The sequence below is a fragment of the Hymenobacter duratus genome (genome assembly GCF_014698995.1).
In the GTDB taxonomy this organism is placed as follows: Bacteria; Bacteroidota; Bacteroidia; order Cytophagales; family Hymenobacteraceae; genus Hymenobacter; species Hymenobacter duratus.
The window spans coordinates 57,488-114,946 of sequence record NZ_JACWZZ010000004.1 but is presented as its reverse complement, the minus strand read 5'-3'; the positions used below and the strand labels follow the sequence as shown (position 1 = coordinate 114,946).

50 protein-coding genes (2 of these 50 only partly in view) are annotated in these 57,459 nt (G+C 60.8%); 25 read left to right on the top strand and 25 right to left on the bottom strand.

Annotated elements, in window-relative coordinates; translation table 11 throughout:
* Positions 1-1,614, top strand: partial view of a PAS domain-containing sensor histidine kinase gene (locus IC231_RS16555; protein ID WP_190785610.1) — the 3' portion only. The gene continues 387 nt to the left of window position 1, outside the view; only the last 1,614 of its 2,001 coding nucleotides appear in the window; its start codon lies beyond the left edge, outside the window; its stop codon occupies positions 1,612-1,614.
* An 81-nt stretch (positions 1,615-1,695) separates the two neighbouring features.
* Positions 1,696-2,613, top strand: a complete 918-nt coding sequence (locus IC231_RS16550) for a DUF5996 family protein (protein WP_190785609.1) — start codon at positions 1,696-1,698, stop codon at positions 2,611-2,613.
* Positions 2,614-2,873: 260 nt separating this feature from the next.
* Here the strand turns inward: IC231_RS16550 and IC231_RS16545 are convergent, their stop codons facing one another.
* Positions 2,874-3,899: a 2-hydroxyacid dehydrogenase gene (locus tag IC231_RS16545; RefSeq protein WP_190785608.1), complete on the bottom strand. Its 1,026-nt coding sequence runs from the start codon at positions 3,897-3,899 to the stop codon at positions 2,874-2,876.
* A 413-nt stretch (positions 3,900-4,312) separates the two neighbouring features.
* Here IC231_RS16545 and IC231_RS16540 point away from each other — a divergent pair, with 413 nt between their 5' ends.
* Entirely contained in the window at positions 4,313-6,997 is a 2,685-nt protein-coding gene (locus IC231_RS16540; protein WP_190785607.1) for a cation-translocating P-type ATPase, read from the top strand.
* A gap of 208 nt (positions 6,998-7,205) precedes the next feature.
* Here the strand turns inward: IC231_RS16540 and IC231_RS16535 are convergent, their stop codons facing one another.
* The 4 genes from IC231_RS16535 to IC231_RS16520 form a co-directional block, all read right to left on the bottom strand.
* Positions 7,206-7,877 carry a hypothetical protein gene (locus IC231_RS16535; protein WP_190785606.1) on the bottom strand — a complete coding sequence of 224 codons (672 nt, stop codon included), beginning with the start codon at positions 7,875-7,877 and terminating at the stop codon, positions 7,206-7,208.
* A 44-nt stretch (positions 7,878-7,921) separates the two neighbouring features.
* A complete protein-coding gene (locus IC231_RS16530) occupies positions 7,922-8,512 on the bottom strand; it encodes a riboflavin synthase (protein ID WP_190785605.1) in 591 nt (196 codons plus the stop codon).
* Positions 8,513-8,593: 81 nt separating this feature from the next.
* A complete protein-coding gene (locus IC231_RS16525; RefSeq protein ID WP_190785604.1) occupies positions 8,594-8,974 on the bottom strand; it encodes a GxxExxY protein in 381 nt (126 codons plus the stop codon).
* A gap of 177 nt (positions 8,975-9,151) precedes the next feature.
* On the bottom strand, positions 9,152-10,621 hold the full coding sequence (locus IC231_RS16520) for a sugar transferase (protein ID WP_211539129.1): 1,470 nt from the start codon (positions 10,619-10,621) through the stop codon (positions 9,152-9,154).
* 125 nt (positions 10,622-10,746) lie between these two features.
* Between IC231_RS16520 and IC231_RS16515 the strand changes: the two genes are divergently transcribed.
* From IC231_RS16515 to IC231_RS16500, 4 genes are all read left to right on the top strand, one after another.
* Entirely contained in the window at positions 10,747-11,400 is a 654-nt protein-coding gene (locus IC231_RS16515; RefSeq protein ID WP_185889816.1) for a protein-L-isoaspartate(D-aspartate) O-methyltransferase, read from the top strand.
* A gap of 159 nt (positions 11,401-11,559) precedes the next feature.
* Positions 11,560-13,773: a M43 family zinc metalloprotease gene (locus IC231_RS16510; RefSeq protein WP_190785603.1), complete on the top strand. Its 2,214-nt coding sequence runs from the start codon at positions 11,560-11,562 to the stop codon at positions 13,771-13,773.
* Between the two features lie 251 nt (positions 13,774-14,024).
* Positions 14,025-14,543: an acyl-CoA thioesterase gene (locus IC231_RS16505; RefSeq protein ID WP_394368207.1), complete on the top strand. Its 519-nt coding sequence runs from the start codon at positions 14,025-14,027 to the stop codon at positions 14,541-14,543.
* A gap of 88 nt (positions 14,544-14,631) precedes the next feature.
* Entirely contained in the window at positions 14,632-15,426 is a 795-nt protein-coding gene (locus IC231_RS16500; protein WP_190785601.1) for a hypothetical protein, read from the top strand.
* A 72-nt stretch (positions 15,427-15,498) separates the two neighbouring features.
* Here IC231_RS16500 and IC231_RS16495 read toward each other — a convergent pair whose 3' ends face one another.
* The 3 genes from IC231_RS16495 to IC231_RS16485 all read right to left on the bottom strand — a co-directional run bounded on the left by IC231_RS16495 (position 15,499) and on the right by IC231_RS16485 (position 19,434).
* Positions 15,499-16,635, bottom strand: a complete 1,137-nt coding sequence (locus tag IC231_RS16495) for a TlpA disulfide reductase family protein (RefSeq protein ID WP_190785600.1) — start codon at positions 16,633-16,635, stop codon at positions 15,499-15,501.
* A 383-nt stretch (positions 16,636-17,018) separates the two neighbouring features.
* Positions 17,019-18,476, bottom strand: coding sequence for an Asp-tRNA(Asn)/Glu-tRNA(Gln) amidotransferase subunit GatB (gatB, locus tag IC231_RS16490; protein ID WP_190785599.1), 1,458 nt, complete (start codon positions 18,474-18,476; stop codon positions 17,019-17,021).
* Between the two features lie 196 nt (positions 18,477-18,672).
* Positions 18,673-19,434, bottom strand: coding sequence for a DUF5995 family protein (locus IC231_RS16485; protein WP_190785598.1), 762 nt, complete (start codon positions 19,432-19,434; stop codon positions 18,673-18,675).
* A 145-nt stretch (positions 19,435-19,579) separates the two neighbouring features.
* Between IC231_RS16485 and IC231_RS16480 the strand changes: the two genes are divergently transcribed.
* Entirely contained in the window at positions 19,580-21,394 is a 1,815-nt protein-coding gene (locus IC231_RS16480; RefSeq protein WP_190785597.1) for a DUF885 domain-containing protein, read from the top strand.
* A gap of 153 nt (positions 21,395-21,547) precedes the next feature.
* Here the strand turns inward: IC231_RS16480 and alaS are convergent, their stop codons facing one another.
* Positions 21,548-24,229 carry an alanine--tRNA ligase gene (gene alaS, locus IC231_RS16475; protein WP_190785596.1) on the bottom strand — a complete coding sequence of 894 codons (2,682 nt, stop codon included), beginning with the start codon at positions 24,227-24,229 and terminating at the stop codon, positions 21,548-21,550.
* A 271-nt stretch (positions 24,230-24,500) separates the two neighbouring features.
* Between alaS and IC231_RS16470 the strand changes: the two genes are divergently transcribed.
* The 3 genes from IC231_RS16470 to IC231_RS16460 all read left to right on the top strand — a co-directional run bounded on the left by IC231_RS16470 (position 24,501) and on the right by IC231_RS16460 (position 27,232).
* On the top strand, positions 24,501-24,863 hold the full coding sequence (locus IC231_RS16470) for a MerR family transcriptional regulator (RefSeq protein WP_190785595.1): 363 nt from the start codon (positions 24,501-24,503) through the stop codon (positions 24,861-24,863).
* Positions 24,864-25,177: 314 nt separating this feature from the next.
* Positions 25,178-26,314 (top strand): DNA-processing protein DprA, encoded by a 1,137-nt coding sequence (dprA, locus tag IC231_RS16465; RefSeq protein WP_190785594.1) that lies wholly within the window; start codon positions 25,178-25,180, stop codon positions 26,312-26,314.
* Positions 26,315-26,407: 93 nt separating this feature from the next.
* Positions 26,408-27,232 carry an aminotransferase class IV gene (locus IC231_RS16460; protein ID WP_190785593.1) on the top strand — a complete coding sequence of 275 codons (825 nt, stop codon included), beginning with the start codon at positions 26,408-26,410 and terminating at the stop codon, positions 27,230-27,232.
* On the opposite strand, the gene IC231_RS16455 is transcribed toward IC231_RS16460, so the two are convergent.
* From IC231_RS16455 to IC231_RS16420, 8 genes are all read right to left on the bottom strand, one after another.
* On the bottom strand, positions 27,229-27,432 hold the full coding sequence (locus tag IC231_RS16455) for a hypothetical protein (protein WP_190785592.1): 204 nt from the start codon (positions 27,430-27,432) through the stop codon (positions 27,229-27,231). The two genes, IC231_RS16460 and IC231_RS16455, sit on opposite strands and share 4 nt — an antisense overlap.
* A 101-nt stretch (positions 27,433-27,533) precedes the next feature.
* Complete coding sequence (locus tag IC231_RS16450) at positions 27,534-28,043, bottom strand: energy transducer TonB (RefSeq protein WP_190785591.1); 510 nt, start codon at positions 28,041-28,043, stop codon at positions 27,534-27,536.
* 61 nt (positions 28,044-28,104) lie between these two features.
* Positions 28,105-28,899: a thymidylate synthase gene (locus IC231_RS16445; protein ID WP_190785590.1), complete on the bottom strand. Its 795-nt coding sequence runs from the start codon at positions 28,897-28,899 to the stop codon at positions 28,105-28,107.
* Between the two features lie 180 nt (positions 28,900-29,079).
* A complete protein-coding gene (locus tag IC231_RS16440) occupies positions 29,080-30,261 on the bottom strand; it encodes an FAD-binding domain-containing protein (protein WP_190785589.1) in 1,182 nt (393 codons plus the stop codon).
* Positions 30,262-30,288: 27 nt separating this feature from the next.
* Entirely contained in the window at positions 30,289-30,585 is a 297-nt protein-coding gene (locus IC231_RS16435; protein ID WP_190785588.1) for a TIGR03643 family protein, read from the bottom strand.
* A 141-nt stretch (positions 30,586-30,726) separates the two neighbouring features.
* Positions 30,727-31,836: a type I restriction endonuclease gene (locus IC231_RS16430; RefSeq protein WP_190785587.1), complete on the bottom strand. Its 1,110-nt coding sequence runs from the start codon at positions 31,834-31,836 to the stop codon at positions 30,727-30,729.
* Positions 31,837-31,938: 102 nt separating this feature from the next.
* Positions 31,939-33,114 (bottom strand): carboxylesterase family protein, encoded by a 1,176-nt coding sequence (locus IC231_RS16425; protein ID WP_190785586.1) that lies wholly within the window; start codon positions 33,112-33,114, stop codon positions 31,939-31,941.
* 368 nt (positions 33,115-33,482) lie between these two features.
* The gene (locus IC231_RS16420; protein WP_190785585.1) at positions 33,483-33,722 is read right to left on the bottom strand and encodes a hypothetical protein; all 240 of its coding nucleotides are present in this window, start codon (positions 33,720-33,722) and stop codon (positions 33,483-33,485) included.
* 173 nt (positions 33,723-33,895) lie between these two features.
* On the opposite strand from IC231_RS16420, the gene IC231_RS16415 reads away from it, so the two are divergent.
* On the top strand, positions 33,896-36,196 hold the full coding sequence (locus IC231_RS16415; protein WP_190785584.1) for an efflux RND transporter permease subunit: 2,301 nt from the start codon (positions 33,896-33,898) through the stop codon (positions 36,194-36,196).
* A gap of 78 nt (positions 36,197-36,274) precedes the next feature.
* On the opposite strand, the gene IC231_RS16410 is transcribed toward IC231_RS16415, so the two are convergent.
* Positions 36,275-36,766 (bottom strand): hypothetical protein, encoded by a 492-nt coding sequence (locus tag IC231_RS16410; RefSeq protein WP_190785583.1) that lies wholly within the window; start codon positions 36,764-36,766, stop codon positions 36,275-36,277.
* 56 nt (positions 36,767-36,822) lie between these two features.
* Here IC231_RS16410 and IC231_RS16405 point away from each other — a divergent pair, with 56 nt between their 5' ends.
* The 7 genes from IC231_RS16405 (at position 36,823) to IC231_RS16375 (ending at position 40,350) form a co-directional block, all read left to right on the top strand.
* Positions 36,823-37,428: a hypothetical protein gene (locus tag IC231_RS16405; protein ID WP_190785582.1), complete on the top strand. Its 606-nt coding sequence runs from the start codon at positions 36,823-36,825 to the stop codon at positions 37,426-37,428.
* Positions 37,429-37,490: 62 nt separating this feature from the next.
* Positions 37,491-37,841 carry a hypothetical protein gene (locus IC231_RS16400; RefSeq protein WP_190785581.1) on the top strand — a complete coding sequence of 117 codons (351 nt, stop codon included), beginning with the start codon at positions 37,491-37,493 and terminating at the stop codon, positions 37,839-37,841.
* A gap of 26 nt (positions 37,842-37,867) precedes the next feature.
* On the top strand, positions 37,868-38,227 hold the full coding sequence (locus tag IC231_RS16395; protein WP_190785580.1) for an Imm51 family immunity protein: 360 nt from the start codon (positions 37,868-37,870) through the stop codon (positions 38,225-38,227).
* Between the two features lie 222 nt (positions 38,228-38,449).
* Positions 38,450-38,881: a DUF1810 domain-containing protein gene (locus IC231_RS16390; RefSeq protein WP_190785579.1), complete on the top strand. Its 432-nt coding sequence runs from the start codon at positions 38,450-38,452 to the stop codon at positions 38,879-38,881.
* 107 nt (positions 38,882-38,988) lie between these two features.
* Positions 38,989-39,255, top strand: a complete 267-nt coding sequence (locus IC231_RS16385) for an AraC family ligand binding domain-containing protein (RefSeq protein WP_190785578.1) — start codon at positions 38,989-38,991, stop codon at positions 39,253-39,255.
* Positions 39,256-39,388: 133 nt separating this feature from the next.
* Positions 39,389-39,757, top strand: coding sequence for a VOC family protein (locus IC231_RS16380; RefSeq protein WP_190785577.1), 369 nt, complete (start codon positions 39,389-39,391; stop codon positions 39,755-39,757).
* Between the two features lie 98 nt (positions 39,758-39,855).
* Entirely contained in the window at positions 39,856-40,350 is a 495-nt protein-coding gene (locus IC231_RS16375; protein ID WP_190785576.1) for a cupin domain-containing protein, read from the top strand.
* A 433-nt stretch (positions 40,351-40,783) separates the two neighbouring features.
* Here the strand turns inward: IC231_RS16375 and IC231_RS16370 are convergent, their stop codons facing one another.
* Entirely contained in the window at positions 40,784-41,704 is a 921-nt protein-coding gene (locus IC231_RS16370; protein WP_190785575.1) for an alpha/beta fold hydrolase, read from the bottom strand.
* 259 nt (positions 41,705-41,963) lie between these two features.
* Between IC231_RS16370 and IC231_RS16365 the strand changes: the two genes are divergently transcribed.
* Positions 41,964-42,563, top strand: a complete 600-nt coding sequence (locus IC231_RS16365) for a hypothetical protein (protein ID WP_211539127.1) — start codon at positions 41,964-41,966, stop codon at positions 42,561-42,563.
* Between the two features lie 88 nt (positions 42,564-42,651).
* Positions 42,652-44,634, top strand: a complete 1,983-nt coding sequence (locus IC231_RS16360) for an AAA domain-containing protein (protein ID WP_190785574.1) — start codon at positions 42,652-42,654, stop codon at positions 44,632-44,634.
* 70 nt (positions 44,635-44,704) lie between these two features.
* On the opposite strand, the gene IC231_RS16355 is transcribed toward IC231_RS16360, so the two are convergent.
* Positions 44,705-46,261, bottom strand: a complete 1,557-nt coding sequence (locus tag IC231_RS16355) for an ArnT family glycosyltransferase (protein WP_190785573.1) — start codon at positions 46,259-46,261, stop codon at positions 44,705-44,707.
* A gap of 339 nt (positions 46,262-46,600) precedes the next feature.
* On the opposite strand from IC231_RS16355, the gene IC231_RS16350 reads away from it, so the two are divergent.
* The gene (locus IC231_RS16350) at positions 46,601-47,116 is read left to right on the top strand and encodes an FKBP-type peptidyl-prolyl cis-trans isomerase (protein WP_190785572.1); all 516 of its coding nucleotides are present in this window, start codon (positions 46,601-46,603) and stop codon (positions 47,114-47,116) included.
* A gap of 174 nt (positions 47,117-47,290) precedes the next feature.
* On the opposite strand, the gene IC231_RS16345 is transcribed toward IC231_RS16350, so the two are convergent.
* The 4 genes from IC231_RS16345 to IC231_RS16330 all read right to left on the bottom strand — a co-directional run bounded on the left by IC231_RS16345 (position 47,291) and on the right by IC231_RS16330 (position 51,880).
* The gene (locus IC231_RS16345) at positions 47,291-48,352 is read right to left on the bottom strand and encodes an aldo/keto reductase (RefSeq protein WP_190785571.1); all 1,062 of its coding nucleotides are present in this window, start codon (positions 48,350-48,352) and stop codon (positions 47,291-47,293) included.
* A gap of 191 nt (positions 48,353-48,543) precedes the next feature.
* Complete coding sequence (locus tag IC231_RS16340) at positions 48,544-49,455, bottom strand: helix-turn-helix domain-containing protein (RefSeq protein ID WP_190785570.1); 912 nt, start codon at positions 49,453-49,455, stop codon at positions 48,544-48,546.
* A gap of 290 nt (positions 49,456-49,745) precedes the next feature.
* Positions 49,746-50,702: an aldo/keto reductase gene (locus IC231_RS16335; RefSeq protein WP_317173286.1), complete on the bottom strand. Its 957-nt coding sequence runs from the start codon at positions 50,700-50,702 to the stop codon at positions 49,746-49,748.
* A 554-nt stretch (positions 50,703-51,256) separates the two neighbouring features.
* Entirely contained in the window at positions 51,257-51,880 is a 624-nt protein-coding gene (locus IC231_RS16330; protein WP_190785568.1) for an acyl carrier protein phosphodiesterase, read from the bottom strand.
* 139 nt (positions 51,881-52,019) lie between these two features.
* Here IC231_RS16330 and IC231_RS16325 point away from each other — a divergent pair, with 139 nt between their 5' ends.
* Together IC231_RS16325 and IC231_RS16320 are read left to right on the top strand one after the other, a co-directional pair.
* A complete protein-coding gene (locus IC231_RS16325) occupies positions 52,020-52,532 on the top strand; it encodes a pyridoxamine 5'-phosphate oxidase family protein (protein WP_190785567.1) in 513 nt (170 codons plus the stop codon).
* Positions 52,533-52,885: 353 nt separating this feature from the next.
* Positions 52,886-53,569, top strand: a complete 684-nt coding sequence (locus IC231_RS16320; protein ID WP_211539125.1) for a hypothetical protein — start codon at positions 52,886-52,888, stop codon at positions 53,567-53,569.
* A 170-nt stretch (positions 53,570-53,739) separates the two neighbouring features.
* Here IC231_RS16320 and IC231_RS16315 read toward each other — a convergent pair whose 3' ends face one another.
* Positions 53,740-55,185 (bottom strand): TIGR00341 family protein, encoded by a 1,446-nt coding sequence (locus IC231_RS16315; protein WP_190785566.1) that lies wholly within the window; start codon positions 55,183-55,185, stop codon positions 53,740-53,742.
* Between the two features lie 316 nt (positions 55,186-55,501).
* Between IC231_RS16315 and leuS the strand changes: the two genes are divergently transcribed.
* Positions 55,502-57,459: the 5' portion of a leucine--tRNA ligase gene (leuS, locus tag IC231_RS16310; protein ID WP_190785565.1), read on the top strand. Its footprint extends 820 nt past the window's final position; 1,958 of the gene's 2,778 nt are visible here — the first part of the coding sequence; the start codon lies at positions 55,502-55,504; the stop codon falls past the right edge of the window.

Below are 57,459 nucleotides of genomic sequence, written 5' to 3'. Positions count from 1 at the left end.
ACGGCCGACCAGCCCCGCTCGCCCGTGGAGGTGGCCCTGCGCGAGGCGCAGGCCGCCGAAAAGGCGGCTCGTGCCGAAGCCGAAGCCCAGCGCCAGCGTTTCTATGAGGTGCTCATGCAGCTACCCGCCCACGTGGCCGTGCACGAGGGGCCCAACCAGGTGTTAACGCTCGTCAACCCTCACTACCTGCGCGTTGCCAACGGGCGCGAGCTGCTGGGGCAGCCCATTCGCGCGGTCTGGCCTGAGCTGGCCAGCCATGGCATTCTCGACGAGCTTGACCGGGTGTACCAGACCGGTGAGCCGTTCGTTGCGTCCGGCCTACCGGTTCAGGCCGATTTTATGCGCACCGGCCAGCTGCAGCAGGTCTACTACGACTTCTTCTTCCTGGCATTGCGCGACGGCCAGGGCCAGATAACCGGAGTGCTCAACTTCTCCTACAACGTGACAGGCGCGGTGCGGGCGCGCCAGCAGATTGAACAACTGAACCAGGAGCTGGAAACCCGTGTGCTGGAACGCACGGCCGCACTGCAGGAAAGCGAGGCCCGGTTTCGCATCATGGCCGACGCCGCGCCCAACCAAGTGTGGGCCGTCAACCCGGATTCGAGCATCCGCTACGCCAACCAGGCGTTTCTGGACTTTGTGGGCGTGAGTCTGGAGCAATACGTGGCCACGGGCTGGGCAGCCTACCTCCTTCCCGAAGAGCTGGAGCTGGCCCAGAGCACCCTGGAAACGGCCATTCGCAACCGCTCCCTGTATGTGCTCGAGCACCGCATGCGCCGCCACGACGGGCAGTACCGCTGGCTGCTGGCCCAGGGCGCGCCCAGCTTTTATGCCAACGGCGAGCTGTACGGGTACGTGGGCTCCGCCATCGACATCACCGACCTGAAGCATACCAACGAACAGCTGGTGCGCACCAACGTGGACCTGGACAACTTCATTTACGCCGCTTCGCACGACCTGCGTGAGCCCATTACCAACCTGGAAGGCCTGATAGTGGCGCTGCAGGAGCAGCTGGCCCTAGCGCCGGGCACCGATCCGCTGGTGCCGCGCCTGCTGACCATGATTGAGCAGGCCGTAGCACGGTTTCAGCTCACCATTGCCCAGCTCACCGATGTGGCCCAGCTGCAGCAGGCCCGGGAGCTGCCGGCCGAAGCAGTAGACCTGCGGGCGCTGGCAGAGTCGGTGCGGCTGGATCTGGTTCCGAAAATGGCGGCGGCCGGGGCCCACCTGACCGTAGCGGTAGCCGATGACTGCGCTATCCACTTTGCCCCCAAACACCTGCGCAGCATCATCTACAACCTGCTCAGCAATGCCCTGAAGTACCATCATCCTGAACGGCCGCCTCTGGTGCAGCTGCAGTGCCACCGCGCCGGCACCGCGCTGGTGCTGGAAGTCCAGGACAATGGCCTGGGGCTGGACAAGACGCAGCAAGCCCGCTTGTTTGGCCTGTTTCAGCGTTTGCATACCCACGTAGAGGGCTCCGGCATGGGCCTGTATATGGTGAAGCGCATTGCCGAGAATGCCGGGGGCCACGTGAGCGTGCAGAGCCAGCCCGGCGTAGGCTCCACGTTTACCGTGGTGCTGCCCGCGCAGGCCTGGCCGCACAGACAGTAGGCATTCTCGGCACTACACCTGACATGCTTCAGAATATCGGGAACCCCCTCTTTTATCGTTTATTCCTTTTATCTTTTCCTTATGACTGCTCAACCTTCTGCCGCCCGCTGGCCGGCCTTACCGGCTGATACCTGGACTGACACGCGCGAAACACTCCACCGCTGGACCCAGATTGTGGGCAAAACCCGCCTGGCGCTGAGCCCCATGCTCAACCATTGGTGGCAGGTACCGCTGTATATCACGCCCCGCGGGCTTTCTACCGGGCCCATGCCTTACGCCGCCGGCAGCTGCGAAGCCGTGTTTGATTTTAGGGCGCACCGCCTGCGGGTGCACACCTGCGACGGACGCACCCACCAACTGGCCTTGGAGCCCCGTTCCGTAGCCGATTTCTACCATGCGTACCGGGCCCTGCTACTCGAAGCCGGCATTGAGGTGACGCTGTGGCCCGTGCCCGTGGAGCTGGAAGACGCCACGCCTTTCGCCGAGGACCACGGCCGGCGCTCCTACGACGCAACGGCCGTAGAAACGTTCTGGGACATCATGCTTAGCGCCGAGCGGGTGCTGCAGGAGTTTCGTAGCAACTTCCTGGGCAAGTGCAGCCCGGTCCACTTCTTCTGGGGCAGCTTCGATCTGGCCGTCACGCGCTTTTCGGGCCGTCCGGCCCCACCCCACCCCGGCGGCATCCCCCACCTGGCCGACTGGGTAACCCGCGAATCATACTCACAGGAGCAGATTGCGGCCGGCTGGTGGCCCGGCGGCAACGGGCAGGAGGCCGCCTTCTACAGCTATGCCTACCCCGGTCTACCAGCACTGGCCGAGGCCGCCATCCAGCCTGCTGAGGCATTCTACAGCAAAGAAATGGGGGAGTTTTTCCTACCCTACGAAGCCGCGCGTACCGCGCCCGACCCGCACCAGGCCATTATGCGCTTTTTACAAAGCACCTACGACGCGGCGGCAACCCTGGCCCACTGGGACCGGGCAAATCTGGAGCGCAGCTGAGAGGCCAACAGCAGCCTAAGCACCGTTGATGCACTTTGCATACCGGAGCAGCATACCGATACAGCGCCACCGCAATTAAGAGCAGGCTTTTTAATAGGCAGACAATGGCTTAGCGCAGACCAAGGATGATGGCGGCCAGCAGCACCAGTGACGCCATAAAGACGGAAATGATGAATGTATCTCGGCCGGAAGTTGGGACAGGTTCCATGGGGTGGGGAAAACTAGGTAGAAAGCCAGCGTTGCTAGTGTGGCAGCACTGGCTAGGATATGGTTTGGGCGACTTGGCCCGCCGTGGTGTGGGTTAGCTCCGTCGCCAGTGGTTGACCGGCGGCCCAGGCATCCAGATTCTGGCGGGTGGTGGCCGCTATGTTGCGTAGCGCCTCCCGCGTCAGGAAAGCCTGGTGCCCGGTGATGAGCACATTGGGATACATGAGCAGGCGGGCAAACACGGCATCGGTGGGTGGGCGCTGCGAATGATCCTGAAAGAATAAGGCCTGCTCCCGCTCATACACATCAAGGCCCAGGTAGCCAAGCTGCCCCGAATCCAGGGCCGCCAGGGCGGCTTCGGTATCGAGTTCGGCTCCCCGGCTGGTATTAATCAGCATGACGCCCGGCTTCATCTGCGCCAGCAGCGCGGCATTGATCAGGTACGGGGCGTGCGGCACCATGGGCGCATGCAGGGTAATAATGTCGGCTTCAGCACAGAGCTGCTCCAGGGTAGTATAGGTCAGGCCGTGGCGCTGGGCCAGCTCCGGGTTGGGCAGTGGGTCGTAGCCCAGCAACCGGCAGCCAAAGCCTTTCAGAATACCGGCCACGATGCCGCCGATGTGCCCCAGACCAATAATACCGACGGTTTTGCCATGCAAATCGAAGCCGATGAGCTCATCGAGCCGAAAGTCGTAGGACCGGAGCTGGTGGTCAGCCTGAATGAGGCGGCGGTTGAGCGCCAGCATCAGCGCTACGGCGTGTTCGGCAATGGCGTACGGGGAGTACTCAGGCACGTTGGCCACACGCAGGCCCAGCCGCTCGGCGTGCTCCAGGTCTACCTGGTCGTGGCCAGTGGCCCGGATGGCCATAAACCGCACCCCCTGTGCGTACAGGGCATTCAGTACCGGAGCCGAGGCGTCGTCGGTGCTGAAAATGGCCACCGCCTCCGAGCCCTGCGCCTGCGCCGCCGTTTCGACAGTCAGATTGGCCTCAACGAAGCTTATCGGGTGCTCAGAACCGAGAGCATCACTCAAGTAGGACCGTTCGAAAGGCTTGGTGCTAAAAACTGTGGTTTTCATAAGGCAGCAGTGAGGTACGAAAGCAAATATCCTGGTCTTCTGCCAGGAAAAGAATGAGCAGAATCATGTTCGGCTATGAGGTGCGTCAAGACAGCTCGCCGGGCAAATCATCAGCTTTACAGGGATTTGCCAACCCACTTGAGGCTTCTTGTTCTTCTCAGCACTCGCTCCTTACCTGTTGCTATGCGGGTGCTCAGCTTGCCGGGTTCCGGGCACAGCAGGCCCGCCTGGCGCGTATGCGGCACTACTATTGGCACTGCGGGTGCCGCTCCTGCCCCGTCGGAAGCTGTGCCCGCCGCCGACCTGCGCCGCCGGGTACGGCCGGCTTGGGTTGATGGATCTGCCTGGTTTCTTACCTTATACGGGCGCAACGCCTTAGTGCCTGGTCCGGCCCGACTTTTACGCGCTTGCTGATGTCCGAAATACCTGAACCCAATTTTATTGAGCAACCTGTGCGCGCCCTAGGACTTACGGAGGACGAAGCCCGGGCAGGGCAACAGCGCTACGGCCCGAATGCGGTAGAAGCTACGCCCCCCGACTCCTGGGTACGGGTGCTGCTGCGGCAGTTCCGCAGCCTTATCGTGGCGGTACTCGGTGGCGCCGCCATCTTCTCCTTTGCTTTCCATGATTACGCGGAAGGCTACGCCATCTTGGCCGTCATTCTGATCAATGCTGGTATCGGTTTCTGGCTCGAATGGAATGCCCAGGCTTCCATGACGGCCCTGCGCCGCCTGGGCCAGACCACCGCCCGGGTACTGCGCGAGGGGAAAATACGCGCCATACCTTCTGATGAGGTTACTATGGGCGACGTGCTGCTGGTGGAAGCGGGCGAAGTAGTAGCGGCCGACGCACAACTATTCGAGGCGCAGCAGCTACAAGTCAACGAATCCACCCTGACCGGCGAGTCGATGCCGGTCAGTAAAGCACTTCCTGCTACTGCAGTTCCGCCAACGGAGCAGACTGGCGGGCTGTTGTTCAAAGGCACAGCCGTGGTAAATGGCACCGGGCGCGCCACTGTGACGGGGGTAGGCTGCGGTACGCAGCTCGGCGAAATTGCCCGGCTTATGCAGCAGGCCAAACGCACAGCTACTCCTCTGGAGGCCAAGCTGGCCCGCCTTACCCGTCAACTCGTGATGCTCACAGTTGGGCTGGCTGGCCTGTACGTGCTGCTGGGTTTGTGGCGGGGCAAGCCGGTTCATCTGCTTCTGGAAACGGCTATTGTACTGGCTGTGGCGGCTATTCCCGAAGGCATGGCCATTGTGGCTACGCTGGCCCTGGCCTACGGCATGCTGCGGCTGGCGCACCGCCAGGTACTGGTGAAGCGCCTGGCAGCCGTGGAAACGCTGGGCAGCACCGACATCATCTTCACCGACAAGACCGGCACGCTTACCCAGAACCAAATGGCAGTGCATACCGTCTGGCTGCCCGAAGCCCAGATCACCTTTCCGCCTGCTACAGAACACATGCAAGCTGTGGCAGCCGGTGAAGCGTATCAGCTGCTGCTGCGGGCCGCCGTACTCTGCAACAACGCAACCTATTCGTCGGTGCATCCCGAAGCCGCGCTTGGCGACCCGCTGGAAGTAGCCTTGCTGGCGCTGGCCGCCGAAAGTCATTTTGCAGTAGCTGATGTTCAGGCTATGCCGCGGCTGGCCGAGCAGCCATTCAACTCCGATACCCGCCTGATGGCCACGCTGCACCGGCAGCCCGACGCGGGCAGCCTGGTCACGGTGAAAGGCGCGGCGGAGGATGTGCTGCGCCTGTGCGTGCGGCAGCAAGCGGCCACGGGGGCCTTACCGTTGGCGGTGGCTGAGCAGGCCGAATGGCTGCTGCGCGCCGAGCAGCTGGCCCAGACCGGCCTGCGCACCCTGGCCCTGGCCCACCGCATCCAGACCGATGAAAACCCACATGACCTGGTCCGGGACCTGACCTGGCTGGGGATGATTGCCTTTCTCGACCCGGCCCGGCCCGAAGTTATTCCAGCCATCGAGGCCTGCCAGCGGGCCGGCATCCGGGTGCTGATGGTCACCGGCGACCATCCGGCCACGGCCCTCACTGTTGCCCGGCAGGTGCATCTGGCCGCCGAAACTGCCGAATTGACTATCACCGGCAGCGAACTGGCCGCGCTGCTGGCCCAGCCTGCAGTGCCCGGCCACGGCCTCCAGCAGACCTGCGTATTTGCCCGCGTCAGTCCGGCCCAGAAACTAGACCTTATCAGCTACTACCAGCAGCAGGGCCATGTGGTGGCCATGATAGGGGACGGCGTGAATGATGCGCCGGCGTTGAAGAAGGCCGATATCGGGGTGGCTATGGGGCTGCGGGGTACGCAGGTGGCCAGCGAAGCCGCCGCGCTGGTCCTACGCGACGACTCATTTGCTTCCGTGGTGGCGGCTGTGGAGCAGGGTCGCATTATTTTCACCAACATCCGCCGCTTTGTGCTGTATCTGGTTTCCTGCAACCTGAGCGAACTGCTCGTGGTGCTTGCGGCGGGCCTGGCAGGAGTTGATTCGGTGCTGCTGCCGCTGCAGATTCTGTTTCTTAACCTGCTTACTGATGTTTTCCCGGCGCTGGCCCTGAGTGTGGGCAAAGGCAGCCGCCGCGTCATGGAGCAGCCTCCCCACGATCCGCAAAGCCCCATGATGCGCCCCACGGATTGGCAACTGGCCGGGGCCTATGCCGCACTAATGACAGCGGCCTTGCTGGGCTGCTATTATGTGGCCCGCCACCACTTCGGTTTCGGGCCTGCCACGGCCACCACCATCCTGTTCTACGGTCTGGCTGCTGCGCAGCTCGTGCACGTGTTCAATATGGCCGGCAGCCGGCACCGGCACTTCACCGACAATGATGTACTGCGCAACCGCTACGTCTGGCTGGCGCTGGCTTTGTGCACCAGTCTGCTGCTGCTATCCTACTACCTGCCTCTGTTTCGTCAGCTTCTGGGCATCCAACCTCTCACGCTTCCGGCGTTGTTGCTCGTTCTGGTTCCGGCCGGCGCCGTACTGGGGCTAGGCCCTCTGCTACACCGCATTTTCAGCTGGCGTAAGTTGCCTACGCGCCATATAGGGGCAGTTACAGACAGGGTTGCTGCCAGAGCTGTTTGAGCGAAATAAGGCTTAATCGGCTCTAAAAACAACCTAAAGGGTGAGGCCTCAGTCAGGCGATGCACACGGAGGCTTGCTAAAACCGAACGGGCACGTGCTGTGAATATGGCCTATTGTCTCTCTACTATACACTCGCCGGCCAGGTAACCTCACTGCGGGACAGGCAGGCGCAAACGCCTACGTAGCAAGTGGAGCACGCTAAGGCATGCTAGGGCTTCATTCGCGCTTTTAGGGCGTCCTCCAGCCCTTGCTCATCATAGAACCGCTTAAAAAGAGTCTCCATAGTACGCACGTTCTGCAACGGGTTGTATCCCTGTTCAAACAGCGCCTGCACCAGTAACTCAAAATTGTAGGTAGCCGCGACGTACCCGTAATTGTATTTCCTGAATGTCTCAGCCGACTCCTTCAGCCGATTGGCATACTGGGTAAGAAAGGCATCGAAATCCGGCTTGGTCATGGTTTCCGGTGCCTTCATTTTCCGAAGCGCATCGATATAGTCGTGGTGAAAATAGTAGTAGCCAAAAAGCGGCCGGCGGTCTTGGGCATGCAGCTGCACCAGGGCGGCCGCACTAGCGGCGGTAGTATCTGGGGCGTTCCAGGCCATCTTGAAATGCCGTCCGGGCACTACCTCGAATAAGGCCACTGCAGCATAAGCGGCCGGCTCTTTTCTGCTGCGGGAAATTATCAGCTGGCGGTCGGCTACAGACACTATCTGTTCGTAGCCATTGGCAGTGGGCGGCTCCTGTTTAGGGGAAAAGTCCGGAAAAAGGCGCTTGCTCAGCAGGCTGTCGGCGCCAATGGTGAACTGTACCAGCCCGCTACGGTGAATCAGGTACCAGGTGCCCCGCACGCCCTGCGCTTGGCTAACATGGGCTAGCAATACCAGTATAATAGTCGCTGCTATGCGCATAGGCCACATGCCGTCTATTTGCCCAGCAATTTGGCCACGTACTTGCCCACGATGTCGAATTCCAGATTTACCTGGTGGCCGGGGCGCAGGTCTTGGAACGTGGTGTGCTCGTAGGTATACGGAATGATGGCCACCGAGAAACCGTCGTCGGTGGAGTTGAAGCAGGTGAGGCTGGTGCCGTTGATGCAGATGGAGCCTTTTTCCACGGTCACGCGGCCGGGGCCGGGCGCATGGCGGAACCGGTAGAGCCAGGAGCCGTTCTGGTCCTCCACCGATTCGCATTCGGCCGTCAGGTCCACGTGGCCCTGCACAATGTGGCCGTCGAAGCGGCCGTTGGCGGCCAGGCAGCGCTCCAGGTTCACGCGGCGGCCGGGCTGCCAGTGCGCCAGATTGGTTTTCTGCAGCGTCTCGTCAATAGCCGTTACCACGTGGGTACCGGCCATGCCGTCCACGGCTACCACGGTCAGGCACACGCCGTCGTGGGCCACGCTCTGGTCAATCTTCAGCTCGGCCGCAAACGGCGACTGCACGGTGAAATGGATGTTGCTGCCTTCGCGGCGAACCTGCGTGATGGTGCCGAGGGTTTCAATAATGCCGGTAAACATGAATCGCAGATGGTGCAGAGGAAGCCGCAGATAACGCAGATTCGTTCTGGTGAGAGATTTATTTTGATGAAAGTGCCTGGGTCAGCGTGGAGAGTTGATAAACCGTTTGAAGGCAAGCCGGTGCTCACCGAAATTCAGGAGTAGGGCAACTTCCAATTTGTAGGCGTGAAGGTAGTTCAGGATTTGGGCATGATGCAGGGAGGTAATTTCGCTTACCGCCTTCAACTCTACCAGAACCGTTTTTTCCACCAGGAAATCAACCCGGCGGCTCCCCACTTGTTCACCTCGGTAGAACAATGGCAGCTGCACTTCCCGCTCAAAAGCCAGCCCGCTCTCCCGCAGCTCAATGGCCAAACAGCGCTGGTATACCACTTCCGGGAACCCCACTCCCAGCTGCGTATGCACGCGCATAGCGGCCCCAATAATACCCCCGGTTAGTTCCTTATACTTGTAATCATCCATAACTGACAAGCCAGTAGAGCCGGAAAAAACGACAAAGCAACTGCCTCCGAATCCCCCTTCGCAGCCTATTCTACCAACAGAGAAAAATCCATAGTTCGCCTATCAGAACGATTCCCTTTTCATCTCTCACCGGAACTAGTCTGCGCTATCTGCGGCTTCCTCTGCACCATCTGTGATTTATTTCCCCCGGCCTTCCATGATGATTTTGAGCGTGTAGAGCAGCACGCGAAAGTCCATAGCCAGGCTCATGTTTTCGATGTAGAGGATGTCGAACTTGAGCCGTTCTACCATCTGGGCTACGGTTTCGGCGTAGCCATATTTCACCTGTCCAAGGCTGGTGAGGCCGGGCCGCACGCGGTGTAAATGGCGGTAGTGAGGCGCAATCTTCACAATCTGGTCAATGAAAAACTGCCGTTCCGGGCGCGGCCCCACAATGCTCATGTCGCCTTTGATGACGTTCCAGAACTGTGGCAGCTCATCGAGCCGGACTTTGCGCATAAATCGGCCCCAGGGCGTAATGCGCGGGTCGTGGTCCGAGCTGAGCGACGGCCCCTGCTTCTCGGCGTCGGTATACATCGAGCGGAACTTGTAGATGCGGAACGGATGCCCCTGCCGCCCGATGCGCTCCTGCGAGTAGAACACCGGCCCCGGCGACGACAGTTTTACCATTATGGCCGTGAAGGCATACACGGGCCAGGCCAGCAGCAGAAACAGGGCCGAGGCCACCACATCAATAACGCGCTTGAGCACCTTCTGCCACACGGGCAGCAGGTCCTGCTTGATTTCAATCAGCGGCGTGCCAAATACGTGGCTCACCTTCACCGAGCCCAGCAGCATCTGGTACAGGTCGGGCAGGATGCTGACGCGAGCCGGGGTGCCTTCCAGCAACGTCAGAATCTCCTCAATCACGCGGTGTTCACTGGGCTCGATGGCAATAACAATCTGCTCGATTTTGAGCGCCCGAACCAGGGCCGGCAGGCGGCGGTAGGAACCGCGGGCGGGCAGTTCGGCCGCCAGCGCCGCGTCCACGGTGCCTTCCTCGATGGGCGCGTAGCCCACCAGTTTCAGGCCCAGATGGCGGCCGGTGCGGCGCAGCTCCTGCAGCGTTTCCAGGGCCAGTGCATTGGAGCCCACCAGCAGCGTATTGAAGTAAATAGTGCCGTTGCGCACCAGATGCTGCACGCTGCTCACGGCCCAGGTGCGCAGCACGGCCGTGATGGTGAAATGCAGCAGGAAGTAGGCAGAAATGGTTTTGTAGTACGAGCGGTAGTTCTGCACGCCCTCGTCGTCGAGGAGCAGCACGAAGAAAATAACCACAGCCCCCAGCACCGATACGCGGGCCAGCCGGATAATCTCGGCCAGGCGCGACTTGCGAAAAATGTCGCGGTATTCGCCAATCAGAGCGTACAGCGCGGTCCAGAAGGCGGCAATGAAAATAGCGGAGCCGGTCAGGTCGAACAGCACGCCTTCCGTGAACCGGTAGCCCGTCATTTCATTGAGCAGGTACTTGCGTGCGATATAGAAACACACCCAGGCCAACAGGGCTGCCAGAAAGTCGGCGGCTATCAGCTTCAGTAGTTGGATAGTGCGAATCAAGGGCGGCGCAATCGGGGCGGCGGGAAAGCCAGCAGATGGTTTTATGGGCACGAATGGGTACTTTCGCACCAGAACAACTGCCCCAACGGGCCTCTGCGGCCTGTTTTGGGGTGTAGCAAAGGTAGGGCAATAAACCGGATTCCATAGGTTTCTACTGGCTCGCTCCTCTCCTGCTTATGCACGCCGATACCTACCGACACCGTGGCCAGCGCCGCGCCCTTGTAGAAGAGTTGCGCCGCAAAGGCATCCGCAGTGAGCGGGTACTCAGTGCGGTACAAGCCGTGCCGCGGCATGCTTTCTTCGAGGCCGCCTTCCAGCAGCACGCCTACCAAGACAAAGCATTTCCCATTGGCGAGGGCCAGACCATTTCGCAGCCCTACACGGTAGCGTACCAGACCGAGCTGCTGGCCCCCGAGCCGCAGCACCGCGTGCTAGAAATCGGGACGGGCTCGGGCTACCAGTGCTGCGTGCTGCTGGAACTAACGCCGCACGTCTACAGCATCGAATACCAGCCCGTACTGTTTGAGCGCACCCGCCGCCGCCTGGCGCACATGCACCGCGCGGCGCACCTGTTCTGCGGCGACGGTTCCCTGGGCCTGCCCCAGCACGCCCCCTTCGACCGGATTCTGGTGACGGCCGGCTCCCCTACGTTGCCCCGGCCCCTGCTACGCCAGCTGCGGGTAGGCGGCTGCCTGGTCATTCCTGTGGGCGACGCACAGGTGCAGCGCATGGTGCGCGTGACCCGTGTAAGCGAAGAAGAGTTTACCCGTGAGCAGTTTGAGGAGTTTCGGTTTGTGCCGCTGCTCGGCCAGGCCGGCTGGAACAGCTAGGCTCACTGGTCGACGCATAAATTATGCAGCCGTGTTGTAACTTGTCGGTCCTTATCTGTGTCCTTACCGGAAGTACCTGCCAGGCAGGCCTTCCGGCTTCTTTTTCGGCAGGTTCGGCACCCTGATTTTCCTCTTTTTTTCATCCTTTTCTCTGTTTAAATGCAGATCAAACGTTTACCCAACTTGCTGCTCCTGCTGGCGGTGCTGCTCACGCAGTTCTCGGCCTCGGCACAGCAGCTTCGGACCCGCTATCCGGAGCAGTACTACGGCTTCCGCTGCGCCTCCGACAGCATGCAGCAGCTGGAATGGCGGCGCAATCCGGCCGCGGAACAGGAATACCGCGCCTTTATCAAGGGCGTCGCCATGATGTCGGCCGAGGACCAGGCCCGCATTCTGGCTACTCCTGACGTGACCGTGCCGGTAGTAGTGCACGTGATTCACCAGGGCGGGGCTTCCAACATTTCCGATGCGCAGGTAGATGATGCCATTCGCATTCTGAACGAGGACTACAGCAAAACCAACCGCGACACGGCCGACGTTATTGCCGCCTTCCAGCCGCTCTACGCCAACGTGGGTTTTCGCTTCCGCCTGGCCAAGCTCGACCCCGACGGCAACTGCACGACCGGCATTACGCGCACTTATTCGTCGCTCACGGCTTCGGCCGGCAACAACGTGAAGGACCTCATCCGCTGGGACCCGAACCGCTACCTCAATATCTGGGTGGTGGATAATATTGCCAGCGGCGCGGGCGGCTACGCCTACCTGCCCTGCCCCGGCACCGGCATCGACGGCATTGTGATTCGCAACACGCAGTTTGCCAGCATCGGGCGCTCCTGCGGCAGCAACTTCTGCAACCGTTCCCTTACCCACGAAGTTGGTCACTACTTCGGTTTGCCGCATACTTGGGGCGGCACCAATACTCCTGGTGACCCCGCCAACTGCGGCCTCGACGACGGCATTGCCGACACTCCGAACACTTCGGGCGTAACCTCGGGCTGCCCTTCTACTACTTACCGTCCCTGCAACCCGAACAGCACCACCGGCTCCACCACGCCCAACAACAACCCGAACGGCATTTTGGCCAACGTCCAGAACTACATGGACTATGCCACCTGCGCCAAGATGTTCACGACGGGCCAGAAAATGGTGATGCGGGCTTCGCTCACGCGCCTGTGCCGCAATACGCTGGTATCGGCCCAGAACCTGCTCGAAACCGGCACCAGCGACGGGTTCCAGGCGGCTCCCTGTGCCCCGGTAGCGGCGTTCCAGTCGTCGGCGACCAGCGTGTGTGAGGGCAGCAGCCTGACCTTCACCGACTACACCTACAATTTCACCTACAACGCCGCCACTACCCAGTACGACTGGCGTTTCCCCGGTGGCACGCCGGCTACCAGCTCGGCCCGCAACCCTACCGTTACGTATCCGACGGGTGGCTCCTACGACGTGACGCTCATCGTCATCACGCCGAACGGCCGCGACACGCTCACGCGTACGCAGCTGGTGCAGGTGCAGGGAGTGAATTCCGGCGAGCGGGCTCCGCTCGTGGAGTCGTTCGAAAACCAGAATTTCCCACAGAACTACGCCAACGCGCCTATCCGCAACTGGCGCGTGCTTTCCAACCAGCCCGGCGACCAGCCCCTGAGCTGGCAGCGGGTGGCCGGCGTAGCCAGCAACGGCGCGGCCTACCTGATGGCGCCCAACAACTTCCTGACCGATGGCACGGAAAGCATTCTGATTTCGCCTAACATCAACCTGTCGAGCATCAGCAGCACGCCTACGCTGGTCTTCGACCGGGCGTATGCCCGCCGTTCCACCACCATCAATGATGTGCTGCGGGTTTCGTTCAGCATCGACTGCGGCGTGACCTGGTCGTCGCCGCTGACGTACAGCGCCGCGGCCCTCAACACCAAAGGCAGCGTGACGCAGGTAGGCTTCTCGCCTACCTCGGTGACCGACTGGCAGCCGATTACCGTGCCGCTGTCCTCTGCTTATCAGGGCAGCCAGCGGTTCCTGGTGCGGTTCGTGGCCATCAGCAACGCCGGCAACCCCATCTACATTGATAACGTGCGGATTCTGGACCCACTGGGCACGCAGGACGCCGAAATGGCCCGCCGTGGCATCAGCGTGTATCCGAACCCGCTGACCGCCGAAACGGCCGTTCACTTCACGCTGCCCACCGCTGAGCGCGCCGCCGTGCGCCTCACCGACATGCTGGGCCGCGACGTGACCAGCATTGCCGGCAAAACCTACGGCGCGGGCACCCACGCCATCCGCCTGCAGGGCGCCGATGGCAAAACCCTAACGGCCGGCGTGTACCTCGTGCACCTGACCCTGGGCCAGCAGACCTTCACAACCAAAGTGCTGGTGAACTAGTCCTCCGGTTGAGTAGTACCTAAAAAAAGCCCCGCTCATGCATGGAAGCGGGGCTTTTTTTGTGCGTATGCCTTTCGCTCACGGCACGCTTACGCCTCAGCTTCTGGTGTTGCTGTCGTTCCCAGCAGTGGTTGCACCCCGCAATGCAAGGCCTGAAGCCGGATTGCAGACAGATTTTGCCGCCGGCTCTACGCCCTGCCGGCCGCCGCTTATCTTTGCGGATTCTTCTCTGAATCAACTATTCCTGCATGATGCGCAAACAGAAGCCCGTTAAAGACTCGTTCGTGATAATGACCGAGCTGGTGCTGCCCAACGACACCAACACGCTCAACAATATGATGGGCGGCCGCATGATGCACCTGATGGACATTGCCGCCGCTATTGCGGCCCAGAAGCACTCCAACCGCATCGTCGTGACGGCCTCCGTGGATAATGTGTCGTTTCGGGAAGGCATCAAGCTCGGCAGTGTCGTGACGCTGCAGGCGCAGGTCACGCGGGCCTTCAGCTCCAGCATGGAAGTGCACATTGATGTGTGGGCCGAGGACATTCCGAGCGGCACCAAATTCAAGTCGAACGAAGCCTTTTTCACCTTCGTAGCCGTGGACCAGTCGGGCCGCCCGATAGACGTGCCGGAGGCCGTGCCGGAAACGCCCGAAGAGCTTACCCTGTTTGATGGGGCCCTGCGCCGCCGCCAACTCCGCCTGCTTTTGGCTGGCCGCCTGAAGCCGGAAGATGCCACCGAGCTGAAATCCATGTTTGCTATCGAGTAGCCGACAGCCCGGCCCGGCAGCGCTGGGCCGGCTGCCAGGCCAGCACCGAAACGGCCGTATCTTACTCCCGTACCCTGCTTCTTTACTTATGGATACCGCCGCCTCGCTGGCCTTTTTCCAGAATCTGTACACCGGCGTTTCGCTGTATGTGGTGCCGGAGCCTGCTGCGGCTGCCGTGCCGGCGCCGGTTGCGACCCCACTTCCGGCACCTGCGCCGGTGGCCGCGGCTCCTGCCGCCGCTGGCGTACCGGCTGCCCCCGCACCACGCCCGGCACCGGTAGCTGCGGCACCCGTGCCGCCCGCCCGCGTGCCAGTGCCATCTGTGGTGCCGCCCGCAGCAGCTCCGCCGGTTGTGGCCGCTGCGGATATGTCGGCGGCAGGGCCGCTGTTCAATGTGGCAACGCTGGCGGCGCTGCCGGCGGCCCCGGCCGCGCCGCCTTCGCAGCCGGGCCGTATCCAGCCCACGCCTACTCAGTCGCCGGTGGCGCACATTCCGTTTGCCACGCTGGGCAGCAACCCCAACGGCCTGCTGATTCTGGTGCGCGTGTCGCCCGAGGAGTTCAAGAAGCTGCCCCGCAACGTGTTCCTCAACAACATTCTCAAGGCCATCCGGCTGGTGATGGAGGACGTGGTGCTGGTGAACGTGGAGCACGAGAAGTTTCCGGTGGCCCTGTGCAGCCTGCGCCAGCAGTTGGCGGCCCAGCAGTTCCTGGCTTTCGGCAAAAACCTGCTCGACGTGGCCGTGTACACCACCCAACCCTACGAGCCGGTGCTACTCTACGGCGACACCGCCTTCCTCGGCGCCAGCGAAATCAAAATGCTGGAATACGACGCCGGCCGCAAAAAGCAGCTGTGGCAGTCTATGCAGCGGATGTTTCTGTAGGAAATAGCGTGTATTTCCACGAAAAAGGCCGGCCCCATGTGGAGCCGGCCTTTTTCGTGGAAATACTGGTGCTTACTTCAGCACCGATGCCAGTTTGGCTTCCAGAGCTTCGCCGCGCAGGTTTTTGCCGATGATGCGGCCCTGCGGGTCGAGGAGAATGGAGGCCGGTATAGACTTGATGCTGTAGGTCTGGCCGGCGGCGCTTTCCCAGCCTTTCAGGTCCGAGACGTGCTTCCAGGTGAGACCATCGGCCTGAATGGCCTTGAGCCACTTTTCGCGGTCCTGGTCGAAGCTCACGCCGTAGATTTCGAAGCCCTTGCCTTTGTACTTGTTGTAGGCTTTCACCACGTTGGGGTTTTCGCGGCGGCAGGGGCCGCACCAGCTGGCCCAGAAGTCAATCAGAACGTATTTGCCGCGCAGGCTGCTCAAGGGCAATGTCTTGCCATCGGGGGCAGCAAGGCTGATTTCGGGGGCTGCCGAGCCCACAGCGGTAGTACGCATAGGCTCCAGCTTGGCCGCCAGCGCCTTGGTGTAGCGCGACTCGGGCAGCGTGGTTTTGAACTGGGTGGTCATGGAATCCACGAAGCCAAACTGCTCCTCCGGATTAATCAGGTTGGCTACCACGAAAGCCGATACTACCGACTTGGGATTCTGCTTCACCAAGGCCTTCACATTATTGGTGCTACGGGCCTGCGCCAGGTAGAACTGCTGCTCAATGGCCCGCATCGAGTCGGTGCGGTTGGCGTTGGCGTTCTGGTTGTAGCGCGCCTCCAGCTTGCCCATCTGCTCCTTCGACTGCTGCATGGTGCGGTTCAGCTGCTGCAGCAGCTCCGAATCCCTGGAGCCTTTCACGGTGTAGGTTTCGGCCAGCTTGTTGGCGTCGCCGCTCAGCTCTACAGTGCTGCCGTTGCTCAGGGCCAGCAATACTTGGCTCTGGTCAGTGGTTTTCACCTGATAAAGTCCGGGCTCGGGCACGGTACCCGTGAAGCGAAACTGGCCTTTTTCGTCGAGAGTAGCGGTGTCGCGCGAGATGAACTGCGTTTCGCCCAGTTCCGCCAAGTACACCTTCGTGCCGGCGGGAGCATTGGTCAGTTGGCCGCTGAGCTGGTAGCCAGCCGTGTTGGCCGCCCCGGTCGTGGTGGGCGTCGTGTTTTTGGTGCAGGCATTGGCCATGCCCAGCACAGCTCCAACAAACAGCAGACTTTTCATTTTCAACATATTCAGTAAGAAAGCCGACGAGCCCGCCGGCAATGGTTTCGCAAAAGACAACGGTTGCGGCTGCAAGTTGCCGATTTCGCCGGAATTGAGAACAATCGTCCGGCTGCGGCCAGCTAACAACATCGTTTCGCCCTCTGTTCGCGGCTTCTAACGAAAAACCACCGCCTGATGAGATACCAGGTGGTGTTTTTCTGTTAATCGGTACCGCACACCGCAAATGCCTCGCATCGGGAGCATGCACCACAATGGGCGCCAGAGGCGCACGCAGACTGGCTGGAGGCCGCGAATACAGAGACGAAACAGCTGATTCATTAAAAACCCTCCCAGTGGAGACCAGCTGGAAGGGTTTCGGTTGCATAGCGCGTAGCGCAGTGCTACGCGTCCAGCTTCTGACGCAGGAGCTGGTTGGCCAGCTTCGGGTCGGCCTTGCCGCCGGTCAGCTTCATCAGCTCCCCCATAAACATGCCCGTGAGGCTCTTTTTGCCGGCGCGATACTCGGCTACCTTGGCCGGATTGGCTTCCAGCACCTGCTGAATCATGGCTTCCAGCGCCCCGGCATCCGACTGCTGCAGAAGGCCCTGCGCTTCGGCGGCGGCGGCGGCGGTTTGCGTGGGGTTATCGAGCAGGTGCGGGAAAAGCTGCTTGCTGGCTACTGAGTGGCCTACTTTGTTGTCGTCAATCAGCTGAATGATATCGGCCAAATGCTGGGTGGTCAGCGGGAACTGGTCGAGGGCAAGTGCCCGCTCGTTGAGGTAGGCTTTTAGGGGGCCCGTCACCCAGTTGGCGGCGGCTTTGGCGTTGGGCGTGAGGCGGGTCAGCTCGTCAAAGTACAGCGCCAGCTCCTTCTCGGCCGTCAGCACCGTGGCGTCGTAGTCTGACAGGCCCAGCTCGCCGGTGAAGCGGGCGTAGAGCTGCTGCGGCAGGGCCGGCAGCTCGCTCTGCACGCGGTGCAGCCAGGCATCGTCGATGATGACGGGTGGCAGGTCGGGCTCCGGGAAGTACCGGTAGTCGTTCATGGTTTCCTTGCTGCGCTGGCCGTTGGTGGTGCCTGTCTGCGCATCGAAGCCGCGGGTTTCGCTGTCGATGATTTCGCCGGCCTCTACCAGCTGAATCTGCCGCTCGATTTCGTACTCGATGGCGCGCTGCACGTTGCGGAAGGAGTTCATGTTCTTCACCTCCACCTTGGTTCCGAACTTGTCGGCCCCGCGCAGCATCACCGAAATGTTGGCGTCGCAGCGCAACGAGCCTTCCTCCATGTTGCCGTCGCAGATGCCCAGGTACTCCACCAGCTTCTTGATTTCGGCCAGGTAAGCATAGGCTTCCTCCGCGTTGCGGATATCCGGTTCCGACACAATTTCAATCAGCGGCACACCCGCCCGGTTCAGGTCCACGAGGGTTTCCACTTCGCCAGCCAAGTGCATGCTCTTGCCCGCATCCTCTTCCATATGGATGCGGGTGATGCCGATTTTCTTGGTCGAGCCGTCGGAAAGACGAACTTCGACGTGGCCGCCGGTGCAGATCGGGGTTTTGTCCTGCGTAATCTGGTAGCCCTTGGGAAGGTCGGGATAGAAGTAGTTTTTGCGCGCAAACAGGTTGTCGCGCCGGATCTGACAGTTGGTGGCCAGGCCCATTTTCATGGCAAACTCCACGGCCGAGTAGTTCACTCGGGGCAGTGTGCCGGGGTGGCCCAGCGTAATGACACTCAGATTGTTATTAGGCAGCGCACCGTACTCGTTTTCGTCGGAGGAGTACATTTTGCTCCGCGTGAGCAGCTGCGCGTGCACTTCAAGACCGATGACGGGCTGGTATTTGGCTTTGATGTTTTCGTCCATGGAAAAATAGGGCGGGTTGGCCGCCGGGGCTGCAAGTTAAAACTATCTGCCTGAGAAAAGTTGCCTGCTGGCCGACCTTATAAAAGCTTTACGGCGTGCGAATGGCCGCCATAGGTTAGAGCAAAGTCGCCAGCACGGGGTAGCGGTGAAGGCGGCAACAGAAGGCTTTCAACACCGCTGCCTACAGCCTGCTGCTTTACCGGACTACTGTTGTGTCAATCAGCCGAATGGTGCGGGCCACGTCCTCGTATTCCGTTGCCCTGATAAGCTGCAGCAGCGCCTTCGACCACCAGCCCGGGCTGCCAATGCGCTGGGCTAGCGCATGCACCGCTTTGTCCATAGCCCGGATGTGTGGCTGCTGCTGCGCTGCCGGCAGGTGGGCCAATAGTGTGGCATTGGCCCAGGCCGCCTTCCGCGCCGCGCCAATGCTGAAGTTGAGCACATCGGTTTGCTGGGTAGCGGCCACACGCTTAAGCCAGCGCATCGGTAGCCACACCTGCTCCAAGCACTGCTGCACATCATCCATGAGGGAGCTGATGACATCGTTGATGCGGTTGAAATCGGTATGCAGGGCCTGAATCTGAGTTCCCGGTGCTACGGACGCGGCGGCAATAGCCAGGTCGAGGTTGATGTGCGTGTTGATGCCCAGCACCAGATGCTGGAGCACGGTCAGGGCATGGTTTCCGCGCCCATCGAAGGCATATTTCCAGGCAGCAGTGCACTCCTCTTTTCGTTGATAGGCCTGCCAGGCCGCCAGGTAGCGCCGGGCAAAGGCCACGTCCAGCCGCTCCATGCGCGGTCCGTCTTCAAACGCCCCGGCCGCAATGCCTTCCGCTACTGCCACGGTCATGCGCTTGTACAGGGCCGCAAAGTAGCCGGCCCGGTCGCGCCGCTGCTGGCACTGCTGCACGATACTGTCGAGGGCCGAAATAACTTCCGAAATCGTGCGTGGCTCCATTGGTGTACCAGTTGCTGATGGCTGCTCACCGCCGCTCCTACCGGCTTGCATGGTGCTACACGGCAGCCGGACATAATATAAGAATTGTGGAATATACCTGTTAAATAGCATACAGTTTCAACTACCCTGCTATTCCAGATACTACATGAAAAAAATCATCCTTCGCACACTCGCGGCGGTGCTGCTGCTAGTGGCCGTGTTGGCTGTCAACACCATTTGGTTCAAACCCTTCTTTATTCGGGCCTTTTACGAGAAGGTGTTTGTAAAATTCGCCTTCGACTCGCCCGAACTGCTTTCCCGGATGCGGCTGGTAGAAGGCCTGGGTATTCAGGGGCACAACCGGAAGCTGGACGACGCCTCGGAGGCTGAGACCAACCGGCAGTTTCAGTTTCTGCGCGAAACACGGGCAACTTTGCACAGCTACGACACCACTGGTATGCGGGGCCAGGACCGTCTCAACTACCAGGTGCTCGATTGGTACATGGCCAACGCGGCGGCCGGGGAAGCGTTCCGCCACCACAACTACCCCGTCAATCAGCTGTTTGGGGTGCAAAACGAGTTTCCGAGCTTCATGGCCAACGTGCACCAAGTACGTAACCGCCGCGACGCGGACTACTACAACGAGCGGCTGGCGGCCGTGCGCCTCAAGTTCGCGCAGGTGCTGGAAGGCCTGAAAATTCGGGAGCAGCGCGGCGTAGTGCCGCCTACTTTCGTGATTGATAAGGTGCTGGCTGAAATGTCGGCTTTTGTGGCGCAGCAGCCGGAGCAGAACATTCTCTATACGTCGCTGGCCGAGAAGATGGAAAAAGTCGCAGACCTTGACCCGGCCGCTCGGGCCGAGGTGCTGGCTGAGGCCAAACGGCATATTCAAGGCAGCGTGTATCCCGCCTATCGCCAACTGATAACCTACTTTACAGCGTTGCGCCCTCGCTCGACCAATGACGCGGGCGTATGGAAGTTTCCGGACGGCAAAGCCTACTACGCCTACTGCCTGCAGCGCAGCACCACCACTACCCTCAGCGCTGCCGAAATTCATTCGCTGGGTTTGCGCGAAGTGGCCCGTATCACGGCCGAAATGCGCGCCATTCTGCAAGCCGAGCAGGTGCCCGGGGCCGACAGCGTGGGGCCGACGATGGCACGGCTGGGCGAAGAAGCCCGGTTCCTATACCCCGACTCGGACAGCGGCCGCGCCCAGATCCTGGCTGATTATCAAGGCATCCTAGCCGAAGTAGACCGGGGGTTGGGTAGCGCGTTTCGTATTCGCCCGAAGGCTCGCCTCAAGGTGCAGCGGGTGCCCGTATTCAAGGAAAAAACGTCGGCCGGCGCCTATTATGAGCCCGCGGCACTCGACGGTTCGCGCCCGGGCATCTTCTACGCCAGCCTCTACGACGTGAAGGCGACACCCAAATTCGGGATGCGCACTTTGGCGTATCATGAGGGTATTCCGGGCCACCACTTCCAGATTGGCATTGCGCAGGAGCTGCAAGGGTTGCCTACCTTCCGCACCGTAGTGCCTTTTACAGCTTATTCTGAAGGATGGGCCTTGTACGCCGAGCGGGTGGCCTCGGAGTTAGGCTTCGAAAAAGACCCATATAACAAGCTGGGCTGGCTGCGGGCCGAGCTATTCCGGGCCGCCCGCTTGGTGGTAGACACCGGGCTCCATGACCAGCGCTGGACCCGCGAGCAGGCTATCAGCTACATGCGCCGCACCACGGGCATGGCTCAGTCTGATGTGGAGGCCGAAGTGGAGCGGTACATTGTGATGCCCGGCCAAGCTTGTGCCTACAAAGTAGGCATGCTGAAAATCCTGGAACTCCGTGAACGAGCCCGGCAAGTATTGGGGCCACAGTTCGACCTGCGTGATTTCCACGATGTCGTGTTGAAGAACGGAGCCTTGCCGCTGCAGGTACTGGAACAGGTAGTGAACAACTATATCTCCGAAAAGAAAACGACAGCCTAACGCTCCGCGAAGCCTTGCAGGCACGAGTAAGGGCTACAACAACGGGGCCGGCTGCGCTAAGAGCAGCCGGCCCCGTTGTTGTAGCCCTTAACTTGATTAGGAACTAGTTGGCACAACGCCACCTCCATTCCCAAACCACTTATATGTTCTGACTTACAACGATTTCGAAACCAAGTCTTCGGCCTTGCCGATGGCCGCGCCCAGCCCGCCTACGTTTTTGCCACCGGCCGTAGCGAAGAACGGCTGACCGCCACCGCCGCCTTGGATATCTTTGGCCAGTTCGCGCACCAAAGTGCTGGCGTTAAGCTTGCCGCCTTTGGCTAGCTCATCATCCAACATTACGGCGAGTTGTGGCTTGCCATCAATTTCAGCGCCCAACACGGCCACCAGATTTGGTACCGACTGACGCAGGTTGAAGGCCAAGGTCTTGAGGCCATCGGCAGAGGAGGCCTGCACTTGTGCAGCGAGGAAGTTCACGCCGTTGAGCGGTTTCACCTGGCCTACGAGCTGGTCTTTCTGCTGATTAATGCTTTGCTGGGCAAACTGCTCAATCTGCTTGCGTAGGCCAGCAATTTCTTCAGTTTGCTTCTCGATGCTCGGAATGAGATGCTGCGGGTTGCCCAGCGCTTCCCGCACCTGGCCTAGAAGCTCCAATTGCTGGTTCACAAAGGTTTCAGCCGCTTCAGCTGTTACGGCCTCAATGCGGCGTACACCGGCCCCTACCGCGCTTTCCGAGGTGATTTTGAAGAAACCGATGTCGCCGGTGGTACGCACGTGGGTGCCGCCGCAAAGCTCCACCGAGAAGTCGCGGTCGAAGGTAATGACGCGCACGAATTCGCCGTACTTCTCGCCGAACAGAGCGGTAGCGCCCAGGCCTTTGGCTTCGTCGATGGGCACGTTGCGGCGCTCATCCAAGGGGATTTGCTGACGGATACGGGCATTTACTAGGGTCTCTACCTGGCGCAACTGGTCGTCGGTTACTTTGGTGAAGTGGCTGAAGTCGAAGCGCAGCAGCTTTTCATTTACCAACGAGCCTTTCTGAGCTACGTGCGAGCCAACTACTTCGCGCAGCGCGGCTTGCAGCAAGTGCGTGGCCGTGTGGTTGCGCTGAATCTGGGAGCGGCGGGCGTGGTCGAAGCGGGCCAGAAACTCGCCGTCCACATCCTCGGGCAGCTCCAGCACCGTGTGCACGATGAGGTCGTTTTCCTTCTTGGTGTCCAGCACACGCACTTTGCTCAGCGGCGACTCCAGGTAGCCGGTGTCACCAATCTGTCCGCCCGATTCGGCGTAGAACGGCGTCTGGTCGAGCACCACCTGATACTCGGTTTTGCCTTTGCGGTCGGTGCGGCGGTAACGCAGGATGCGGGCCGGGGCCTCCTCCTGATCGTAGCCCACGAAAGCCGGCTGCTCTTCCGACTCGCGCACGATGGTCCAGTCGCTTTGCTCGGCCTCCTGGGCGTTGCGCGAGCGGTTTTTCTGGGCATCCAGCTCTTTCTTGAAGCCTTCTTCGTCCACCGTCAGGCCTTTTTCGCGGGCGATGAGGGCGGTGAGGTCAAGCGGGAAGCCGAAGGTATCCGACAGTTCGAAAGCGGTTTTGCCATCGATGCGGTTGCCGTTTTGGCGGAAGCCTTCTTCCAGCGTTTCCAAGCGGCGCAGGCCGTTTTCCAACGTCTTGAGGAAGGCAATTTCTTCCTCCTCAATCACGCGCTGCACAAACTGCTGCTGCGCTTTCAACTCGGGGAAAATGTTGCGCATCTGGTCGGCCAGGATGGGCACAATCTTGTAGAGGAAGGGCTGCTTCTGACCCAGCGACGAAAACGCGTAGCGCACGGCGCGGCGCAGAATCCGACGAATCACGTAGCCCGCCTTCACGTTGCTAGGCAGCTGACCATCGGCAATGGTGAAGCTGATGGTGCGAATGTGGTCGGCAATAACGCGGATGGCAATGTCCGTTTTCTCGTTTTCAGTAGCGGGCTGGTCGTTTACAGTGGCCGGGGCCGTGCCGTGGTACTTCAGGCCTACTTCCGTGGCAATGAACTGGATGAGCGGCTGAAACACGTCGGTGTCGTAGTTCGACTTCACGCCCGATACGGCCATCATCAGGCGCTCGAAGCCCATGCCGGTATCTACGTGCTGGGCGGGCAGCTTCACCAGGCTTTTGTCGGCGAGGCGCTGAAACTCCATAAACACGTTGTTCCACACCTCCACCACCTGCGGATGGTCGGCGTTTACCAGCTCACGACCCGATTTCTGAGCCACCTCGGCCTCGTCGCGCAGGTCGATGTGGATTTCGGTGCAGGGTCCGCAAGGGCCCGTATCGCCCATTTCCCAGAAGTTATCCTTCTTGTTGCCGGGCAGAATCCGGTCGTCGGTGGTGTACTGGCGCCACAGGTCTTGCGTCTCGGTGTCAGCTGCCAGTTTGTCGCCGGCGTCGCCCTCAAAGTAGGTCACGTAGAGGCGGTCTTTCGGCAGCTTGTATACCTCCGTGAGCAGTTCCCAGGCCCAGGCAATGGCGTCTTTCTTGAAGTAATCACCAAACGACCAGTTGCCGAGCATCTCGAACATGGTGTGGTGATACGTGTCGTAGCCTACCTCTTCCAGGTCGTTGTGCTTGCCCGATACGCGCAGGCACTTCTGGGTGTCGGCAATGCGCTTGAAGGGGGCGGGCTTGTTGCCGAGGAAGTAGTCTTTGAACGGGGCCATGCCCGAGTTGATGAACAGCAGCGTCGGGTCGTCCTTCACCACAATGGGCGCCGAGGGCACGATGTGGTGGCCTTTGGAAGCGAAGAAATCCAGGAACTGCTGGCGGACGTGGCTGGCGGTAGGGAGTGACATAAGCGGAACACCAGGCCCGTGGCTGGTGAGTTGGGAGGTTCAGTGGAAACCGGACCGCTCCAAATTGGCGGCGGCCGGTATTTTGGTTACTTTTCGCCTTTCCGGTGGAAAAGCGCTTCGGGCAAAGTTAGCCGACTTTGATAGAAGTGAGAAATGTCACGCGAAGCTCGAGCTTCGCGGCTTCTCCAGCCAAAAACGAGTATTGATTCACCATCCGCGAAACTGAAGCGTGACTTACGTCTTCCTCCGGTTCGCGCTACTGCCTGCCCCCATGCCCTACAAAGAGCGCGACATCGAGAAGCAGTACTTCACCATTGGCGAAGTAGCCGCGCAGTTCAATGTGGCCCCGTCGCTGATCCGGTTCTGGGAAACCGAGTTTGAGGAGCTGCGGCCGCGCAAAAGCAAGAAGGGCAACCGCCTCTACACACCTCAGGACGTAGACATTTTCCGCACCATCTATCATCTGGTGAAGGAGCGCGGCTACACCATTCCGGGTGCCCGCGACATGCTCAAGCAGAAAGGTCCCCAGCTTAAGGAAAAAATAGACGTGATTCAGAGCCTAGAGAAAGTCCGCAAGTTCATGGTGACCATGAAAAAGGAGCTAGACGCCATTGGCAAGGCGCAGCAGGGGTAATGAAGCTAGCTTTACGTAGTCAGTGGGTGGTATCGGTTGGTCAGGGTCTGGCAGGCTTTGGAGTAACCGTGGGCGTGGAGTTTGTTTGCTTGTATCTTACCAGGCACGACGGCATCTTTGGCGCGTTCAATACCATTCTATTATTGCTTTTGGGTGGGACAGGACTAAGCGGCTACTTCTGGCGGAAACGGCGCCGGGCGGCAGCCATTGGGATTGTAATTGGTTTGCTGCCCATTACAGTGCTTCTTGTTGCGTTGAGCAGCTTATAGATTTTCAATTATATTCTAATCTTTTCGCCTATTCTTATTCTATCCATGCCCATTTCTACCAACGAACTACTGCTCCACGAAGTCGCCCTAACGCTTTTTCCTAACATCGGGCCGCAGCTGACGCGGCAGCTGATGAGCTACGGGGGCTCGGCCCGGAACGTGCTGCACCTGCCGCCGGGTAAGCTGCGCAAGATTCCGGGTATCGGGCCGGCTACCGAGGCTATCCTGACTGGCGCAGACCGCACCAAAGCGCTAAAGCAGGCGGAAGACTCCATTCGCAAAGCCGAAAAGGAAGGTGTGCAGTTGCTGTTTTACACCAGCAAGTACTTCCCAGCCCGGCTCAAGCAACTGCCCGATGCACCTACTCTGCTCTACTACCAGGGCACTGCTGATCTGAATCAAGCTAAAACCCTGGCCATAGTAGGCACGCGCCAAGCCACCGACTACGGCCGCGAGCAAACAGAACGCATAGTAAGCGGAGTCGCCTCGCATCGGCCCCTGATTGTGAGCGGGCTGGCCTACGGCATTGACATTGCGGCGCACCGGGCGGCGTTGCAGGAAGGCTTGGAAACAGTGGGCGTGATGGCCACGGGGCTGGATGTGCTTTACCCCCACGCCCACCGCAAAACCGCCGAAAAAATGCTCACGCAGGGCGGTTTGCTCACGGAATTCGCCTTCGGCACCCCGCCCGACAAGTACAACTTCCCGGCTCGTAACCGGATTATTGCGGGTCTCTCGGACGGAACTGTGGTAGTAGAAGCGGCCCGCAAAGGCGGCGCCCTGATAACGGCCGACTTGGCCCAGGGCTACGACCGGGACGTGCTGGCCGTGCCCGGCCCACTGGGCTCTCCGGCGTCCGAAGGCTGCCACGAGCTTATCAAAGCCAACCGCGCCGCGCTTTACTCCGAGCCACAGGACATCGAGCAGCTACTCAACTGGGACCTGGCTCTGCACCTGACCGGCAAGCCCAAAAGTCCGGCCGTTTACGACGCGCTGGATTTCAGTCCCGAAGAATTTCAGCTGGTTACGGTGCTGCAGGCCGCGCCGGGCCGCGAGGAGCACCTCGATAATCTGGCCTGGAAAGCCCAGCTGCCCATTCATACCACTGCCTCGCTCCTGCTCGGGTTGGAATTCCGGAGTCTGGTGAAAGCCCTGCCCGGCAAGCGGTTTGTACTTGTGTAGAGAGTTGTAGGCTGCTCGTTGGTTGTCAGTTTGGCCACATGAGGTATAGCCCAAAGCCAGCAATTACCGACCGACAACCAGCCTCCAACAGCTATGCTTCTTTTCAACGGCCAACTGCACTCAGATACCGGGTTTGCGCTGCCGCTACCCAATCGGGGCCTGTTTTTCAACGATGGGTTTTTCGAAACGATGGTGTGGGCGGCCGGCACGGTGCGGTACCTGCCGTACCACCTGGCCCGCATGCAGCAGGCCGCTGCTGTGCTGGGCCTGACGCTGCCGGCCGCGCTGGCTACTGCCGAGGCGCTGAAGGTAACGCTGGGTGGGCTTATAGCGGCTCAGACTTCCTTTTCGGCTGAGTACCGCGTCCGGCTGCAGCTGTGGCGTAGCGGCGGCGGCCTGTACGCTCCCGAAACCGATGCGGCCGAGTGGTTGGCGACCAGTCAGCCCTTTCAGCCGCATGATACTCCGATAACGTCCTGCGGCTTTGCCGAAACCGTGCGCACGCAGCTATCCGCAGTATCGTTCTGCAAAGGCCCCAACGCCCTGACCTACGTGCTGGCGGCGCGCGAGCGGCAGCAGCGCGGCCTCGACGAACTGTTGCTGCTGGATGCAGCCGGCCACGTGGCGGAAGGCGTAGCGGCTGCGGTATTCTGGGTCCGGGATGGGCAGCTGTTCACGCCGGCTTTGGAAACCGGCTGCGTGGCCGGCGTACGGCGGGCGCATTTGCTGCAGGTGGCCCGTCAATTGGGCCTGCCCGCGCAGCAGGTGCAATGCCACCCAGACGAACTGCAGCAAGCAGAAACTGTATTCACGGCAAATGTGGCCGGCATCAGAGTGGTGCAGCAATTAGGTACATCGCGCTACTCCTCCGCGCATCCGCTGCTGCAACACCTGCTGCAGGCTGAGCGCTGGCACTAGCGCACGACTCCAGCCGGCCGGCAACGCAGCTTTAGCCAGCTTTCCTCAAATTCCTGCAGGTCTTCCTCGGTAATGTCGTTGACTCGCAGGACTTCCTCCCGTTTACGGTGATAAGAATCCAGGGAGTAAAGCGCAATCCAGGCGCGGTGCTGCCGGGAGAGAGGGCTGAAAGGCGGACTGGTGGTACCGGCTGCTGTCATACAGGCACTTACGGCACTGGTTTTTACTTGGATTTTATACAGTTAAATTAAATTTTACTAAGAACATTTATTCCCCTGTAAGTCCAATACCCAGCCTCAAACTATCTGATAAGATAGCTCACCCTGATGACCTCCTCAGTACTGGTAGCGGCCGGCTCAAACAGCAGCCCCCGCAACACCCGGCAGGCCTCCTCCACCATCTGGTCCTCTCCGGCGGCCCGGGCCTGCGGCGTCACATTCGCAACCACCTGCCGCAGCTTGTTGCCAGCGCCCTGAGCGCCTGTCACGGCACCATCGGCGGCAATGGTCAGCCGTACGCTCACCTGTCCTTCCAGGCCAGCCCGCAATGCCGCCGCCGGGTACCTTATTTTGCCCCACACATACCGGAAGAACAGCGAATCGGCGGGCAGGCGGCGCTGGTTGGCGAGCCGCTGCCCGATACCGCGCTGCAACCGCAATGCCAACGGGGGCACGGATAACGGCTTTGGCTTGATTGGAGCGGCGGGCCGGGCATCCCAGCGGTTATACGTTGCACTCTGTGCCCAGCCGGCCTCCGGGCACCCCGCCACATAGGCTATACCAATGAGCAGCGCAGGCAGAACCTTTTTCATTGCTGGGAAAATTGAAACGCACGCCTGCTGCTACGCCGCCAGGCTGCCCGGCGAGCAACAGCTACACCGCAACCGGAGCCTTGATGGCGGGCCAGGGCTCGTAGTTTTCGAGTGTGAAGTCTTCGTACTGAAACGCGAAAATATCCTGCACGGCGGGGTTCAGGCGCATCTGCGGCAGCGGGCGGGGCTCCCGGGTGAGCTGCAGGCGCGCCTGCTCCAGGTGGTTGCTGTAGAGGTGGGTATCGCCGCCGGTCCAAATGAACTCGCCGGGCTCCAGGCCGGTTACCTGCGCCATCATGAGCGTGAGCAGGGCGTAGCTGGCAATGTTGAAGGGCACGCCCAGAAACACGTCGGCGGAGCGCTGGTAGAGCTGGCAGCTGAGCTTGCCATCGGCCACGTAGAACTGAAACAGGGCGTGGCAGGGCGTCAGGCGCATCTGCGGCAGCTCGGCCACGTTCCAGGCCGATACCACCATGCGGCGCGAATCGGGCTGGGTGCGGAGCAGGTGCACCATCTGCGCAATCTGGTCGATGCTCTGGCCGTCGGGCGTAGCCCAGCTGCGCCATTGCTGGCCGTAGATGGGACCCAACTCGCCGTTCTCGTCGGCCCACTCCCGCCAGATGGTCACGCCCACGTCTTCCAGCGACTGGTTGCTGGTGTCGCCGCGCAGAAACCACAGCAGCTCGTGAATGATGCTTTTCAGGTGCACCTTCTTAGTGGTCACCAGCGGAAAGCCCTGCTGCAAATCAAACCGCATCTGGTAGCCGAACACCGACAGCGTACCGGTGCCGGTGCGGTCGGTTTTTTGGGTGCCATTATCGAGGATGTGCTGGAGCAGCGTGTGGTACTGGTGCATAGTGTTGGCAGATCAAAAACGGACTCGAAAGTACAGCTTCTGCTCTAAAACCATTTTATGCTCTGCCATGAGGCGGCCCGCACGATGTAGAGACGCAACATTTTGCGTCTCCTCGTTGCTGATCTTATTTAAGACGGTTCGGGCGTGCCCTTCAACGACGAGACGCAAAATATTGCGTCTCTACATCGTGCCATCTACCTCTTGGCGGCGCAGCACTTTCTCGCACTTCTTCCAATAGGTAAAGAAGCCGGGGAAGTAGCCGCCCACTTCCGGTACCAGCCAGGAGCGGGCGTCGTGGGTGCCGGGGTAGTGGGCAGATGACGGGTGTCGGCGGGTGTAGATGGCGGGCACCTGCCGCAGGTGTGGCAACTCGGCCACTTCGCCCACCACCACCTGCACGCCGGGGATATTATCAGAAGCCAGCTGCTGAATGAAGGCCAGCACGGCCCCGCTCACCGGAAACCGCCGGAAGTGGGACGGCTCCAGCAGCAGCCGGTTGGCCGGCTCATTGGCGCGCCACTGCGGGTCGAGGTGGTAGCTGTTGTAGAGCAACAGCGGCAGCGCCGGGTCAATAGTTGGGGCGGGCGTGACGGGCAGCGGCGTGGTGAAACCGGGCACAACGGTGGCCTGCAGGGGCGGCGGCACGGGTAGCGTGGGCAGCTCGCCGTAGGGCACGTCGAGGTAAGTGTGGCGCTGCTGGCTGCCGGTGTAGTGGTTGATATTCTCCTGGTTGCAGTAGTACTGCTTGCCGGAAAACGCGCCCGCCACCCACTGCCAGCTACAGGTGTTGCTGGCCAGGTCACCGTCGAGCAGGTGGTAGTAGAGCCACGCCGCCGGGGCCGACCAGTGCGCCCGCCCGATGGTGCAGGCCAGGCTGGCTATGTACATGCGCAGGTGGTTGTGCAGGTAGCCGGTGGCGTAGAGGCGCTCGATATGCGCATCCACGGCCGCAATGCCGGTGCTGGCTTCGGGCAGCGCCTGCGGCAACTGGTGGTGCCGCACGCCGGGCTGGGGCTGGCGCAGGTCCGTGAACAGCTCGTCGCCTTTCGCCTCCCATACCCGCTGGAAAAAGTCGCGCCAGCCCAGCTCACTGGCCAGCTGCTGCATATCGTCGAAGGAGAAGCCGCGGGCCAGCAGCGCCTCGTACACCTGGCGGGTGCTGATGACGCCCCGGCTCAGGTAGGGCGAGAGGTAGGTGATGGCCCCATTCAGAAAATTGCGTGAACGGCCGTAGCGGACCGGGTCGATGGCCGCCACACGCGCCAGAATGTCTTGGTAGCGGGTCGGGAAGCTAATGTCAGGGGCCGCCACGGTTTCGCGGTGGGGCTGGCCGGCGTGCAGCTTGTGCAGGTGAGTGCTCATGAGGAAAACGTCAGTCGCGCCGGTACGCTACCGCTTGCTGATTTTGTTGCCGGAAATGCTGCGCTGCTGGTTGCTTTTGAAGCCGAGCACGTCGTCGGGGCGCCGGGCGCGGTGCTTGGTGGCGCGCCCGCTCATGCGGGCCCGCCACATCCGAAACGAGGACGCCTTCATTTCGCGGCGCATCAGGGCAACGACGTCTTTCTCGGCCAGGCCAAACTGCGCTTCGATGGCCTCGAAGGGAGTCCGGTCTTCCCAGCCCATTTCGATGATGCGGTTTATATCTTCGGAAGATAAGGTGCCAAAAGGTGCGGGTATTTCAGGCATTGGGCGGCGGGATACACCAGACTACTATGCCCGGCGCTTCAGCAACCGTTGGGCTTCGGGGGATGTTTCGGATGGAACTGACACAAAAAAAGCCCTGCGTTTGACGGCAGGGCTTTTCTATGTTATAACCAGGAATTGACGTTATATGCCTGCATCAGCGGGCTTTTTCTCGTGGCGCTGCACGGCGGCCCGGATGCGCGTAGCCAAGCCATACAAATCGTCCAGCGACGTAATATCCACCCGCTCCCCACCTTCCAAATCGAACACGGTTACGATTTTTTTGCTACCGTTGAAATGCAATCGGCAAATGGGCTTCCGATTATTGTCATCCAACAAAATGCCACAATATGACTGCACATCGCGCATTACTACCCGATTCACAGCCACCATTTTGCGCAGAATAGCCCGTACAATCATAAAGCCTTCCGTTTCCTCCACCGTGGTTTCGATTTCTTTATCCACGATTTCAGTGGCTGGCGTAGTGGCGGCTTCTGGTGCAGGCAACGCAGGTATTTCCGCACTCAGCAGGCTGCCGCCGGTATCTAGCATGGCCGAGCGCAGACGCATTGTGATTTTGTCGTTCAGAAACTGATGGAACGACCGATGCACTAAGACGCTGAATTGCTCCTTGAGCTTTGGCGTGAGTACTCCGTCGTAAATCTGCTTGGAAACAAAATTGATAAAATCGGTAGAAGGCTGCGTGAACTGCTCGTCGAAGTACTTCTTGAAAGCCCGCATGTATTTCAGATTGTACGCGGCAAACAGTAGGTCTTCAATGTTGAAAGCGGCCTTACTTAGCTTTTTAATTTCGGCCACGTCGGTTTCCTGGAAATTGAATAAGTCAAACTCCATAAAGGGCCGCTCATCCATTTTGTTCGGCTGCTCCAGGTCCGTAAATAACCGGTAATGCACGCCGTTGGTAAGCACCGCAATCCGGGCTTCCGTGACGTGGAAGTAGCGAAAAAGCTGACTAGCGTTATTGATTGTCAGGTCGCCACCAACGTGCTTGCATTCAATTAGAATGATAGGCTTGCCGTCGCGCATAATGGCATAATCTATCTTCTCGCCCTTTTTCGTACCGATGTCGCAGATAAACTCTGGCACTACTTCCGTAGGATCAAACACATTGTAGCCCAGCGCATTGATAAACGGCATAACCAGCGCGTTTTTCGTGGCCTCCTCGGTTTGGATGTGGGTGATTTGCTTTTGCGCCCTAGACGCGAGATTGGTAAGTTGGTCGATAAGCTCCATGTTGTTGTTTGATAGGATGATTATGCTGGAATATAGTCCTACGCAAGGAATAAATCTCTAAAAGGCTATATGTCTGCGGAAATTCTCAGCTATCTGCAGAACTCATCGACCTGCAGTATCCATCATCTGCCGCAACAACGCCAACAAGGCCTGGTCACCATCCGGGCCGTACAGGAAGCTATGGCCACCGGTGGGTCGGGAAGCAAAATGCCACTGCGGGGTCTGGGCTTTGTGCTGGTCGTGGATGGCGGCCACTTCCCGGTAAGGAAACAGCTCATCGTCCTCGGCGTTCAGGGAATAAAGCGGTGCCCCCTGCCGGAGCGTCTGGAAGCGCAGAGGCCCCAGCTTGCTGACGGGCGTGGCCGATAAGGCGTAGAAACCAGCGAAGCCCTGTGGCTGCTGGCAGGCGTACCAGAAGGCAGCTGTGCCCCCGTTCGACATACCGCCCAGGTACACGCGCCGGGTGTCCACGCGGTAACGCGTGTGCACTTGGGCCACCATGCGGCGCACGGCGGCCAGCGCGGCCTCGTGCTCCAGCCAGCCAAACGACTTCCGCCCGTACGGGTACAGCACGAGGGCTCCCTGCTGCTCGGCGGCCCGGAAAATCGGCTCCTGCGCTACGCCGGGGTCCTGCACCTGGAACTGCGTGGCGCTGGCCACACCACCGTGCAGGTACACCAGCAGTGGGGCGGCCGTGGCGGGGTTGTAGCTTTTGGGCACGTACACTAGGTAGGGAGCCTGCACGGTATCGGCGGGCAGCGTGTAACGCGCAAAACCGGGGGCAGCCTTTGCGTAGCGCCTCCGCTTGCCGGGAGCAGCCAGTGCGTTCTGTTGGGTGGTTGTCAGCCACTGCCGGGCCGCCAGTTGGGCCGCAGCTTCGCGGCGGGCGGCGTGGGCCTGTAGCTGGGTCAGGAAGTACGACCACTGGGGCGTATCCCGGAGGTTGCGCAGGCCTTCCTCCTGGGCAATGTTGCGCACGTCCTGGGCCGTAACGGGCAAGTCGGCGAAGCGCGGAATCCGCAGCAGCCACCGCAGCGCCTGGGTGCGCTGGGCCGGGCAGTTGGCGGCGGCAATGGTACCCGCAAACACGTCGAACGGTCCGGCTTTGGTGCTATCGGCAAAGGCAGCCTGAAAATCCGATACGGCTCCGCAGAAGTCCTGCTGCCCTAGCTTGGCCGAGGCCTGCTGCAAGAGTTGGTCATACGTCTGGGTCTGGGCCTGCGCGGTTCCGGCCCAAAGCCCGGCGCATACACCTAATAAAATACTAACTCGACACATAGATTTCATGAGCTAAGGCAAATTTCGGTGGGGAATAAGCCAAAGATAACATCGGTACTATGCAAAGCAAGGTACTATTGAAATTTGCAGTTGTATTAATTTTGCCCGTACCTGGAAGTAAAGCGGTGTAGGAAGTTGACAACACTTATAAGAATGTCACGGTAAGCCTGTCGAAGCATCTTTACCACTTACTTCACCAGCCCGGAAGATTGATTTCGTAAGACGACCTGAACTGCGCTCTGCGAGGCGGTAGAGATGCTTCAACAGGCTCAGCATAACGTTCATTGGGACGTTCAGACAGCTTCCGTTTTATAAACTAAAAAGCCGCTCATCTGAGCGGCTTTTCATCAGGAACAACCTGCAACGTCTTACATCGTCTTCACGGCCGGGGCAGCCGCTGGAGCGGGTGTAGCGGCGGCAGTTTTGGCGCCTTTCTTCATGCAGCACGAAGGGGTGCTGGCCGTATTGCCTTCCTTGGCGCAGCTGGCTTTCATTTCGGTAGAGCAAGCTTCTTTTGACTTGCCTTTCTTGGCAGTTTTGTCGCCCTCGTGGGCAGAGGCAGAACCAACAAAGGCAAACAGAGCGAGGGTGAGCAGGGCGTTTTTCATGGGAAGGAAGAAGATGAAACGGGAGGAAACAAAAGCGGGAAAATGGCGGTTGGCTTGGCGCCGCCCCCTAAGGTAAGAAATGTAACAGAAGTTTCGGCTGCTGCCGGCCTGAAACTTCTCTTGGCCTTCCGGCCGCACCCGCATCGGCCCTTGATGGCCGCCATCATTCCCTTATGCCCCTCCGACGTCTCGCGCACTTTACCCTCCTGGCCCTCGGGCTGCTGTCGGCTCTGGCCGTGTTTTTTGTGGCGCAGCTGCGCTTCAACTACAATTTCAACGACTTTTACCCCGCCGGCGACCCGGACCTGGACTACTATATGGCGTACTCCGGGCGCTTCGGCAACGACAACGACTACGTGCTGCTGGGCCTGGAAGCACCGGCTGGCCAGACGGTGTTCGAGCCCCAATTCCTGACCCGCGTCGATTCGCTCACCCGGTTCATCCAAGGCCGGCGGCATGTTACGCAGGTATCCTCTCCTACTACTGCCACCAACCCGGTAGTCGAAGGCCTGGGTGTGTTCAACGTGCCGTATCTGCACCCGCAGGAGCCGGCGCGGCGCGCTACAGATTCGGCGCTGGTGTTTCGCACGCCGGGCCTCGTCGGCAACCTGATTTCGCGGGATGCGCGGGCGGCCACCATCCTGTTCCAGACCTCGCCCAACCTCAGCAAACCGCCCGGCGACTCGCTGCTGGCAGCCGTGCGCACGGAGCTGCAGCGCCAAGGCTTCGCGGAAAACGAGTACCACATGGCCGGCAAAATGGTGGCCCAGTCGGTATTCGTGGACCGGCTGCAGGTGGAGCTGGCCGTGTTTATGAGCCTCTCGGTGGTGCTCGTGACGGGGCTGCTGTGGCTCACGTTCCGGACGTGGTGGGGCGTGGTGCTGCCGCTGGTGGTGGTGCTGGGCTCTATCCTGTGGGGCTTGGGCGTGATGTCGGCTTTCGGGGTGAGCATTGACCTGATGACGGCGCTGCTGCCGGTGATGCTGTTCGTGGTGGGCATGTCCGATACCATTCACATCATCACGCGCTACGTCACGGAGCTGGGCTACGGGGCCAGCAAGAAGGATTCGTTGCTGATTGCCCTCAAGGAATCGGGCTTCGGCTCGGGGCTGTCGGCGCTGACGACCAGCATCGGCTTCTTCACGCTGATGACCAGCACCATCCGCCCGATTTACAACTTCGGGCTGTTTACGGGCATTGCGGTGCTGCTCACGTTTGTGCTCAGCTTCACGCTGCTGCCGGCCATGCTGCTGCTGCTGCGTAAGCCCCAGTTGCGCATCCCGCGCGAAACCGGCCACAGCTGGGACGGGGTGCTGGGCCGTCTGTTCCGGACGGTGCTGGCGCGGCGGCACTGGGTGGTGGCCATCAGCGGGCTGGTGCTGGTGCTGTCGGTGGCCTCGGCCTCGCGTATCCGCATCAACTCGGCTCTGCTCGACGACCTTTCCCAGAACGACCCGGTGAAGCTGGATTTCCGGTTTTTCGAGCAGCATTTCGCCGGCGTGCGGCCGTTTGAGCTGGATTTGAAGCCCGCTGCCGGCCGCACGGTTTATGACCTGGACGTGCTGCGCCAGACCGAAAAGATTGAGGGTTATCTGCAGAAAACCTACGGCCTGAACTTCGTGGCCTCGCCCGTCACCATCATCAAATCGGTGCGCAAGGCCCTGAACGGCGGCCTGCTGGAAGAGTACCGCCTCCCCGACTCCGAGGCCGAGCTGGCGCGCCTGACACGCAAGGTGAAGCTGTTTCGCAAGAAGCCGGAGTTTCGGGCGCTGGCGCTGCCCGACGGCACGGAAGGCCGCCTGACGGGCCGCATGCCCGACGTAGGCAGCATTCGGGCCGATGCGCTGAACGCCGATTTGCGGCGGTTTCTGCGCACGTCCGTGGACAGCACGGTGCTGCAAACCCGCCTCACCGGCTCGGCCAACCTCATCGACAAAAACAACGAAACCCTCACCCGCAACATGATTACGGGCATGAGCATCGACATTCTGATGGTCACGCTGATTGTGCTGGCGCTGTTCCGCAGCCTGCGCATGACGCTGGTGGTGCTCATTCCGAACCTGGTGCCCATTCTGATTGTGGCGGGTGTGATGGGCGCGGCCGGCGTGAGCATGAAGGTGAGCACCAGCATCATCTTTACTATTGCCTTCGGCATTGCCGTCGATGATACCATCCACTTCATCTCGAAGCTAAAGCTGGTGCTGCTGAAGGAAAAAAGCCTGTTCAAGGCGGTGCGCAAAACCTACCTGATGGCCGGCAAAGCCGTTATCGTCACGTCGCTGATCCTGGTGGGCGGCTTCTCGACGCTGATTTTCTCGTCGTTTGACGGCACGTTCTATGTGGGCCTGCTCATCGGCCTGACGCTGCTGTTTGGCGTGGTGGCTGAGCTGACCCTGCTACCGATTCTGATTCTGGCCTTCTACCGGCACCGGCCCAAGGAAATACGGCAGCCGGTACCAGCGTTGGGCGGGTAGAACTACCTCCGGACAAAAACGGCCGGCCTGCTTTGTGGAAAAGCAGGCCGGCCGTTTTTGTTGCTGGCTCGTGGCTGATCAGGGTTGGGCAAGCGTGAGGCCTACCGGAGCCAGCAGTGGCCCGTCGTCGTAGAAATTGAGGTAGAGCAGCATGGGCTTGGCACTCCCGGCCCAGCTTACCTCGTACACATCCAGCATGCCCATTCCGCCGATAATACCGTTAGGCGTTTTGAAAGCGCAGCAGCTTCCGCGCCGCCGGTAGCTGATTTCTTCGCCGCCGGGGCCGCGCAGGGCGTTCAGGTAGCGCTGCTGGTTGCGGGCGCCCGAGTCGGTTTTGCCACCCACGCAAATGGGTTTTTGCTGCGTTACGCCGTATTCCGGGTCGGTGGCTACGGCCAGGCCGGAAGCCGGGTCTACGGTTTGGCGCACTTTGTCGTAGTAGCTTTGCGGCAAGTTGGTGGAACCCGTGATGTTCGGCTTTTCATTGGTGCCGGACGTAGGTTTGGCGGTCTTGCAGGCCGGCGTGGCCAGCACCGCGGATAGACTTAACAGATAGAATATTCGTTTCATAGCCCTGAGATACACTATTTACCATCCATTTCCTCTCACCACCCAACTTTTCTGCCTTGCTGCCCACCCGCTTTTTCCAGTTGCCCCTGTGTATCGGCCTGACGCTGCTTTCCTGCTCAGCCTTCGCCCAGACGCCCGCCCCGGCCGCTGCTCCTGCCCCCGACCCGTTGCCCCGCCTGATTCAGGAGCGCCAGCAAATGGTGCAGCAGTATGAGGCTGCCGCTGCCCAGCGCAACGCCTTCCTGGCCAACAAGCCCAGCAAAAAAGACCTGCAGGAAGTAGTGGATGCCCTGAAAGGCATCATCCGCAAGGACACTGAAATTGTGCGGGCCGTGCAGGCCGGTACCCTCCGAAAAACCGCCGCCGTAGTGGCCGAAAATCAGCAGGTGAAGCAGTTGGCCACCGTGGCCCAAACCGACCAGAGCAGTACCCGGGAGCGGTTCCACGACCTGGAAAACCAGATTGCCAACCTGAAGGAACGGGACCGGCAGCGCGAAAAGAAGCTCCAGGACCTGCAAGCCACCGCCGACGAAGCCACCGAGGCCCGCACCAGCCGCGAGCTACTGGTGGCAGGCCTGGCCGTAGTGTGCGCGGGCCTGCTGTTTTACGTGCTGAAGCTGCGCGGCCGCCTCAGCACGGCTCCGGTCAAGCGGCGGAAGTAATTTACCAGCCTCCCGTCATCCTGAGCAGTGCTCAGGATGACCACCAACTCCCCACTGTCTTCATGCTCACGCCCGCCGCTCAGTTCCTGACCTATGCCGAGGCGGTGGCGCTATATAATCTGCTGAAGGAGGCCGGGGTGGAGGCGCTGGTGAAAACCTGCGGCCCGCCCTCCTTCCCGTTTGGCGACGGTATGTATTACCAGCTGCTGATTGAGCAGACCGACGTGCCGCTGGCTCAGCAAACGGTGGAAGCGTTTGAGTTGCAGCGCACCACCCCGCCCCCCCTGCGCTGCCCGCGGTGCCGGGCCGAGGGCGCCACTCCGCTGACCCGGCCGGCGTGGTGGCAACGGCTGTACTACGCGGGCACCGTGCTGCACCAGTGCCCGCAGTGCCACACCACGTTCCCGGTTTGAGCCCCTGATATCGTACCTTGCCGCCTATGTCTACCACTTATCCGTTTCAGGTTGCCGACCTTGAGGACCAGGCCACGCCCGGCCGCCAGCAGCGCCTGCTGGTGAACCTCTCCAACCTGGACGACTACTACAACGTGTTCGAGAAATATGGTTTCAGCGGCAGCGGCGCCAGCTGGGCCGAGCACATCGAAACCATTCTGGAAGAACACGCCCCCGCCCTGCTCGACCACGTGGAGCTGCTGGGTCAGGGCGAAATCTTCGGGGTGTACACCGACGGCCCCGGCGCTACCGAGCAGTTCCTGGCGCTCATCCAGCCTATTTTCGGCGACCTGGGCAGCCTCAGCAAATACCTGAGCCAGGCCGACCCGAACGATTTTTTTGAATGAGTCGTGGAGCAACACCACTACAGCGACGCAGTAATATCCCCCCCTGGCTGCACGCTTGCCCGGTTTTGCAGGAATTTGGCAGTGGTTATCCAGAACAGCACGTATTGATGCAGCTCCTTTTGATGTAGCTCCTTCTTCGGGACGCGTCTGACAGCGGCTGCCGGCGCATCGGCTCCGTACAGAGCTACTAGTTGCTCCATCCTTGCCAACCGCCCCACGGCCATGCCCCAGCCTCTTCACCTTCAACGCTTCCTCGACGCCCAGCAGCGCGACTATGCCACGGCCCTGGCCGAAATCCGGGGCGGGCGTAAGCGCAGCCACTGGATGTGGTACATATTTCCTCAGATTCAGGGCCTGGGCTACAGCGAAACGGCCCGTTTCTACGCCATTCAGAGCCAGCCGGAAGCCGAGGCCTATCTGCAGCACCCGACCCTGGGCCCGCGGCTGGTAGAAATCAGTGAGGCCTTGCTGGCACTGGACATTTCCGACGCCACCCGCATCATGGGCAGCCCGGATGACGTGAAGCTCCGGTCCAGCATGACGCTGTTCGGGGCGCTGCATGGCACCAATCTGGTTTTTCAACGAGTGCTGGCTAAGTTTTTCGGGGGAAATCAGGACGAGAAAACCCTGCAGATACTGCGGCAGAATCAATAGCCCACGGTGCAATTCCGGAACCCGCCTTATCACCAGTAGTCCGCCATGCCCAACCTGATTCCTACCTACCGGCAGCGTTTTCTCCCTCCGACGCGGACCCGGCCGAGGTGTTTTTTCTGGATGAGCACTCCCACACCACCGGGCCGCCCCTGGGTGTGCCGTACCGGGGCAACTACTACAAAATCGGGATTTGCCTGCGCGGCACGGCGGAGCTGCGGGCCAACCTGGAAACCTGCCACATCGAGCCGGGCAGCCTGATGCTCATTACGCCCCACACCATCAAGGAGTGGACGTCCTTTTCCACCAACCACGACAGCCTGTCGGTTTTTTTCACGCCCGAGTTCTCAATCTGTAAACAGTCAGCACCTGGGTAAGAAAGCCCGGCCAGCATGCCGGGCTTTTTTGCGTTTGACTGGGAGCTGAAATGGCCGAGAAGCACCATATTGCCCGCCGATAGTTCAGGCGCTCTGCTGCTGCTGCTGCCCTCACCTCCCTGATCCAGAAACCATGCCCTCACCTATCCGCTCCCTCCGGCCCTTCATCGGAGCCAAAGACTTTGCCGTTTCGCGCCGCTTCTATACCGCCTTTGGCTTCACCGAAACAGCATTGTCGCCGGCCATGTCGCTGTTTACGCTGGAAAGCGTGAGCTTCTACCTGCAGGATGCCTACGTACCCGAGTGGCTCGATAACACCATGCTGTTTCTGGAGGTGGAAGATGTGGAGCAGTACTGGCAGCACCTAGCAGCGCTGGACTTGCCCGGGCAGTTTGCCGGCGTGAAAGTGCTGCCCATTCGGGAGGAAGCCTGGGGCCGGGAAGGCTTCGTGCACGACCCCGCCGGCGTCCTCTGGCACATCGGCGAGTTCAATAAAGGCTGAGCCTTGTCTGAACACACAGAACGGTCATGCTTCGGCAAGCGCAGCATGACGTTCAAGGAGTTTCTATCGACTTTTAGACACAGTCTTTACCCAACCCTATGACGGCCCCCGACATCATCCGTAACCTGCAGCTGCTGCCCCACCCCGAGGGCGGCTACTATCGAGAAACCTACCGTTCCGCCCACACCCTGACCACCGCCGAGGGCCAGTCCCGCAGCGTCAGCACGGCCATCTACTACCTGCTCGAAAACGAGGACAAGTCCCACTTTCACCGCATCAAGTCCGACGAGCTGTGGTTTTTCCACCAGGGACAGGCGCTGGAAATCATCCTGCTGACGCCCGGCCAGCCCACCCGCCTCATCCTCGGCCCCGACTTCGCCGCGGGCGAGCTGCCCCAGGCCGTTATTCCAGCGGGCGTGTGGTTTGCGGCCCAGGTAAAGCACCGCCCCGGCTACGCGCTGGTAAGCTGCACCGTGGCCCCCGGCTTCGATTTCGCCGATTTTGAGCTGGCCGAACGGGCCGCGCTGCTGCGGGAGTTTCCACAGGCGGCGGAGCTAGTGGAGCGGTTTACCCGATCTATAGCGGTTTCGTAAACGGTGTACGCTGTAGAGAAGCGGCACTTCGCGTCTCGTCGTTGAACGATTTTGTTTGAATGACGCGAACGAGGAGACGCGAAGTATCGCGTCTCTACACGCTAGCACACCGTTCGCGAAAATGCTATAGCAAGGAGAGGCCCTGGTTTGTAAACCATTCAAGGACAGCAATTAATATTGCTCCCCCTTCTATTTCACCCCCTGACGCGCCCTGGACAGTTCCGGCCGTTGCGGAAAGTACTGGCGTTTCGGCCGGCCCAGGAGTCGCAGTATCCGCTGCTGCAAGAGCGGCGGCTACCGAAGCCACTGAACTAGCCCTGATTCTGGCCTCTCTGCTGCTGCCGTAAACGAGCACGCCCTGCCCCTGCTGCAATGTCTGCTTGTTTGCAGGCACATGGTGGACTGCCCCGCTCGCGGAGCTTCGCTTTACCGGCTATTTAACGCGCTTTGTCAGCGCCCAGCCCCCTACGATACCCAGCACCAGCGCCGCGGCTACGGCAGCTTTCGGCACGGCCGGGCGCGGCTGCGGGGCGGGCTTGCGGGCAATGTCCTGGTCGCGGAAGGGCTGGCGGCGCAGGGTGGCCAGAATCAGGCGGGCCGCTTCGGCGGGCTGGTCCCACTGGGGGAAGTGGCCGCAGTGGTCGAACCAGTAGAGACGGGCGTCGGGAAATTTGGCCAGGGCCCGGCGGGCCTGGCTGGGCAGGCATACCCGGTCGTGGCGGCCCCAGCCGATGACCAGCGGGGCCGCAATGCTGCCGACCGGAGCGGCCTGCTGCTCCTCGCCGTGGGCCAGCGCGTCGAGCAGCTCGCCGAACACGGGGGTGTGGGCAAAGCTGTACATCTCGTCCTGGACCTGGTCGCCATCCACGGCCCAGGGGCGAGCCGAAAACTGCGGCAGCAGCGTCGTACGGCCCACTGCCGAGTGCATCAACGCCGGCATGACGGGCTGCAAAGCGCCCACCAGCTTCTGCGACACGGCTACGGAGTGGTAGAAAAATGGCACCTCCCAGCCTTCCCAAAACCCACCGGGGTCAAGGGAAACCACGGCCCCGAGCACGCCGCCGCGCCGGGCCAGCTCCAACACCAGCCGCGCGCCCATCGAACTGCCGACGGCATCAATGCCCAGCAGGTCGTGCTCGGTGAGAAAAGTAGTGAGGGCATCGGCCAGGGTACCGATGGTGTGCTTGCCAGGCAGCCGCGGCGATGCGCCGTGGCCGGGCAAATCAACGGCAATTACATCGTGCTCGGCAGCCAGCGTGTCGAAAATGGTATTCCAGGAGCGCCAGCTGCCGCCGATACCGTGAACCAGTAGCAGGGCCGGGCCAGTGCCGCTCCGGATGTAGTGCAGTGCCATAAAAAAGGGGGAAAGGGAAAAGCGTGGTTAGTGCATACGGCCCACCCCATCCCGAGTTAGCGGCAGTGCCGCGCAAATCCGCTGCGACGCCCATTCATATCATTCAGCCCCACTTTGTGGCACCGGTTTTATTGGTCGCAGCTTTGCAAGTCGCTGGCATCGGCTTAAAGCCTGTAGTTGTCATGCTGAGCTTGCCGAAGCATCTCTACCGCTTCGTTGTTGCATATTCGACTCATTGGATCAATTCCGCCATAACAACATGGGAGTAATCCTTCTGCCAGCCCTTAAAAAAAGCATTATTATTATCGGCACTATGAAGAAACTTGGTATTTGCATTGGCTTGGTATGCCTGACTACGCTTTCGGCGGGCATATATGGAATGGTACATGATCAAGTCACGTACACCATATCGGCGGAATATTTCACCAAGTTCAAATACGAGCAGTTTGGTTTTGAGCCTGGCGGGTTTGGTGGGCATCGGCCTACGGTGGCAATTATCGGTTTCCTGGCTACTTGGTGGTTTGGCCTATTTATCGGAAGTGTATTTGGAGTACTAGGATTGGTGTTTATTGAGCGCGCACGACTCGTCAGCGTAATATTACGCGCTGTGCGCCTGGCTTTTGCACTCACTGCAATTGCCGGAATTGCGGGATTTTTATATGGGCGCTTTTCGCTGATACATACGGGGGTCACGTGGTGGCTACCTGAAAATCTGATGGATAAAGCTGCGTTTATTACTGTTGGCTCTATTCACAATTTTGGATACGCAGGCGGCTTACTCGGCTTGTTAAGCGGGACATTGTACATAGTGGCGAATCGCAAAGGCCGGATATCCCGCCATTTGCCTGCTCCCTCGTAGCATTCCATTCCCAAAATCCTCCCGACCTTCGGCCACCATTTCTCCGGTTTCGTTGTTAGAAACCAACCCTACAATAGAACCCAAGCTGTTGGCTGAACAACCTACCTATACCGAACCTTACGCCCTCGAAAAGGAGCTGCGCAAGGTGCAGGCCCTCATGAAGCTCGAGCAGCAGGAGGACCTCGAACAGTTTAAAATTAAGAGCGCCCAGGCCACCATTGCCGAGCGCCAGAAACGGGGCCTCACTTGGTACCCGGTCAAAATCACGAAGGAAGACATTGGCTTCGGCGGCAAGCTCGTCATTGAGTTGGAGCGCCAGGGTGGTGGCAGTGGGCTGCACCTGTTTCAGGTGGGCAAAAACGCGGCCCTATTCGGCAACATCCCCGGCCGCTCGGGCTCCGACCGGCCCACGCTGTCGGGCGTGGTTACCAGCGTTAAGCGCAACAAAATCCTGCTGGCTACCACCAAGGAGGACTTGCCCGACTGGGTGGACGAGGGCAAGCTGGGTGTGGACCTGACCTTCGACGAGGTAAGCTACCGCGAGATGGAGTACGCCCTGGGCAAGGTGATGGGCGCCTACGACTCGCGCCTGGCCGAGCTGCGCGACGTGCTGCTGGGGGCCAAGCCGGCCCGGTTCAAGCCGGAATCGGAAGCCACGCTCTACTACCCCTCGCCCCTGAACGAGAGCCAGCTTTCGGCCGTGCGCCACGTGCTGGCGGCCCAGGATGTGGCCATCATCCACGGCCCGCCCGGCACCGGCAAAACCACCACCCTGGTGCAGGCCATCCTGGAAACCATCCGCCGGGAGCGGCGGGTGCTGGTGTGCGCCCCCAGCAACACGGCCGTGGACTTGCTGACCGAAAAGCTGGCCGAGCGCGGCGTGAACGTCATCCGGATGGGCAACCCTTCGCGGGTATCGGATTTGCTGCTGCAGCACACGCTGGACGCCCAGATTATGGCCCACAAGAGCTACGCCGAGCTGCGCAGCCTGCGCCAGACGGCCGAGCAATACCGGGAGCAGGCCGGTAAGTTCAAGAAGCACTTTGGCTGGGAGGAACGGGAGCAGCGCCGCCTGCTCAAGCAGCAGGCCCACGAGCTGCTGCAGGAGTCGGACCAGCTGGAGCGCTACATCACGGAGGATCTGCTGGAGCAGGTGCAGGTGATTACGTGCACGCTGGTGGGGGCCGGCAACCGCGCCATCCGCCACCTCACCTACGAAACCGTGTTCATCGACGAGGCCGCCCAGGCCCTGGAGCCGGGCTGCTGGATTCCGATTACGAAGGCCAACCGCGTGGTGCTGGCCGGCGACCATCAGCAGCTGCCGCCCACCGTGAAAAGCGAGAAGGCGGCCCGCGACGGCCTGCGCGAAACCCTGTTCGAGAAGTGCATCCGCCGCCAGCCCGACACGGCCCGCATGCTGCAGGTGCAGTACCGCATGCACGAGCAGATCATGGAGTTCAGCTCCCAGCAGTTCTACGACGGCAAGCTGGTGGCCCCTCCCACCGTGGCCCACGCCGATCTGCCCGACTACGACCTGCGCTTCGCCCCCGACATGGCGGTGGAGTTTCTGGATACGGCCGGCTTCGGCTTCCAGGAAATCACCATCGAGGAAAGCCGTTCCACGGCCAACCCCGAGGAAGCCGACCTGCTGCTCAAGCGCCTCGCGCAGCTGCTAGAGCCCTACGATCAGGCCGACCACGAAGCCGACCTGCTCACCATCGGCGTCATTGCGCCCTACCGCGCCCAGATCAACTACCTCAAGGACGCCATCGAGGAAAACGACGAGCTGGTGGGCCTCATGGAGCACCGCATGCTGAGCGTGGGCACCGTGGACTCGTTTCAGGGCCAGGAGCGCGACATTATTGCCATCAGCCTCACCCGCTCGAACCCCCAGGGTGAAATCGGCTTCCTGAGCGACATCCGCCGCATGAACGTGGGCATGACCCGCGCCCGCCGCAAGCTCCTGCTCGTCGGCGACTCCAGCACCCTGGGTTCCCACCCGTTCTATAAGGCTTTCCTGGACTACGTGGAAAGCATCGGAGCGTATAGGACGGCTTGGGAAATGCAGTAGCCGGGCCAGGTTGGCCTGCCTTAGCGGACGGTGACTTACGGTAGAAATGAAGGTCTGCCGTAAGCCGCCGCTACTTTTTCTGCTGCAGCAGCACGGTTATGCAGGCGTTGTCCTCAACCAGCACCATGGTGGTAAACCGCTCGGCTATGGCGGCTTTGTCTCGGTCGCCGCACAGTGCCACTACGTCGCCGGCCTTCAGCTCCCCTATCTGATTACCCAGCTTGGTGGTTACCGTGTGGTTGTACCGGCGTTGCGCGGCCAGCGCGTAGTAGAACATCGACGGGTTGTAGGTTTCGCCGGAAAACAGCGTGTAGGTGGTGAGCGTAGGGAGTTGCTTGGCCATGGCCTTCGTCTGAAAACCGAAGGACAATGCCGGGTCGCCGTGCCGCCAGTTGTAGGTGGCCAGGTTTTTCCGGAAGGTGTACAGCAGCGGGCCGGCCATAACAGCCACGACGAACAGCACGCTCAGCAGCGCCGCCGCCAAAAGTCCGCTCCGCCTGAAGTGCGTGCTGATACCAGGCTGCGCCACCCGCCCCAGGCTCGTGCCGACAAGCATGGCGGCCAGCGGATAGATGGGCATGTCGTACCAGGCCAGCTTGGTGCTGGCGGTGCTGATGATGAGCATATGAACAACCACTACTATTCCCGTCAGCACGGCGAAGCGGCTCTGCACGCCCTCTGCCGGGTAGCGCCACAGCAGCACCAGACTTAGTGGAAAGAGCAGCAGCCAGGGCATAAATTTCTCATCGTACATGGCTTCCAGAAACCAGTACCAGGGATGCTGGTGCTCATTCAGGACCCCCAGCAGCCGCCCGCCCAACTCGTTGTCGGACACGGCCTGCAGGTAGCCGGGATTGTAGAACTCGCGCGCCAGGTAGTAGCCCCCCACGACCAGTACCAGGGCGCCGGCGCCGGCATACACTTCCGGACGGCGTAGCAGCCAGACCACCTTTCTCTGGCTGATGGCATACAGCAGGAAAGCCGGCACCCAGAATAGCCCCGCTACTCCTTTCGTGAGTGCCGCACCAATCAGAGCCACGGTTACCCAGGTAAAATCAGACCGTTTCTGGGTCTCCAGGTAGCGGAAAAAGGCCAGAGCCGCCACCGTTACGAACAGGGTCAGCACGGCGTCGTAGTCGCCGGTGCGGGACCGGTGCTGCTCGTTGTAGCCGATGGCCGTAATTAGAATCAGCACTGCGGATGCGGCCCCCAGGACGGTGCGTAGCCGCCTGTATACAAACGTGTACGCCAGCCCGGCAGTGGCAATGGCAGCCAGCATGGTTGGCAGCCGGAACGCTGTTTCGGAGTAGCCGAACAAGCGCAGGGACAGCACCTCCAGCCAAATGATAAGCGGCGGTTTGGTATTCCACATATCCGGTACGCCCCCGAAGTAGGTCACCAGCCATTTGCCGTTGTATTCCATTTCGGCGGCATTTACGGCCACCCGCCCCTCGTCCCACACCAGAATGGGATACGAGCCTACCTGGTGTACCAGAAACAGATAAACCAACGGCAGCAGCACCGCCGCCACCACGTACGGCAGCCAGCGCAGCCGGGCCGGTTCGGCGGGAGGAGTGGTAGGCCGGGTGCTGCTGGTGGTGCCGTGTTCCTGTAACGTCGTGCTCATCCTATGAATCAAGCTAAAAAACAGATGGCACTGAAAATACTTCGCGCCTAAGAATCTATTGCGCCCAAATATCCGCCAACTACTCCGGTACTCCAAGCCCTGCTGGTACTACTTCGCGCTGGTGCCCGCTGCTGCTTCGGGCCGGGCGCGGCTGCGCTGCCGGACGCAGGAAGTGGCAGGAGGAATGCTAACGAATATCCGAAAACCCACGTAGCTACTACTGGCAGTTTTGCCTGAGCCCTCACTAGCCGCAAGGCCGGAATTACGGGCCATTTCCGTAACTAGCCGCCCTAAACCTTTCCTACAACCCATCCCCGGACGTATCCGTCTACTTGCAGTATGGCTCAAATCAGCGAAAACAAAGTCGTTACCATCACCTACGACCTGAGCGTAACCGACGAAAATCAAGAGAAAGTCCTCGTAGAATCGGCTGAGGAAGACGCGCCGATGGTGTTCCTGTTCGGCCAGAGCGGCCTGCCCGAAGAGTTCGAGCGTCAGCTCAGCGGCAAGCAGTCCGGCGACTCGTTCACCTTCTCGCTCACCCCCGAGCAGGCCTACGGCGAGTACGATGAGCAAGCCGTGGTGGAAATCCCGAAAAACGTGTTCGAAATCGACGGCCAGATTGACGAGGAGATGCTGCAGGTCGGCAACTTCCTGCCCATGGCCGACAACCAAGGCCACCACATGCAGGGCAAAGTGGTCGAAATCGGCGACTCGGCCGTGAAAATGGACTTCAACCACCCCCTGGCCGGCATGGTCATGCACTTCGATGGCAAAGTTGCCGAGGTGCGCGAAGCCACCCAGGAAGAAATGGACCACGGCCACGTGCATGGTGAAGGCGGCCACCAACACTAGGTTTCTGGCCTGATCTGGAACAAGAAGAGCGACCCTTGCGAGTCGCTCTTCTTGTTTTCAGTAGCGCGAACTTTGTAGTTCGCATCCCCACGCGGCTTTACAAAATCGTCCGCACGGCGCGGAGGCGCGAACTACAAAGTTCGCGCTACTGCTTCAACGGTCCCAAAAAACACCCTACCGCCAGCCCTGCACGGACGCACCGCCGAAAACGCCTTTGTTGACGGCGGGCGTGAAGATGGCGTAGGGAAAGGCCGGGGCCGGGGCGCTGGCTTCGTGGAGCCGCTGCAGGTGCGCCGGGGTCAGGTGCAGGTCGAGGGCGGCAAGGTTGGTGCGAAGCTGGGCGAGTTGGCTGGCCCCGAGGATGAGCGAGGTGATGCCGGGCTGAGCCAGCGCCCAGGCCAGTGCCACCTGGGCCGGGGGCCGGTTTAGCTCGGCGGCTACGGCCTGCAGCACCGCCAGAATCTGCCAGTTACGCTCCGTGAACTTGCTGTCCTGAAACGGGTTGGGGCCGGCGAGGCGCCCCTCGCCTTGGGCCTTGGCTTCGGGGCCTGTGGGGCGCTGGTATTTGCCGGCCAGAAACCCGGCCGCCAGCGGGCTCCAGGGCGTGATGCCCAGCCCGCACTCCCGGGCGGCGGGCACGTGCTCATGCTCGATGTTGCGCTCCACCAGCGAGTATTCCAGCTGCAAGGCAATGGGCCCCGGCACGTGGTGTGCGGCCGCCAGCGTGGCGGCCTTGGTGGCGTACCAGGCCGGAATATCGGAGAAGGCGAAGTAGCGGATTTTGCCCGCCCGCACCAGGTCGCCGAGGGTTTGGAGCACCTCTTCCACCGGCGTCACCATATCCCACACGTGCAGCCAGTACAGGTCCACGTAGTCGGTCTGGAGGCGGCGCAACGAGGCTTCCAGGGCCTGGTGGATGCTTTTGCGGCCGTTGCCCCCACCGTGCGGGTTGCCCGGCTGCCCGCTGTGAAACCCTGATTTGGTGGCCAGCACCAGCTGGTCGCGGAGGCTGCTACTGGCGGTGTACTGGCCCACCAGCTCCTCGCTGCGGCCCTGGGCGTACACGTTGGCCGTGTCGATGAAATTGCCGCCGGCCTCCACGTAGCCCCGGAAAATGGCGGCCGACTCTTCATCCGACGAACCCCAGCGCGGGGTGCCAAACGTCATGGTGCCCAGGGCCAGCGGGCTCACCACCAGCCCGGAGCGGCCCAGGGTGCGAAAATCAGTCAGTTGCATAGAAAAGGGAGTGGAATATGGAGCCGTTGGCGGGCGGGATTGAACAATCTACGTAGACCGTCATGCTGAGCCTGTCGAAGCATCTCTACCTCTGGCTAATCATCCTAATAGCATTCAACGAAGCGGTAGAGATGCTTCGACTGCGGCTGCGCCTTCGCTCAGCATGACAGTTCAGCCGCAACCTACCTGCTCTACTGCACCGAAAGCCGGAAAGCGGCGGGCGTGAAGCCGGTTTTGCTTTTGAACAGGCGGGTGAAATACTGCGGATACTCGAAGCCCAGCTGGTAGGCCGTTTCGTTCACGGAGAGCGACGTACTGAGCAGCAGCTGTTTGGCTTTTTCGATGAGCGTCTGGTGAATGTGCTGCTGGGTGTTCTGGCCGGTGAGGGTGCGCAGCATGTCGCTGAGGTAGGCCGGCGACACGTGCAAGGCATCGGCGAAGTGCTGCACGGTGGGCAGCGGCTGCTCTTTGTCCTCGGCAAAATACTCGCGCAGCAGCTCCTCGAAGCGCGTAAGCAGGTCGTGCTCGGCGGGGCGGCGGGTAAGGAACTGCCGGTGGTAGAAGCGGTTGGCGTAGCTCAGCAGCACGTCCAGCTGGGCCACCAGCACATCCTGGCTGAAGCCGTCGATGGGTTGGGCATGTTCCCGCCGCAGCACGTCCAGCACGCTGTCCAGCATCTGCTCCTCCCGCTCCGAGAGGTGCAGGGCCTCATGTACCTGGTAGGAAAAGAAGCCGTAGCCGGCAATTTTGCGCCCCAGCGGGTACTTATGCAGCAAATCGGGGTGAAACACCAGCATCCAGCCGCTCAGCTCCGATACGTCGATGGACTCATTGTTTTCGCAGAGCTGCCCCGGCGCATAAAACGCCAGTACGCCCTCGTTGAAGTCGTACGCGCGGTGTCCGTACTGAATCCGGCCCTTCAGGTTCTTCTTGAGGGCAACGATGTAGAGCTGCCGCAACGCCGGCCCCGTAACGGGCGGGTGGCGGTGCTGCGCCAGATCAATCACCGTGAGCAACGGGTGCGCCGGAGCCGGAAACCCCAAATGGTCGGTAAAGTCGCTGACCGAGGCCAGCAGGCGAAATAGCGGGTTGGCAGGTTTCATAACAGAAGAACAGGAAAAGGACAAGATAGGCCGGCTGGCACGATGTAGAGACGCGACACTTCGCGTCTCGTCGTTGAACAGCCTGTACTGCACTATGATATTCAGACCGTCATGCTGAGCTTGCCGAAGCATCTCTACCGCTTCGTTGCAATACTAAACCCAACGAAGCGGTAAAGATGCTTCGGCAAGCTCAGCATGACGTTCCTGCGGATTTAGAACGTACTTCCGCACAGCTTCAGCGTCAGCAACGACGAGACGCAAAATATTGCGTCTCTACATCCATACAGAACCTAGAAACCTTCCGGGTACGCTGCACCTACTGCGCCACCGACCGGCACAATGGCGTCCAGCTCGGCCAGCTCCTGGGGGCTGAGGGTGAGGTGGGCGGCGGCCACGTTCTGCTCCAGGTACTTGCGGCGCTTGGTGCCCGGAATAGCCACCACGCCCTGGGCCAGCACCCAGGCCAGCGCCAGCTGCGCCGAGGTCACGCCTTTGGCGGCGGCCAGGGTTTCGAGCTTCTGCACCAGCTCCAGGTTTTTGTAGAAGTTCTCGCCCTGGAAACGAGGGAAAATCCGGCGCGAGTCGTTGGCCTCGAAGTCGTCGGGGCTCTTGATATCACCCGACAGAAAGCCCCGGCCCAGCGGCGAGTAGGCCACGAACCCGATGCCCAGCTCCCGCGCCGCCTGCAACGCCCCTGTTTCTTCCACGCCCCGGTCAAATAGCGAATACTCGGTTTGCAGGGCCGTGATGGGGTGCACGGCGTGGGCCCGGCGCAACGCTTCCACCGGCGTTTCCGACACGCCCAGGTAGCGCACCTTGCCTTCCTCCACGAAGCGGCTCATCTCTCCGATGCTGTCCTCGATGGGCACTTGGGGGTCTTGGCGGTGCAGGTAATAGAGGTCCACGTACTCGGTGCGGAGGTTACGCAGGGAGCGTTCCAGGCACTTGCGGGCGTAGGCGGGGTGGCCGTTGAGCTGGCCGGTGAAGGTGCCGCTGTCATCGACTTCAAACCCGAACTTGGTGGCCAGAATGACTTCCTGGCGGCGGCCGGCCATGGCGCGGCCCACCAGCTGCTCGTTCAGGAGCGGGCCGTAGAGGTCGGCTGTATCCAGCAGGTTCACGCCCAGCTCTAGGGCGCGGTGCAGGGTGGCCAGGCTTTCCTGCTCATCGGCCTCGCCGTACACACTCATGCCGTTCACGCCGCTGGTCATGCCCATGCAGCCCAAGCCTTCGACTGGTACTTCCAAACCCAGACTGCCTAGGGATACTCGTTTGAGGTTGCTCATCGTAACGGAGTCGTAAAAGGATGACGTATTTTCCGTTACAAAGGTCCTCTCCCGCCGCCCTGCCGGAGCTACACAAACCCGCGCATCTGCAATACAAACCGCGGGTGGGTGGCGGCCATCTTCTACTTAGCCTATTTACGTTGCGTTACAACTGGCACGTTCGTAATCATTCCAGGATTGCGAGCCTGTTGCTGATGCGTTTTAACAAACTCTTGCGCTTCTGACATGGTAACTGGATACTTCACAAGATGCCCTCCCCAAGGGGCATCGTATACATGCTGATAATAAAAATCTTTGCTTACGAGGAATCTGGCGACCTCCCATCTAGCTATTTCGCGCTTTTTAGGGGGTCGAAATCGATGTGGCATCAATACTATTGTACCTCCGCAGCTCGGGCATTTTGATGGGCCTGTTGCTCCATGGGGAGCATTGAAAGCTTGGCGACAAGCGAAGCAAGTATGTTTAGCACCCATATATAGTACTCTCTACGATGAAAAATCGATTCAAGAATACGGTTAAAATATTGGGGCGGCTGTTGTCACCAGTTTAGCCACCCCCGCCCGCAGCTCCGGCCAGAACTCCGCGAAATCGGCCTCATAGGCCGGCAGCTCCGCCAGAAACGCGGCGGCTCCGGTGGCCAGCACGGCGGCGGCGGGTACGCGGCGGCTCAGGCCCAATAGGGCGCGGTGCAGGCCCTCGGGGTGGGCGTAGCCGGTCAGCCAGTCGTGCTGGCGCATGTAGTGCAGCATTTCCTGGAGGCGCTCCGGCAGCTCGTGGCGGCGCTGGTGCAGCAGCTGGTACTGGCGCTGGGCGAATTGCGGCAGCGGCTCCTCGGGGTGAAACTCGGCGAAGTCGCGGGCCAGCAGGTGGTCGAAGCCCACATCCGACACCACGCCGGCCCACTTGCCCAGGCCGGCCTCCCGCAGGCGGGCGGTGGTGCGGCGCACTACCGGGTGCTGATCGGTGAACGAATCAATGAAGCGGTGCAGGCGGATGCCGCACTGCACGGTGGCGGGGTAGGCTTCCAGGGCGGCGCGGCCCCGCACGGCCTCGGCGGCGAAGTTGCCGATAACAAGGTCCTCGTAGTCGGGAGTAGCGGCGGGCGAGCCGGAAAGCAGCAGGTGGGCGAGGAAATTCATAAGGTGCGGAAGGTCGGCAAAATTGGGGCATCGGGCCGGCCGGGCTCAACCCCGGCCCGCGCCCGGCCGTACTAGCCAACAGGCCGGCCCGGTAATCGGCCGCCTTTCCGCTGATTTTTCTATCCCAACACCGCCTCCCATGTCAACCCAGACCAACGTCACCAACGACCTCTCCACTCTGCTCGAAAAAATCAAGGACGTGCGCATTGCCATGCTCACCACTCAGGACGAGGACGGCAGCCTGCGCAGCCGCCCCATGTTCACCCAGAAGCCCGACGGCAGCAGCGCCTTGGTGTTCCTGACCGACAAGGACTCGGCCAAGGTGTACGAGGTAAAAAAAGACAGCCACGTAAACCTGAGCTACGGCAAGCCCGAAGACAACGTGTACTTATCGGTATCGGGCCGCGCCAACGCCTACCGCGACCAAGCCGAAATCGATAAGCTCTGGAGCGAGCCGATGCGCGCCTGGTTCCCCAAGGGCAAGGACGACGAGAGCATCTACATCCTGAAAGTGGAAATCGAGAAAGGCGAATACTGGGACACGCCCAGCAGCCTCCTCACGCAAGCCGTAGCCTACGTGAAAGCCCTGGCCACCGGCGAGCGGAGCACCTCCGACGACGTAAACGAGCACGCCAAAGTAGAAGTGAAGTAGGTTTCATTTGCTGATACGCGAAAGGCCCGGAAGCAATTCCGGGCCTTTTTTGTTGTTTTGGGGTTGTTGTCATCGTGCTAGTGCTACTATTCAGTCCGTCATGCTTGATCTATCGTCCGCTTGCCGAAGCATTTCTATTACACCGTCTGAACGATTCACTAGCCCAGGGTTTAAACCCTGGGCTACGGAGCGGTTAGCATTCCAGGCATCAGCCAGAAAGATTTCCCGCAGGCTTGGCATGACGTTCAGGCAAGCGGTAAAGATGCTTCGACTACGCCTCCGACTCCGCTCAGCATGACGTTCTGAATAGCCGTTTCTTCCTTACCAACTCCTACTCTTTCCAGCGCTGCCCCTTGCCACTCACCACCCTTTCCATCCTCACCCTCCTGCCCAACCAGCGGCGCTGGGGATTTGCGCAGATGGGCACCGCCCAGCGGCCCTTGCAGCGCGTGCCGGGCCTGCGGTTTCAGAAGCTGCTGGGCAGCGGCGCGGGCGGCTTCGGGGCGCTGCCCAACCTGCACCGTTACGGGTTTATGGCAGTGTGGGAAGATGAGGAAGCGGCTCAGGAGTTCTTCGAAACGCACCCGCTGTGGCAACAGTACCGGCAGCGCACTTCGGAAATCTGGACGGCGTGGCTGGCCCCCCTCAAGTCCCATGGCCTCTGGGATGGGGTGAACCCGTTCGATTATGCAACTGAAACTAGCGCGGCCGATGGGCCGATGATGGTGCTTACGCGGGCCTCCATCCGCTGGCAGAAAACGCCCCGGTTCTGGCGCTATGTGGCCCCGGTAAGTGCCACCGTGGCCGATGCGCCGGGCGTGCGCGCCGCCATCGGGCTGGGTGAGTTGCCGGTGGTGCGCCAGGCCACCGTGAGCCTCTGGGAGTCGCAGCAGGCTATGCAAGACTACGCGTACCGTAGCCCCAAGCACAAGGAAGTTATCCGCCTCACCCGCCAGGAGGACTGGTACGGCGAGGAAATGTTTACCCGCTTCCGGGTGCTGCGCACAGAAGGCACCTGGGACGGCCGGGCACTGTAGTTAGTGTGCTAAAGCCCATCATGCTCATTTAGCATCCGCTTGTCGAAGCATTTCTACCGCTGGCTAATCAGACGATAACCGCTTCGTAGCCCAGGGTTTAAACCCTGGGCTACGAAGCGGTAGAGATGCTTCAACAAACGGACACTAGACAAGCATGACGGACTGCCCTCCTACCGGCTGCGCTTCACATCCTTGCGGGCCGAAGGTTGCACGCGCACGGCGGGCAACACCGCTTTAGGAGCGGCCGGGCGCACGGGAACTACCAGCAACTGCACCTGCGAGCGGTTGGTGCGGGCGCGCAGCCACTGGGCCAGCCGCTGCCGCGCCGCCGCCGGCACCGAGTCGCGGGCCTCGATGCTGACGACCAGCACGGTATCGGCCGGGAGCGAGTCGCGGGGAATGGCGGGGCGGGGCAGCGCCGTGAGGGACAGGCGGCGCACGGCGGGGTGCTCCACCTGCGCCTCGCGCAACAGGGCATCGGGGGCGGGCAACGCGGTGCGGGCGGCCACCACCAGCTGCTGCATGCGGTTCAGTTCCACTTCGTAGCGGCTCTGGGCCTTGCTCTGGCGGGCGCGCACGTCTTCCAGCAGGCTCTGGCGCAAACTCTGGGCATCCAGCGAATCATACGCTTGCAGGCCCTGGCGCACCACCAGGGCGGTGCCCCCGAGGCGGTAGCGGGCCAGTTGGCGGCGGGCCGCGCCCAGCCGCGTGGTGTCCACGGGTCGGCCCACCAGCAGCACGTTGATGGTGCGCTGCCGGGGGTCAATCTGCCGCGTTACCACGTAGGTACCGGCGAAATCCAGCTCCTTGGTCACGAAATCCTCGGCGGCGTGGGCGTACACCGAGCGCTCTACGATACGGTAGCCCAGCCACACGCTGGGGCCGGCCACCACCACGGCCGCCGCCAGCATCAGACGGCGCACGCGCCGGGCCTGGGCCTCATCCTGAAACCGGTGGGCCGGCAGCCCCAGAAACCGAATCACCAGAAAAGCCGCCAGCGTGATGAACACGCAGTTGATGGAAAACAGATAAAACGCGCCTAAAGCGTAGTCCCAGTGGCCCGAGGCCAGCCCGTAGCCGGCCGTACACAGCGGCGGCATGAGGGCGGTGGCAATGGCCACGCCGGGAATGACGTTGCTTTTCTCACGGCGCGTGAGGCCTACGGCCCCGGCCAGCCCCCCGAACAGAGCAATCAGCACGTCCCAGATGGTGGGCTCGGTGCGGGCCAGCAGCTCCGACTGCGCCCCGCTCAGCGGCGTCAGCATGAAGTACACCGTGGAGGTAAGCAGGCTGATAACCACTGCCAGCCCCAGGTTTTTCACGGCCCGCCGCAGCAGATCGGGGTTGTTGGTGGCGGCGCTGTAGCCCATGCTCACCAGCGGCCCCATCAACGGCGAAATCAACATGGCCCCGATGATAACGGCCGTAGAATTGACGTTGAGCCCCACCGAAGCAATAAGAATGGCGAAGATGAGCACCCACAGATTGGTCCCCCGAAACGAGACGCCCGACTCCACGCTGTCCTCAATCACGGCCGGGTCGGCGGTATCGTCGTGCAAATCAAAGCGCTGGCGCAGAAAGCGCAGCAGCAACGTTGGGTATTCTATCAGGGGCATAGGCGGGCGGGGTTAGAACGGAGGCTCGGAGTGCTTACGGTGACGTGGCGCGGGCGTTGACCGGCCGTCAGAAGGAAATTCTTGGAAACGATATAGAGACGCGAATACGCGTCTCGTCGTTGAACGCCACGCACCGCGCCGTTCGCCTGAACAACGGCAGCAACCGAAGGTCAGCGGAGCTAACGACTAGATGCAAAGGATTGCGTCTCTACATCATGCTGCCGGGCCTAATCCGGCGTAACCTGAAGAAGGCGGCGTTTTCCCGGCAATTCCGCGTAATTTCGCCCGTTCCGATTCATTGCATACCCGACTGCCCATGCCCGGCTACCATCCCCAGGATATTGAGAAAAAGTGGCAAGCCCACTGGAAAGATCAGCAGACGTTCAAGGCCGATAACGCCTCCGACAAGCCCAAATACTACGTGCTCGACATGTTTCCGTACCCCAGCGGGGCGGGGCTGCACGTGGGCCATCCGCTGGGCTACATTGCCTCCGATATCGTGTCGCGCTACAAGCGCCTGCGCGGCTTCAACGTGCTGCATCCCATGGGTTTCGACTCGTTTGGCCTGCCCGCCGAGCAGTACGCCATCCAGACCGGCCAGCACCCGGCTATTACGACGGAGCAGAACATCGACACCTACATCCGGCAGCTCAACTCCCTGGGCTTCAGCTACGACTGGAGCCGCGAAGTACGCACCTCCGACCCCGCGTACTACAAGTGGACGCAGTGGATTTTCCTCAAGCTGTTCAATAGCTGGTACAACCTCGACACCAACCAGGCCGAGCCGCTGAAAACCCTGCTGGAGAAGTTCGAGCAAAACGGCAGCGAGGGTATCCGGGCGGCCGGCGACGACGAGGAGCGCCACAGCTTCACGGCGGGCCAGTGGAAGCTGTTCTCGGAAAAGCAGCGCCTGCAGGCCGTACACCCTTACCGCCTGGCTTACCAGCAGGACACCTACGTGAACTGGTGCCCCGGCCTGGGCACGGTGCTCTCCAATGACGAAGTAAAAGACGGCCTCTCGGAGCGCGGCGGCTTCCCCGTGGAGCGCCGCCTGATGCCCCAGTGGAACCTGCGCATCACCGCCTACGCCGACCGCCTCCTCCAAGGCCTCGACACCCTCGACTGGCCCGACGCCGTGAAGGAAATGCAGCGCAACTGGATCGGCAAAAGCATCGGGGCCGAGGTCAGCTTTGCGGTGCAGGGCCACGAGCAGGCACAAATCAAAGTTTATACGACGCGGGTTGACACCATTTACGGGGCCACGTTCCTGGTGCTGGCGCCCGAGCATGAGCTGGTAAAGGAGCTGACCACGCCGGAGCAGCAGGCCGAAATCCAAGACTACATCGATGCCACCAAGCGCCGCTCGGAGCGCGACCGGATGGCCGATACCAAGACGGTTTCCGGCGCTTTCACCGGCTCCTACGCCCTCAACCCGTTCAGCAACGAGCCCATCCAGATCTGGATTGCCGATTACGTGCTGGCCGGCTACGGCACCGGCGCCGTGATGGCCGTGCCCTCCGGCGACCAGCGCGACTACGTGTTTGCCAAGCACTTCAACTTGCCCATCACGCAGGTGGTGGATGCCCAGCAGATTGACGAGCAGGCCGACCCCACCAAGGACGGCCTCTACCTGCACGGCCTCATCAAGGGCCAGAACTATAAGCAGGCCACCCAAACCCTGATTGGGGAGCTGGAGCAGCGCGGCATCGGCAAGGGCAAAACCAACTTCCGCATCCGCGACGCCATCTTCGGCCGCCAGCGCTACTGGGGCGAGCCCATCCCGATTTACTACAAGGAAGGCACCGCCTACGGCGTGGCCGAAGCCGACCTGCCCCTGGTGCTCCCGGAAATCGACGAGTACAAGCCCACCGAAACCGGCGAGCCGCCCCTGGGCCGCGCCAAAGAATGGAAGTACAAGGGCCTCTACGAGTACGAGCTGAGCACCATGCCCGGCTGGGCTGGCTCCAGCTGGTACTACCTCCGCTACATGGATCCGCAGAATACCGGCCGTTTTGTGGGCGAGGAAGCCGAGCAGTACTGGCAGCAGGTGGATTTATATATGGGTGGCGCAGAGCACGCTACGGGCCACTTGCTCTACTCCCGCTTCTGGCACCTGTTCCTGAAAGACCTCGGCGTGGTATCGGCCCCCGAGCCCTTCCAGAAGCTCATCAACCAGGGTATGATTCTGGGCCGCTCGAACTTCGTGTACCGCATCAACGGCACCAACACGTTCGTGACGGCCGGCAAGAAAGATCAGCACCAAACCACCGCTCT

Excerpts from the sequence above, each read along its gene's own strand:
- IC231_RS16550 (WP_190785609.1), top strand. The coding sequence starts at position 1,696 with ATGACTGCTCAACCTTCTGCCGCCCGCTGGCCGGCCTTACCGGCTGAT.
- IC231_RS16545 (WP_190785608.1), bottom strand. The coding sequence starts at position 3,899 with ATGAAAACCACAGTTTTTAGCACCAAGCCTTTCGAACGGTCCTACTTG.
- IC231_RS16540 (WP_190785607.1), top strand. The coding sequence starts at position 4,313 with ATGTCCGAAATACCTGAACCCAATTTTATTGAGCAACCTGTGCGCGCC.
- IC231_RS16530 (WP_190785605.1), bottom strand. The coding sequence starts at position 8,512 with ATGTTTACCGGCATTATTGAAACCCTCGGCACCATCACGCAGGTTCGC.
- IC231_RS16525 (WP_190785604.1), bottom strand. The coding sequence starts at position 8,974 with ATGGATGATTACAAGTATAAGGAACTAACCGGGGGTATTATTGGGGCC.
- IC231_RS16515 (WP_185889816.1), top strand. The coding sequence starts at position 10,747 with ATGCACGCCGATACCTACCGACACCGTGGCCAGCGCCGCGCCCTTGTA.
- IC231_RS16510 (WP_190785603.1), top strand. The coding sequence starts at position 11,560 with ATGCAGATCAAACGTTTACCCAACTTGCTGCTCCTGCTGGCGGTGCTG.
- IC231_RS16505 (WP_394368207.1), top strand. The coding sequence starts at position 14,025 with ATGCGCAAACAGAAGCCCGTTAAAGACTCGTTCGTGATAATGACCGAG.
- IC231_RS16500 (WP_190785601.1), top strand. The coding sequence starts at position 14,632 with ATGGATACCGCCGCCTCGCTGGCCTTTTTCCAGAATCTGTACACCGGC.
- IC231_RS16495 (WP_190785600.1), bottom strand. The coding sequence starts at position 16,635 with ATGAAAAGTCTGCTGTTTGTTGGAGCTGTGCTGGGCATGGCCAATGCC.
- gatB (WP_190785599.1), bottom strand. The coding sequence starts at position 18,476 with ATGGACGAAAACATCAAAGCCAAATACCAGCCCGTCATCGGTCTTGAA.
- IC231_RS16485 (WP_190785598.1), bottom strand. The coding sequence starts at position 19,434 with ATGGAGCCACGCACGATTTCGGAAGTTATTTCGGCCCTCGACAGTATC.
- IC231_RS16480 (WP_190785597.1), top strand. The coding sequence starts at position 19,580 with ATGAAAAAAATCATCCTTCGCACACTCGCGGCGGTGCTGCTGCTAGTG.
- alaS (WP_190785596.1), bottom strand. The coding sequence starts at position 24,229 with ATGTCACTCCCTACCGCCAGCCACGTCCGCCAGCAGTTCCTGGATTTC.
- IC231_RS16470 (WP_190785595.1), top strand. The coding sequence starts at position 24,501 with ATGCCCTACAAAGAGCGCGACATCGAGAAGCAGTACTTCACCATTGGC.
- dprA (WP_190785594.1), top strand. The coding sequence starts at position 25,178 with ATGCCCATTTCTACCAACGAACTACTGCTCCACGAAGTCGCCCTAACG.
- IC231_RS16460 (WP_190785593.1), top strand. The coding sequence starts at position 26,408 with ATGCTTCTTTTCAACGGCCAACTGCACTCAGATACCGGGTTTGCGCTG.
- IC231_RS16455 (WP_190785592.1), bottom strand. The coding sequence starts at position 27,432 with ATGACAGCAGCCGGTACCACCAGTCCGCCTTTCAGCCCTCTCTCCCGG.
- IC231_RS16450 (WP_190785591.1), bottom strand. The coding sequence starts at position 28,043 with ATGAAAAAGGTTCTGCCTGCGCTGCTCATTGGTATAGCCTATGTGGCG.
- IC231_RS16445 (WP_190785590.1), bottom strand. The coding sequence starts at position 28,899 with ATGCACCAGTACCACACGCTGCTCCAGCACATCCTCGATAATGGCACC.
- IC231_RS16440 (WP_190785589.1), bottom strand. The coding sequence starts at position 30,261 with ATGAGCACTCACCTGCACAAGCTGCACGCCGGCCAGCCCCACCGCGAA.
- IC231_RS16435 (WP_190785588.1), bottom strand. The coding sequence starts at position 30,585 with ATGCCTGAAATACCCGCACCTTTTGGCACCTTATCTTCCGAAGATATA.
- IC231_RS16430 (WP_190785587.1), bottom strand. The coding sequence starts at position 31,836 with ATGGAGCTTATCGACCAACTTACCAATCTCGCGTCTAGGGCGCAAAAG.
- IC231_RS16425 (WP_190785586.1), bottom strand. The coding sequence starts at position 33,114 with ATGTGTCGAGTTAGTATTTTATTAGGTGTATGCGCCGGGCTTTGGGCC.
- IC231_RS16420 (WP_190785585.1), bottom strand. The coding sequence starts at position 33,722 with ATGAAAAACGCCCTGCTCACCCTCGCTCTGTTTGCCTTTGTTGGTTCT.
- IC231_RS16415 (WP_190785584.1), top strand. The coding sequence starts at position 33,896 with ATGCCCCTCCGACGTCTCGCGCACTTTACCCTCCTGGCCCTCGGGCTG.
- IC231_RS16410 (WP_190785583.1), bottom strand. The coding sequence starts at position 36,766 with ATGAAACGAATATTCTATCTGTTAAGTCTATCCGCGGTGCTGGCCACG.
- IC231_RS16400 (WP_190785581.1), top strand. The coding sequence starts at position 37,491 with ATGCTCACGCCCGCCGCTCAGTTCCTGACCTATGCCGAGGCGGTGGCG.
- IC231_RS16395 (WP_190785580.1), top strand. The coding sequence starts at position 37,868 with ATGTCTACCACTTATCCGTTTCAGGTTGCCGACCTTGAGGACCAGGCC.
- IC231_RS16390 (WP_190785579.1), top strand. The coding sequence starts at position 38,450 with ATGCCCCAGCCTCTTCACCTTCAACGCTTCCTCGACGCCCAGCAGCGC.
- IC231_RS16380 (WP_190785577.1), top strand. The coding sequence starts at position 39,389 with ATGCCCTCACCTATCCGCTCCCTCCGGCCCTTCATCGGAGCCAAAGAC.
- IC231_RS16375 (WP_190785576.1), top strand. The coding sequence starts at position 39,856 with ATGACGGCCCCCGACATCATCCGTAACCTGCAGCTGCTGCCCCACCCC.
- IC231_RS16370 (WP_190785575.1), bottom strand. The coding sequence starts at position 41,704 with ATGGCACTGCACTACATCCGGAGCGGCACTGGCCCGGCCCTGCTACTG.
- IC231_RS16365 (WP_211539127.1), top strand. The coding sequence starts at position 41,964 with ATGGGAGTAATCCTTCTGCCAGCCCTTAAAAAAAGCATTATTATTATC.
- IC231_RS16355 (WP_190785573.1), bottom strand. The coding sequence starts at position 46,261 with ATGAGCACGACGTTACAGGAACACGGCACCACCAGCAGCACCCGGCCT.
- IC231_RS16350 (WP_190785572.1), top strand. The coding sequence starts at position 46,601 with ATGGCTCAAATCAGCGAAAACAAAGTCGTTACCATCACCTACGACCTG.
- IC231_RS16345 (WP_190785571.1), bottom strand. The coding sequence starts at position 48,352 with ATGCAACTGACTGATTTTCGCACCCTGGGCCGCTCCGGGCTGGTGGTG.
- IC231_RS16340 (WP_190785570.1), bottom strand. The coding sequence starts at position 49,455 with ATGAAACCTGCCAACCCGCTATTTCGCCTGCTGGCCTCGGTCAGCGAC.
- IC231_RS16330 (WP_190785568.1), bottom strand. The coding sequence starts at position 51,880 with ATGAATTTCCTCGCCCACCTGCTGCTTTCCGGCTCGCCCGCCGCTACT.
- IC231_RS16325 (WP_190785567.1), top strand. The coding sequence starts at position 52,020 with ATGTCAACCCAGACCAACGTCACCAACGACCTCTCCACTCTGCTCGAA.
- IC231_RS16315 (WP_190785566.1), bottom strand. The coding sequence starts at position 55,185 with ATGCCCCTGATAGAATACCCAACGTTGCTGCTGCGCTTTCTGCGCCAG.